The following is a 57,671-nucleotide window of genomic DNA, read 5'->3' as shown; positions in this document are numbered from 1 at the left end:
AAATATGAGGATCGTATTGTTATTATTGCTTTGTATTTAGCTCAAGGCAACACAGCTTTAGCAGAACGTTCTGTCGAAGCGATGATGGAAGCCTATCAACCTGCCACACCAACTGCATTGAATAGTGGCAAGAAAGCACGTGGTGAATTAGTAAGCTGCTTTAAATTATCAATGGATGACTCCATGAATAGTATTGCCGAAAACATTGGCTATTGTTTAGAGCTATCACGCCTTGGTGGTGGGGTTGGGGTCAACTTAACAGATTTACGCCCTTTAGGGGATCCAATTAAAGAGATACTGAATCGTGCAAGTGGTGTCATCCCAGTTGCGAAACTGTTAGAAAATTCTTTCAGTTATTCGAATCAGCTAGGGCAACGAAATGGCTCTGGTGTTGTTTATTTAAATATTTTTCATGCAGATATAGAAAATTTTATTTCATCCAAAAAACCGAATGCCGATGATAAAATTCGCCTCGCAACCCTTTCAACAGGAATTATTATACCTAGTATTTTCTTCGAACTGATGAAACGCGATAAAGATATTGTTTTGTTTAGCCCATATGATATATATAAAGAATATGGCAAACGTATGTCTGAGATCTCCATCTCAGAAATGTATTACGAGCTACTTGATAACCCTAAAATTCGTAAAATCAAACGTTTGAATGCACGTAAGCTTTACACAGAGGTGAAAAAAGCACAATTTGAATCGGGCTATCCGTTTGAAATCTTTGATGATAATGTCAATAAGGTACATCCTTTAAAAAACATTGGTCGCGTAAAAATGTCCAATCTATGTACCGAAATTCTGCAAGTGCAAGAGACAAGTATCATTACGGACCAAGATCAACCAAATGACTATGGACTCGATGTATCGTGTAACTTAGGGTCTATTGATATCCATGCAGCAAGTAAAGTCAATGATTTCGGCGCATTAGTCGATACAGCCATGCACTTATTAACGAATGTATCGCAAATGACACATATCAAGAATGTACCGTCAGTTGCAAAAGCCAATCAATTAATGCATTCTGTAGGGCTTGGCTGTATGAACCTTCATGGGCATCTCGTGACGGAGGGCATCTTGTACGGCTCAAAAGATTCGATTGATTTCATGGATCACTTTATGGAAGCGATGAACTATTACTCACTGAAATCTTCGATGGAAATGGCGAAAGAAAAAGCTGCAACCTTCTACCGATTTGAGGACAGTGATTATGCATCAGGTAGCTATTTTGACCAATATATAACTAAGACTGAAGAAGAGCTATCACCTGTTGTGTTGAAAGCACTTGGCAATATTCCAATCATTACGAACAAGATGTGGGAAACGTTAAAGCAGGATGTAATGCAATACGGTCTATTCCATTCCTATCGTTTGGCTATTGCTCCAACTGGCAGTATCTCATATATTCGTAGCTGTACGGCTTCAATCGCACCATGTACAGAGCGCGTAGAGGTTCGTGATTATGCTGATAGTAGAACGATTTATCCAATGCCTCATTTAACAAATGACAACAGCCATTTATATGTGGAGGCATATGATGTAAATCCGTATGATTTAATTGATTTATACGCAGCTTCTCAAAAACACGTTGACCAAGGTATTTCCATGACGCTTTATGTGACGGACAATTGGACAACCGAACAATTGGCTAAAGTATACATTTATGCATGGGTAAAGGGCATTAAATCCGTTTACTATGTTCGTCAACGATTACAAAGCTTAGAGGAGTGTGTAGCATGTCAAATATAATCTATGAGGCCGTCAATTGGAATAAAGCAACAAGTGAGCTTGCCCAAATATTTTGGGATCAGCAATGGAAGCAAATTTGGTTTCCTGAAGAAATTGCGGTCAGTAAAGATATTAAGCAATGGAAAAGCTTTGAGCATCAAGACACATATAAAAAAGTATTTGCAGGATTAACCTTACTAGATACTGTACAAACAAATATAGGGATGAATCGTGTTGCCGCTTATACAGACGATTTACAGGAGAAGGCTGTCCTAACTGTTTTTGATGCATTTGAGGCCATCCATGCCAAATCTTACTCTTATATTTTCACAACGCTTTGTACAAATGAAGAAATAGACGAGCTATTTGAGTGGGTCAAGAAAAATGAATTCCTACAGTATAAGGCAAATAAAATTGCAGATATTTATAATAGTATTGAAGAAGGCAATCCAGAGAGTTTATGGAAAGCAATGTTCTCATCCGTCATGCTCGAATCCTTCCTTTTCTATTCTGGCTTTTTCTATCCATTGTACTTAGGAGGACAAGGCTTCCTACGAAACAGTGCTGAAATTATTTCACTTATTTTGCGCGACGAATCTATCCATGGTGTAGCAGTTGGATTTTTTGCTCAAAATCTATTCAAGCAATTTTCAAAGGAAAAGCAAGAAGAGCTACATTTATGGGGCTATGAGCTATTATTAGATTTATATCAAAATGAAATGAAATATACCGATGATATTTATGCGGAAACAGGATTATCGCCTGAAGTGAGAGCGTATGTACGTTATAATGCTAATAAAGCACTAATGAATGTCGGCTTCGAAGCCATGTTCCCAGAAGAGGAAGTCAATCCGATTGTGATGAATGGTATTCGTAATGAAGGCTCCACATATGATTTCTTTTCACAAAAGGGTGCTACCTATGCCAAGGCAAAAGTTGCGCCAATCACAGATGACACATTTAATTTTAATCGTTAAGGATGAAGCACAATGAATCTAGAAGTAAAAATCAAAAAAATTCACGATGATGCCATGCTACCAATGCAAGCCAACCCTGGTGATGCGGGCATGGATCTCTATTCCATAGAAGCCATAGAGATCCCAGCAGGCGTAGCCAAACTCGTTAAAACAGGTATTCAGATTGAATTACCTAAGGGAACGGAAGCACAAATTCGACCTAGAAGTGGACTAGCATTAAAGCATAGTGTAACTGTACTCAATAGCCCAGGCACAATAGATGAAGGCTATCGAGGCGAAATCGGCGTTATTTTAATCAACCATGGTCAAGAACCATTTATCGTAGAAAAATCCATGCGTATTGCCCAAATGGTTATTCAATTTGTTCCATCCATTCAATTAGTGGAAGTAGACGAATTATCTCAAACGGTCCGTGGGGCATCTGGATTTGGAGCAAGTGGCACGAAATAGCGTGGCTATATACAAATAGAAACTTCATAAAGATTGCTTAAAAATCCTGCGAAGATGCAGGATTTTTTTGTTGTCATTTATAATAGCAGAAGGAAATGTTAGGGTTCTTATGGAAGAAATGCACCATACTTTTATAAAAAACAAAGGCAGTAAGGTCGAACAGCCGGCAAACTTCACATGGTCTGTCCACAGCACCGTGATTGGAGGTTATTATAAAATGGGCCAATATGATTTCCTCAATCAAGAAGGCAGCAGCATAGCTCATTTTGATCTCTATTCATTGGTACAATCCTCAGACAAACCTTTGACTGGAAAGCCAGACGTTTTGATTTATGATGCAACGGTTGACCAATGGCATGTGTTTAACAAAACAGATAGTGATGCCATTTTTCCGTTAATGGGAACTGCTGCGAGAAATGGCTTTGTGACAGTTATTAGTAATACCGTTCCATGATTTTGTAAATCCATTAAAAACGCTTTAATGAATGAATAGAAGAGCACATATATTAGTACGAATGATATGTGCTCTTCTTTATTTTGTTATTTAAGGAGAAGAGTTTATTCTATTAAGATAGTGAGGATAAAAAATGAATAGGAAGAATGAAAAATACTCTTTAACAGAAGATGAGCTGGAGGTATTTGAAACCTCTTTTCAGTATGGGAATTTAAAGAATGCTAATTATGTTTTTGTTGGGATGGAGGAAGGATTAGGGCGTTTTGGTTATCAAGAAAACCTAGAGGGCAGACTAAATTTTTTAACGAAGCACAATCATTATGTGCATTACATCGATGCTGAACAGGATTATAGAAACGGATGGTATGTAACAGATATTGAAGATTCACCTGCGCTCCTGACAGCCATCAATAGTAGTTTAGAAAATAGAGGAATCCCTATAAGCTGGGAAGTTGATAGAAAAATTTACCCAACCATGAGAATGCAAATTCGTTTAGCTAAGCTACTGGAAACAAATATGGATTTCTCTACTCTGGATTTATTTCAAAGTAATACAGACTATTCTTCGTATCCCTTACATACTAAAGACGGAGCAACCGCAATGTTTGATTGGTACCCTCTACCAAAAAGAAGTAAAAATGATTTTCCCTATATAGTTTCTGGAAAGTTTGACGATTTGAAATCCTATTATAAATATTATGATACTCAAGACACAACTCGAATAAATATTATTAAAAATATGTATGATACGTTGCCATTAAATATTAGTTTCGTTTATGTAGGCATACAAAGGGGAAAATTTAAATTACAAAAGCATTTTGAAGATGTGTTAGGGTTCCAGTTTGCTCCTTATAATACAGGCTTAGTGCCTGCTAGCTTTTCTACACGAATGGACCCTAGCCAGAAGCCTAAGCCTTTTAGTATAGGTCAAAGAATACGAGATGATGGTCACAGACAATTAGCCGTCATGACACCTTTTTGGGGAATGGGTCAATTTGGATTCGACGATATAAATGCAATGGCAGCTTGGGTTTATGAGAAACAAAGCCAATTCAATCTTGCTTAAACAGTTGAATTTGTAAGTTATGGAGAAGAAGAGATTACATTAAAATTGGATTCGGTCTGTCTATAGAGACCTAAATGCAGGAAGAAAGATAGTAGTAAGCTTAAAAACAAGTTAACCTTTGTTAAAGGCTAACTTGTTTTATTTTGAGAAGGGCTAATCATTTTTATTTAGAAAAGTACTAGGCATTACGACAAGAACTACTGTACCGCGAGCACAAAGCGTATCCTGAGCGTAAACTTCGGTTTCAACCTTCCATTTTTTCGGATGAATTTCTTCAACAGTCCCAATTGCTTTTAATGGAACATGTTGTGGTGTTGGCTTGAGGAAATCTACATTAAGGTTAGCCGTTACAAATCGAGGTGGCTCCGCTCCATCACCAATTTCATGTCCATTTTTACGATGCAATGCAAGCGCAGCTGACCCTGTTCCATGGCAATCAATTAATGAAGCAATTAAACCACCGTAAATAAATCCTGGAATACCCATATATTTTGATTCAGGTGTATAGATGGTGATCGTCTTTTCTCCTTGCCAACCCGTGCGCAGATGATGACCATCATCATTCAGTCGGCCACACCCATAACACCAAGCGATGTCATCTGGATAAATATCTTGTATTGCTCTTTCTACGCTTAATTCTTCCATTTTGCTCTCCCCAATACTCTAGTATTATCTGTTTCTAAACGAGCGTTAATCATTTAAGTATAATTAATTATTTCCATTCCATCAACAAAATTCTAAATATTCTATCTATTTTAAATTATTTAAACTAGAAGCATAACTATGAAGAAAACTCGGTTTGGCACTCCCATAAAGTTGGACAAATTTTATTAGTGACAGGTGGGGAGGGCTGGTATCAAGAAGAAGGGAAGTCGGCACAGCTTTTAAAAACGGGAGATGTCGTGAATATTCCACCGAATGTAAAACGCTGGCATGGTGCGACAAAAGAAAGCTGGTTTGTTCATTTAGCCATGACACTTGGTGAAACAGAATGGCTAGAACCAGCATTGGATGAATGGTATACTAAACTATAAAAAGAAAAACGTAACGGATTACTACTTAATTCGTTACGTTTTTCTTTTACCGCGCTGAAGTAGTAATAGAAGGAGACAAAAGGTATGTCATTAGGAAATATAATCGATTGTATTTGTAAGGAAGCAACAAATAGAGACAGTAAAAAATTAGAGCAATTACTAGAACAACTGTATGATTATGAGAGTCCCAAAATACTTGATATTTTCCCTTATCAGATAAAAAGTAATGAAAAATATAGTCAAGTAGAAATATTCTTCGATAAATTAGAGATGATCGATTTCCAACAAAAAACGCAGAATTATCATGCATATCAAAAAAGCCTAGAAAAATTTGAGAGATTTTTTGAATTAATCTGGTTAAGATCATCTGAATTTTATGCATTTTATTATTTACCAGAACCTTTATATAAGGATCAATTGTATTATAAAATCTACGAGAATGAGTGGAATCAAATTATACCTAAAGATCTTACAGAAGGAATTTTATTAAACATTGATGAGTACTCTATGTTAATTTCGCTCATTAAATTAGCTGTTTCGGACCATCTCTATATACATTTCATTATACTTGAGGAGAATATTGTCTTTAGTGGGAACGGATTAGCCTTTTTGATCTATAGCCAACATAATCTTGATTTATTGGAAAAGATAGCTAATACTGAAGGGCTCTATATCCGTTGATCCCATCCGATACGCCAAGAAACAATTAATTTGTAGCTAGTTGACGGTATTTTGCCGTTGACTAGCTTGAAATTTTTGTATTTGTATCGTCTGCATGACTTTACTAATTTTTTTGAAATGGATAAAAGTGTTGTAATTCAGAACATAAAATCATAATATAAGAATATAGTTATATAGTGATTAATTTACCTTTCATCTAGGTGATTTTATTATAAACAAAATATAAGAAAATAATTATATAAGGAGTGGAGATAAATGGAAAACACACTAATTGAAAAACAATTAAAAGCAGCAGCTGATTTAAATCGCATTAAATTGCTTGCATGTATGAAAAATGGGGAGGTATGTGTATGTGATTTTGTGGATGTGCTAGGCATATCACAACCAGCAGTTAGTCAACATCTACGAAAATTAAAGGAGGCTGGCATTATTACGGAACGAAAAGTAGGGACTTGGAAACATTATCGTTTAGTAGAGGAGCAAACGCCATTGATGAAGGGCATTTTAGCACAAATTCAACCTTTAAACGGGTGTAGCTGTGGCACAGATTGTTGCGATGTAAGGGGAACTGATCATGAGTAATGATTCTTTAACCAAGCAGCTTTCTTTTCTAGATCGTTACCTCACCCTTTGGATATTCGTTGCGATGGGAATAGGTGTTGTATTAAGTATCACCATGCCTAATGTTGGTGAAGCTTTAGAGTCCATGTCTATTGGCACAACGTCCATACCAATTGCAATCGGGTTAATTGTCATGATGTATCCACCATTAGCGAAAGTAAAATATGAGGAAATGTGGCGGGTCTTTAAGGATTGGAAAGTGCTTTTGCTATCCCTTTATCAAAACTGGTTACTCGGACCGTTCTTAATGTTCTTTTTAGCCATCATCTTCCTACACGATTATCCAGAATATATGGCTGGACTTATTATGATTGGTTTAGCTCGCTGTATTGCAATGGTCATTGTATGGAATGATTTAGCACGTGGAGACCGTGAATATGTAGCTGGGTTAGTTGCCTTTAACTCCATCTTTCAAATCGTAACGTATTCAATTTTTTCTTACTTTTTCTTAAATATATTACCTGAATGGTTTGGTTTAGAGAATTTCGAAGTATCTATTTCCATGTGGGAAATTACTAAAAGCGTACTTATTTTCTTAGGTATACCTTTTGCTGCAGGGTTCCTCACACGTTGGATAGGGATTAAAGCAAAAGGGAAACAGTGGTATGAGGAAAAGTTCTTGCCGAAGATTTCACCACTGACTTTAATTGCACTGTTATTTACGATTGTGATGATGTTTGCCTTAAAAGGTGAGCAAATAGTTGAACTACCACTCGATGTAGTACGAATAGCTATTCCTTTATTTATTTACTTTGTAGTGATGTTTGCTGTTTCATTCTTCTCTTCACGTAAAGCAGGTGCATCTTATCCTGTCACAGCCGCTCTTTCTTTTACAGCTGCAAGTAACAACTTTGAGCTAGCCATTGCGGTGGCAGTTGGTGTGTTTGGCCTGCATAGTGGCGTGGCATTTGCCGCTGTTATTGGTCCACTTGTAGAAGTACCTGTACTTATAGGACTTGTATGGGTTGCATTACGTTGGCAGAAAAAGTACTTTAAAACCATTAACTGATAAGGAGCTAGTATGATGAAAAATACACTATATTTCTTGTGTGTGGGGAACTCATGCTGTAGTCAGATGGCTGAAGGCTGGGCAAAAAAATTACTGTCTATTGATTGGATAGTTAAAAGTGCAGGAATAGAAGCGCATGACGTCAATCTGAATGCCATTCAAGCAATGGCAGAGTTAGGGATTGATAACATCAGATTTAATTAATGTTGAGCTATTAAACAACGCAACATTCGTTGTCACGCTATGCGGTGATGCAGCTGATAAATGCCCAACGACACCACCTCACGTTCGTCATGAACATTGGGGCTTTGAAGATCCAGCGAAAGCGAAAGGTACTGAAGATGAGAGGTGGGCTATCATCCAAAACGTACGTGATCAGATTGGTAGACGTATAGAAAAATTCATTACTGAGGAACTGTAGTATCCAAAAAAATAATTACGTCTAGCTTATTGCTAGGCAAAAAAAGCATCCTTAATATAAGGAAATAATTATATACTAATTTAAAGAGGAGAAGGGATAATCTATGAAAACATTTAAAATAGTAAATCAAAATGGCTGTTGCGGTTCAGCAAAGAATGTTGAGGCAACCGAGAGTGTTAGTAATGTAGGAAAGGCTTTACCCATTGCCATTATTGGTGCAGGTCCAATTGGATTAGCTGCGGCAGCGCATTTAGTGGAACAAAAGCAAGCATTTTTTTTACTAGAGGCAGGGCATGAAATAGCACACAATATTCGTACTTGGGGACATGTCCAATTATTTTCACCATGGCGATATAACATCAACAAAGCTGCTAAAGCTTTATTAGATAGCTCTGGTTGGATAGAACCTAATCTAGATACATTACCGACAGGACATGAATTGATTGATCTATATTTAAAACCTTTGTCTGAGCTAATACAAATTAAGCCCAACATTCACTTGAAAGCGAGAGTAGTGGGAATTTCACGCGAAGTAAATGACAAGATGAAATCAAAAAACAGAGCTGATCAACCCTTTAAGATTTATGTTGAACAAAACCATGACATTCATATTATGGAGGCGAGAGCAGTTATTGATGCAACGGGAACGTGGGGGAATCCAAATCCAGCAACTTCTACAGGCGTTTGGCTGCAATCTGAGCAAGCATTAGTCGAGCACATTGAATATGGAATTCCAGATATAGCTAGAAATACTGCGAGATATGCCAATAAAAAGATTGCAGTTATTGGTGGTGGCCATTCAGCGATCAACACCTTATTAACTTTAGCTGATTTACAAAAGGAAAATCCTTCAACAAAGCTAGTATGGATTATGCGTAAAAAATCTGTAGAAGAAGCCTATGGTGGCGAAGAAAAAGACGAGTTGGCAGCACGTGGAGCACTCGGTATACGTATTCACGAATTAGTAGATACAGGAAAAGTAGAGGTAATCACACCTTTCTATATTTCACAGGTGAAGAAAGATGACAACATCAGTATCATTGGTACGATACATGGAGAGCAGAATGTATTAACAGGATTTGAAGAGCTTATTGTCAATGCAGGAAGCCGCCCAGACCTTACTATTAATAGCGAACTACGCCTTTCTATTGATTCAGCAACAGAAAGTGTGTATGCATTAGCACCACTAATCGATCCGAATGTGCATAGTTGTGGCACAGTTAGAGCGCATGGCGAAGAAATACTAAGGCAACCTGAAAAGGACTTTTATATAGTCGGTGCAAAAAGCTATGGACGTGCACCAACCTTTTTAATGGCAACTGGCTATGAGCAAGTTCGTTCAGTAATAGCCTTTTTATCAGGGAATGAAGAGGCTTCAAAGCGTGTGGAATTAGAGTTACCCGAAACAGGCGTATGTGGACTTAGTCTTACTAATTCATGTTGTTAAAAATTAGCGTTTATTACGTAGCCTAAGGCTCTTAAAAAACAACAATCTGTACGAAAAACAGATTGTTGTTTTTTAGGAAGAAGATTTAATAGAAATCATTTATTTTGTTCTTGATAATTAATGGCCTCTTTAAATTCATCGGTAGCTAGGATATTGTAAAACATATTCTACTGTTTACATTTGCTATTGTCACAGTGACTGTATTGTCTATCCATAAATAGTATTCATCATCATAGAGTTTAATCTTATCCTGCGGAGCAATTTCGTTATCGACTTCACCAAATTCTCTAGCTTTTTTAAATGGTTTCTCTATAACTTTCATATCCTTCACATCAGAGATTTGTTGTAAGGTATCGGGTTGTACGTCATCGAAATTCATTAATTCTTGAATTTCAATAACCATTGATGCTTCTTTCTGATCGTTACAAGCAACTACCCCTAAAAAATCATTAACAACAAAATTATTTTTATTTTCACCCCTTTTTATTCAATCTAGCATATTCCCTTATGAACACTTCTTCAAACAGCAAAACCAACCTGTTAAAAGCCATTAATTTATTGGAATATAAAAAGAAGTAATAATTCAATTAAAATAATAGCTAGAGTACCTATACCAACAAAAAGCATCTTTTTTTGAATTTCATTTTCGTGTGACCTTATTTTACAAACCGAACAGCTTAAGGCTACTCTTGATGGATTGACCATAGTCATCAAAGAAGAACTTACATTTTGAGCACACGCTACTAGGATAGGTGACATACCTATATGAAGGGCTGTTTCTGTTTGTAATCTAATAAACATTGTATTGGAAGCCGTGTTACTTCCAGTTAAAAAGCCACCAATTGCACCGACTAATGGAGAAATAAATACATAAAATTGCCCAAAGGATTGTGCAGCTAGTAAAGATAGTAACTGAATCATTTTTGCCTCAGACATGATTTCTGAAACAACTACATACAAAAAGGTTGTCAGTATAACCGGATAACATTTTCTAAAAGTTGAAATACTACTTTCTCTTATTTCGAATGCTTGTAGTCGATAAAAGAAGATCGTGAAAATACAAACGATAAATAGAAAAAAACCAGGCGAATATAAAATTGATAATTCGAAATTATATTTTTCAATAGTTAATATCCATGTATTGGATAAATACTCTTTAAGAGGTATGACAATTCTTGATATAAATAAAAGTACTATTAAAAGCAGATACGGCATTATATTTTTAATGCTATTCGATTCTTTTTCTAATTTAGACGTGCTAGACGTTTTTTTATTTTGCTGTTTAATCATTAAAAATAGAACGGAAATGACTGCTAAAGATCCAAACAATCCAGCAAGCTCCACACTAACAAATCGATTACATAACCAAACTGAAGCCCCTAACAGAAAACCCACAAATAGGATTGTGAATAGTCTTTTTTTCAAAGCACTTAGCCCTGCACCTATGTAAACCACTACTAATGCATAATAAATATAAATGGGAACACACATCAAGGCACTTCCCATTCCCATCTTGTCAAGCTCTACATTACCTAAGGTTGCGCCAATTATTGTTCCCATGGCAAGCGTTCCCCAGGGAATAATACATAAACTAACTAACGCAATAAGGGAAGACTGAATCGGACTAAACCCTAAAGCAATTAGTAAAGGAGCTATGACAATGACTGCTAAACCAAAGCCACTAACAGATTCAATTAAAGGCGATAATCCCAATGCTAAAATGAGAATTTGATAAATTTTATCATTAGTCGCTTTCGTAATAGAAGAAGCTATGCCATTAATTGCACCTGCTTTATCCATTAAATGAAATAAAAAAATACCGAAAAATAAAATATAAGCAATAATTGACGTAGTAAGAAAGCTTTTTATAATAGGTTCGGTTAAATTCATTATGTTACTATTAAAAATAGGGGAAAGAGCAATTGCTGCCGTTAACATACAGGCAACTATTCCAGTGAAGATGGAAGATTTTTTTAAAACGAAAATCATAAACATAATACTGATTAAAGGTAGCAAAGCAAGTAGCACTTTCAACAATTAAATCACTCCTACTGAATAACAAATTTTATACTATAGCGTAAACGATTATTCTATAGTGTATTATTTTACGTTAAAATCCTTAAAAGGGAAGTGTTTTTTGAATTTTTTTATAATTCCTAATAGAAGAATGGAGAAATACAAATGGAATTTGGAAAACAAGTAAATTTAATAAGAAAAGAAAAAGGCCTGAGTTTGCAGGAGCTTTCTGCGTTGAGTAACGTAAGTACGTCCATGCTATCTCAAATAGAACGTGGTGAAAAAAACCCAACTATTTCAGTAGCTTGTCAGATTGCCGAAGCTTTAAATACTACTTTATCAGCCCTATTAGATCAGCAAGAGAAGAGAGAAACCATTGTTATAAGAAAAGAAAATAGACCTGTGTACCATGATGAAAACTCTGGTTTTCAAAGACATTTATTGTCACCTTCTTTTCCGTCAAGAGGAATTGAATTTGTGAAAAACGTGATGCCACCTCTTTCAGAATCAGGCATTTTTCCGGCACATCAATCAGGCGTGAAAGAGTACATATATGTAGAAAAAGGGACTTTAAAGGTTGAACTAGGCAAAGGTCTTTATAACGAAGAATTATATGAGGGGGATTCTTTCTTTTTTGAAGCCGATACAGAACATCGATTTATTAATGTTTTGAATGAGGAATGCCATTATTTTTTAGTTATTGATTCAAGCCAAAGTAAGAAGTAAGAGAACTATTCGTTGCTGTTTTTCAACATCCAATCATTGTTTCTAAATGACTGGATTTTTGTATTTAGATAAAAATAGCCCAAAATCATGTCTATTCATCTGAGAGCTTTCCCCTTGACTGGAATTTATAGTATGCTGATTAAAAGAGAGGAGAGGGATTTTATGGTTAAACAATTAATGATTGGGGACACAACACAAGAATGGGCTTCTACGCGTCGCATGCTGGAACGCTTGCCTGACGAGCATATGACATGGAGACCACATGAGAAATCGATGACACTCGGAGGTCTGGCCACACACCTAATCAATCTGCTCAACTGGCAAATTGCGATTTTACAATACCAGGAGTTTGATCTTTCGACTGTGCCGTTGCGACGGGAGCCATTAGAAAAATGCGCTGATATTCTGGGAGAGTTTGAAGCAAATGTCGGCAAGTTGGAAAAGATACTTGCCGAATGTGATGAAAAAATGCTAGGCGAAGAATGGACGCTACGTCATGGTGACCATATCATTCGCCGTGAGCCCCGAGCAATTGCGTTCCGCACCTTCGGATTAAGCCACATGATCCATCATCGAGCGCAGCTTGGGGTATACTTGCGACTTCTCGATATCCCAGTTCCAGGCATCTACGGGCCCTCTGCAGACGAGGAAGCCTAGTAACCTACATCCACGAATCGATAGAAACAAGGGTGAAAACAATTGTTTATCATTTGGAAATAAAGTATTGATATGTGAGGTGTTCGATTGAATAAGATAATGACGAAGACAGAACGATTAATTATTCGATTAATGGAGGTGGAAGATTATTCTTCTTGGCTTACGCAATATGAAAACCGTTTACCTTCTCAGCATAAATACGATGAGGGTAAATTAGATATGAGCATCTGTACGAAAGAATGGTTTTGTGATTTAGTTACGAAACATCATCAGATGGCTGAGGATGACAAGGTATATGTATTTGGCGTATTCAGAAAAACAGATAATACACGCATTGGTTTCGTGGACTTTTCAACAATTATGAGGGAAGAATTTCAATGGGCTAGGTTCGGGTATACAATTCATAACCATTTTTGGAGAAAAGGTTATGGTAAAGAGGCTGTAAAAGCAGCGATTGATCTAGCATTTGAAAAATTAAATTATCATCGAATAGAAGCTCATATAAACCTCGACAATACGGCATCTATAAAATTGGCAGAAAGTGTTGGAATGCTTTATGAATGTACGAGGAAAGCATTCATATACGAGGACGACAAGTGGACTGACCAATTAGTTTATTTTATAAACGCAGAAGACAAGCCATTCTAATGAATTAAAAAAGCGTCAAAAATTTTTCCCATTTAAAAGGGAGGAGCTGTATGTACGAAATGGAGAACTCTTTAGAAGTGCAAAAGAAAGAGGATATAAAAATTTCAATTGTCATACCAGCCCATAATGAAGAAAAATACATTGGAAAATGCTTAGAATCTATTTTAAAAGCTTCCACATCATTTGAAAATCAAGTGGAAATTATTGTTGTCTTAAATCGATGTACAGACAAAACAGAGGAAATTGCAAAATCGTATAATTGTATCCTATTAAAGAATAGCGATAAAAACCTTTCTAAGATTAGGAACGCTGGTGTTGACATAGCAAGAGGGGAAATCATCGTTACAATCGATGCAGATACGCAGATGAACGAGCATGTGCTGTCAAAGGCAAAGGAGAACTTAATCACAGGAAAATATATTGGCGGTGGCGTTACAGGGAAGTTTGAAAGAATGTCCTTAGGAATTTTTGTTTCAGCTTTATTATTGATTGGGCCACTCTTCTTTAAATATGGCGCAATTTCTGTGGGAATCTTTTGGTGCTACAAAAAGGATTTTCAAGCGATTAAGGGATTTAATGAAAATATGCTGATGGCAGAAGATGCCGATTTCGCTAGACGATTAAAAGATTTGGGAAAAAAGAACGGGAAAAAATACGGAACGATTCAAAATGGAATGATCACTTCAAGCAGAAAATTTGATAAGCATGGCGACTGGGTTTTGCTTAAACGTCCTAAAATGATCCTAGCTTATCTTAAAGGAACAGATCAGAAATATGCGGATGAAGCCTATTATGAAAATGAAGATAGATAAAAAGAAACCGTGACGTTAATCGAACAAGGATTAACGTTTTTTTATTACGATGCAATCACACTAGCTAGATTAAAGAAAAGAATTGAATAATTTTTTATAATAAATTATTCTTTATTCATCAATATTGATCAATCATTTTAGCGAAAGGAATGGATTGATATAGTTGACGTCAATGTGTCAATCCCAAACAGTCAGAATGATGAATAGCTTTGAAGATTTAATAAAAAAAGAGTATTCCAATATAGCAGGCATTGCTATTAGAAAAGATAATCATCTAATTTACGAAAAATATTTTGATGGGTACACCCAAGATGATGCTTTGCATATAGCATCTGTCACTAAAAGTATCATATCCATTCTTATTGGTATGGCAATCGATAAAGGATATATGAAAAATATAGAACAGCATGTATTAGATTTTTTTCCGAATTACACAGTGAAGCGTGGCGAAAAAACCATTCAAAATATCACTATAGCCAATTTATTGTCAATGACTGCACCTTATAAATACAAATCAGAGCCATATACGAAAGTATATACAAGTGATGACTGGGTAAAAGCTGCATTGGATTTGTTAGGGGGCAAAGGTAGTATTGGGGAATTTAACTATTCTACCGTTGGCACACATATTTTATCAGGTGTTCTTACAAATGCCACTGGTCAATCTGTTCTTGATTTCGCTACAGAGAGTCTGTTTAAACCTCTTGCAATCAAAGCTCCCACTAATACAACTATACAAAATAAAGAAGACTATTTCGCTTTTCTGAAGGATAAATATGTCACTGGCTGGATAGTAGATCCTAAGGAAGTAAATACCGCTGGTTGGGGACTTACGTTAACGACCCGGGATATGGCCAAAATAGGTCAGCTCTATTTAAATGGGGGTGTATGGAACGGTCGCCAAATTCTTTCTTCTCAATGGATAGAGAACAGCACAAAAGTACAAAGTCGATCAGGAGAGCTGTCCTATGGTTATTTGTGGTGGATACTTGATGATTGCTATGCAGCTTTGGGGGATGGTGGAAATGTAATTTTCATAAATCCTCAAAAGAAGATGGTCATTTCGATTGCTTCGCGCTTTATGCCACGTGCCAAGAATCGTGTTGAATTGATTAGAAAACATATGATGCCATTGTTTGAATAATAGCTAGGGATAATAAAAACTCCATTTTGATCAGCATCAATCAAAATGGAGTTTTTATATTGAATGAAGGGTATTAATGAATCAATTTTGCAAATCATCTTTAATGGGCATAAAAGCATCTCCTTTATTGACTACAAAAATAACACAAGTGAAAAATTACAAGCCATCCAAAACAGTTTTGGGGTTCTGTTCAACTTTGTTCAAAATGAGATTAATTTTTAGCAGTATAACCAATTAAGGTATAGCTTTTTTGATCAATTTTTTATTAAACTAACAATAATACTTGCAACACCCATTTTAGTACTGTATAGTACTAATTATGACAAAAGTAAAATTAATGAATCAAAAACGTGTGATTGAAGTAGCTGCAACATTATTTTTAGAAAAAGGGTTTGCTTATACAAGTATGGATGAATTAGTTCGTGTAAGCAAAGTTTCAAAGTCTAATGTGTATTATCACTTCTCTAATAAGGAAGAATTGTTGGAAGGGGTCGTTGATTATTGGATTGAAATGTATCAATCTGCAATAGAGGACTTACTATCTCAAAACCAATTATTAGTTGAAGATCGTATCCAATTGTTTTTAAAGCAAATATCACAAGGAGTTCAGACCAGAGAATATAAGGGGAGCTGTCCATTTATTACGCTTTATATTCAAAGTCCTACAAATGCCACAAAAGTAAAAGAAAAAATAGGTCTTTTTTTTAAAGGCTTACAAACGAAAGTTTCTCTATTCCTTAAACAAGGGGTAGAGAATGGTGAATTTAGAAAGACAATAAATATTGACGAGGTTGCATCTCTTTTTATTACAAATCTTGAAGGAGCGCTATTTATTTCAGAAACACTGGAGGATGCAACTGTAATCATGAAAACAGCAGATCATTTGTTTAACTTGCTTCGATAAAAGAAGCATTTTTTTTACATCAAATTAGTACTACATAGTACTACTAGGAGGATTTTTATGAGAACAGTATTTTTAACGGGTGGAACAGGTTTTATTGGAAAGCAATTAGTGAATGAATTAGTCAAAGAGGATGTGAACATTCTTCTTTTAGTGAGGTCGAAAAGTAAAGCAACACACATTTTTCAGGAAAGAGGCATCTTAAAAGAGGAAAATATGCACTTTATTGAAGGTGATTTAACGAAAATAGACTTAGGTCTAAGTGCTGAAGATAAGGAGTTGGTATTGAAAACGGATGTGATGATTCACGCAGGAGGCTCCATGGATATTCAAGCGACAAACAAAGAGGCAACTTCTGTATTTTTGAATGGCGCCAAACATATTAGTGAATTCGCTAAAAGTATTCATCAATTGAAGGGCTTACAGCAATTTATTCATGTTGTAGGTTATATGAGTCCATTTGATGATAATAATAGCAAGGTTGCGATAGACGTATTTAAAGAAGGAAACAAATTTTTAAAAATAAAAAATCCATATGAGAAAACAAAATTTTTAGCTGATCTTTATATCCGTCAACAGGCATCAGTAGTAGGTTATCCGCTGTCTGTCATTAATCCGCCAACTGTGGTTGGGAGTAGTAAAACAGGGAGTACAGAGCAGATAGCAGGATTAGGTTTGCTTGTGACAAGTATGCGAAGAGGGCTCATGCCAGTGATTCCTGGAGGTAAGGGATATAGGTTGCCACTGATTTCAAACGATGAGTTTGCGAAGTTTATTGTGCAGGTTTTCAAATTGGAGCAGCCGGCTATTCAAACATATACACTTGTTGATGACAAAGAGAACGATCCGAACATTGCTGAATTACTAAGTGTTATGTCGGAAAGTATGAATATGAGGGCACCAAAAATCTCTGTTCCAATGCCGCTTATGAAAACAATAATGAAAAGTGGAGTAAGTAAAATAATAAACATTCCTTCTGATGGACTGAATTTTATCACAAAACGAACATTTTCAAATGGTTCGGTGAAAAACATGAGGGGGGGAGATTGGTTTAAGAAGAGGAGTGTCATGAACTTTTTCCCTGCCGTAGTAGCTGATCTGGATTATCGATTGATGTATCAAAATGGAAAGCATCATCATTTATTTGAGCGAACATTATGCGATAACAATACCCTTTACCAATTACAAGGAGAGGGGAAACCGTTTATGTTATTACATGGTTTATTGAGTGATGGAGAGGATTTATTTCCTTTAGGAAAAGAGCTTCATGAAAAAACAGGCCGTCCTGTATGGATCATGGATCTTCCTGGTTTGGGACGTTCTCCTTTTAAACGAGAGAAAAATCTTTTAAATATCTATTTGAATGTAGTAAAAAAGTTATTGGAGAAAGCTACTAACGGTGCCCATCTAATTGGTCATTCATTTGGTGCGTATATTCTTTTGGAAGCATTAGTACAAAAGTACATAGATAAGAAGTATACAATTACTTTACTTCAGCCACCTGTTGCCAAAAAAAATGCCAAATCAATAAATGTTCCTCAATTTATAAACAAATGGACATTGAAATTCGCAACTACTAATTTGATAGAGCGTTATTTATTAAGTAATGGTTTATTTGAAAATATGGAGAGCATCCCTGAACATTATATTCAAAAAATAAGTAAAAGTTTTACTTCTCCCAGAATTTTAAACACTACCGTTCAGCTTAACAGTTTACTATCGAAAAACGTTCAAGGTGATTTCAATGAAGTAACAAAGTATAATCTTCATATTATTTGGGGGGATTCTGACAGAGGCTATTCTGCTCCTTCGCATCTGGGTAAGGTTGATTTTGTTCCATATGGTCATCATTTTCCTCTTAACCATCCGAGTGAAACGGCTAATTTGGTCATAAAAAATAGTAGTACTAGAAGATGAGCGTGTGGGATAAATAAAAAGCATGTAGTAAGATCGTTGTGTCTTTGAAATAAAGTGGCTTTGTGAAGAAATATTCTTAAACTCCCATGAAAGAACGTTTTTTAGAAAATGAACTTGCAAATGAAGATGAGATCTTTCTTCGGTAAAAACTAATGTTTAGTATCCTTTGATATTACAGTCGAAAAAGTATACACCTAACCAGTTGTCGAAATTTATTTGACGACTGGTTATTTAGTATTGTTCTTCAGAAGAAATTATAATGAACTTCCATGTTGTTTATCATAAGTAGTTGAAGTTATTGGTAAACTCAAATGTAATCAAAATTATGCTGTTAATTAAATTTTTCAAGTAAGTTGAAAGAGTTGATGCTTAAAATCTTACTTAGATCCAAAGTTTTTCATCTAGTTCAAGGGCTGTTACTAGAAGATGAATTGCTTACATTGAGAGAACGGTTGAAAAGCGCTTTGGTAGACCTCAAGTGAAAGTAAAACATGCACAAACGATGAAAAGAATATGAAATTGAAGTAATTTTAGAAATTGCATAAATTTTATACAGTTTCTTCTTTACTTTTAAATAATTATTTTGTAAGATAAAGCCAAATTCAAAAGTGGCCAGACCACTTTTGAATTCATTCAGTATGAGACCCCATCATCTGAAGGTGGTGGATTTTGTTTCTTTATAGTAGGTATCCAAACACCTATTGAATGAAGATAAAGTCTTTGGATGCAATGTTTATCTGCGCGAAAGGAAAGCGACAGCGATCATTATTCCAAGGCGAATAGATTGACCGAGGAGTTGATCGTATGGATAAAAAAACCGAACAAAAGAAAGTGTTTTTAAATATCGTCCAACAATTACGACAACTTATAAAAATGAAAAAAATACGGGCTGGTGAAAAGTACCTTCCGAACGAGCCCTTTCAGAACATCTGGGTGTCGGGCGAACCTCTGTGAGAGAGGCATTGCGAAGTTTAGAGTTGTTAGGTCTTATTGACACAAGAAATAGGGGAATTAGTTTCTAGCTGCTACACAAAAGCATCGGCTCGTAGAAATATTGTCGATGTTTATATTAGAAGATGAAACCAAAAAAGGATGTCGAATTAACGCGACAAATTCATGACATGGAAGCCATTCACGTTATAAGTTGTACAGTGACTCTGCGAACACTACCTATGTGGGACAGTTTTTTTTGTAAAGCTAGAGATAGAGGTACGATTAATTGTCTGGATGTTTTACGAGAAATAATCATTACGTCAGGAAATCGTCTTTCACTAAAGGTCGGGTTTCAGTTAGCAGTTTATGACGGTGACCGTTTAAATCGAAACACAACAAAAGTAGCAAAATTAATTATTCAAACTATGTTGAAATCGATGCAGCTTGGTTATGAAAAAGAAGCATTAAAAGCTTACGAACAGTGGATGAATGCTGAACAAGGCATTTAGACAACAAAGGGGGAGTAAATCATGGTAATACGTAGCTTATTTAGTAAAAAGAAAGAGGACGGACAGGAAAAGGGATTTCCAGAAGGACTTATGACCAAATGTCCAGAATGCCGTCACATTCAGTTAACAAAGGAATTAGAAAGAAATCATAAAGTGTGTACAAAATGCGACCATCATTTCAAAATGACTGCACAGGAGCGCGTAGCATATTTCTTAGATGAAGGTTCATTTGTTTCAATGGATGATCATTTACAAACAAGTAATCCACTCAATTTCCCTGATTATGTAGAAAAAATTTCAGTGGCTAAACAACAAACAGGATTAAGTGAAGCTGTACTGACTGGGGTAGGTACTCTTGATGGAGAAGAAATTGTTGTAGCCATTATGGATTCTCATTTCCGTATGGGCTCAATGGGCTCCGTTGTAGGAGAAAAAATCACACGTGCCGTTGAAAAAGCTATTGAATTACGTGTACCGGTTATTATCTTTACTGCTAGTGGTGGAGCGCGCATGCAAGAAGGTATACTATCATTAATGCAAATGGTAAAAACGAGTGTGGCATTAAAACGTCATAGTGAAGAAGGACTATTATTTATTTCAATCATGACGCATCCTACATACGGTGGCGTTTCAGCAAGCTTTGCTTCTGTTGGAGATATTAATATTGCTGAACCACAAGCATTGATTGGCTTTGCTGGTCGCCGTGTAATCGAAGAAACATTAAGAGAAAAACTACCAAATGATTTCCAAAAGTCAGAGTTTTTACTAGCACATGGTCAGCTTGATGCAGTTTTCCATCGGAAGGATTTACGAAACCAAGTAGCAATGCTTGTAAAAATGCATACAAAAGGCGGTGTGCAACATGTCTAAAAATTTAGCTTTTGAAGAACCGGTAGTACAATTACGAGAAAAAATTGATGAATTAAAAACGATTGCTACAAAGGCAGATGTTGACATGACAGGCGAAATCGAAAAGCTTGAAACACGTCTAACACAGCTAGAACAATCTATTTATGCCAATATGAAGCCCTGGGATCGTGTACAGGTTGCTAGACATCCAGAACGACCAACAACTTTACAATATATAGAAGCTATGTGTGAAAACTTTATTGAGTTACATGGAGATCGCGCATTTGGTGATGATGCAGCTATTCTTGGAGGAATTGCTCTCTTTGAAGGACAGCCTGTAACAATTGTTGGACATCAGCGCGGAAAATCAACTAAAGAAAATATTCGACGAAATTTTGGTATGCCACACCCTGAAGGATATCGTAAAGCATTACGCTTAATGAAGCAGGCGGAGAAATTTAAGCGCCCAATTATTTGTTTTATTGATACGAAAGGTGCCTATCCAGGTAAGGCAGCCGAGGAACGCGGCCCGAGTGAAGCCATTGCCAGAACTCTTGCTGAAATGGCGATTCTAACAGTACCAGTTATTAGTATTGTTATTGGGGAAGGCGGAAGTGGCGGTGCAATTGCATTAGGCGTAGCTAATCGAGTCTTTATGTTAGAGAACTCAACGTATTCGGTTATCTCGCCTGAAGGGGCTGCATCGATCTTATGGCGAGATGGTAGCCTAGGGAAGCAAGCTGCAGAAGCAATGCGGATAACAGCACCTGACTTAAAAGAGCTTGACGTTATTGATGGAATAATCCCTGAAATAACGGGTGGAGCACACCGCAATGTTGCGAAGCAAGCATTTAATATAAAAAAGTGTATAAGCGTCACACTAAAAGCATTGAATTCTTTAAATGGCGAACAATTAATTGACGATCGCTATGAGAAATTTAGAAAGATGGGACAATATACAGAAGCTTAAATTTATTTTTAGGTTTTTGGACATGTAAATTTGTTCGTAAAGAGATAAAAAATCAACGTTTGCAACAAACTTTTAATCAAACTTTATTCCAAACCAACATGAGCTAATATCGATTCTATTTAGAAAATCGTGAATTAAAGACTAAAATATACAAAAGTTAATTATAATAATTCGATATTAAAATAATCGTTTTTTATCAATCATGTTTTCATGGGTTATTTTTATTTTTATAGTTAAAACATTTGAGTGTCTATGTAAATCCATTTCGTCTCACTATTATTAGTATACTTTTCAATGAAACAAAACTTCCTATAATTTATATTATGTAAACTAAAATTATTTGGCGAGGAGGAGGGCTTAGATACGTCAACTACCCATAATATCTGTACTTTTCGACTTGTCATTCTGAAGTTCCTTATAATTATCATGTGAACGATAACTCTCCTTTTTTACGATAATGGGATGATTTTGTACCAGATAATAATTATTGTTTAATACGATTTCTGGAGGTTTTATACTTGCAACTACATGCTGCCATTGATGAATTTGTTTTGTATATCGAGATTGAAAAAAATTACTCAGTTAATACGGTTACGAGTTATGAATACGATTTACAGCTCTTCTTAAGCTTTTTAAAGGATCATGGCTGTTCAACCAGTTTAAATGAGATTACCAAGACCCAAGTACGTCGCTTTATCCAGTATTTATGATAATCACTAGAACAAAAATCTCGTTCGGTCAAACGTAAAATTTCATCCTTAAAATCGTTTACCCAATATTGCTTAAACAATACCTTTCTAAGATTTTACGCGAGGGATTGAATCGCCAAAGACCGCTGAAAAACTTCCTGTCTATTTGACCTTAACAGATTTAAGCAGCTATTTGACTATTTAGAGCGCGCCCAATCACACTTTTCGATGCAGAAATGAGCTAATTGTTTAAGTTATTAAAAACTGGTCTAAGTCGTTCTGAACTTGTTTCATTGACATGGCAACAAGTTTATTTGATCGTTTATTTGATCGATGAAACGGTTCGAATTGATAAAAAAAGAAAAAAAGAGGGGATATTAACCCTCCATCCACACTTAATCTCCCTTCTGGCACCCTATAAAGCGTCTAAAGTCAGCGCTCCCACCTACCCGCTTCACGCTGCATCATTGCGGCACATTTGCGACACTGATGTGGACAAAATTAAGAAAACGTTGACTTACGAACACTTCAAGAACTTCTTGGTCATGAAAGTATTACATCAACTCAAGTCTATACCCATGTTGAGTTTGAACAGAAAAAGAAAGCCATCGATTCTTTTCGTATTTTTTTATTGCTCTACATTTAGATAGAAAGAAATTAACCGTAATTATTTTAAATACATATGAAGTTGTTAATAGGTAACCAAAAATTTTATTAATTCATCATACATTCTTTCCGAATCATGCCCGAGCCAAATTAAATGACCCCAATTTTGAAGAATACAAAGTTTCGAATTTGTGATGTTATGTTGTGCATGATATGCATGTTCAACAGGTGCAGCACTATCATTTATACTATGTAAAATTAATGTAGGACACTTAATTGAGCGTAAATCAGCTACAGAAATTGTTCCAGTTTGTGATAAGTCAATCATAAAACCATATCCAGAGCGTTGTCTATTGTTCATTTTACGAAACATCTCAATATCAACATCAGTAATTTGAGCGACTACTTCAATATAAGGCAGTTTACTAAAAGAAGGGACCATTTGTTTAAACATAAATTCGGAAAATCGGTTACTTAAGTGACTAATTATTCTCCAAGTATATTTTTCTATAGTAGGACGAAATAAAATTTTGGCTGCTTTATATTCCATATCTTTAGATGCAAGCCATTGTTTCGTTACGGCCGATTGTAGAGTAAGACTTCTTACACGTTCTGGATAATTAGAAGCAAAAAAGATTCCACTTGGTCCTCCAGCAGAAATGGCAATTACATGTACCTTTTCGATATTCAAATGATTGAGTATAGTTAAATAAGCATGGCAGGCTGTTTGAAGATCTTTCCCGAGAAGTGGATCTGTATTACCATATCCAGCTCTAGAAGGAGTTATTATTGAATAACCTTGTTGCAATAATTCAGCGTAGCCAAACTCTTCTTTACAATTAGAATGGCCACCATGAAACACAAGTATTGGTGTACCTTTTCCGATAATTGAATATTCCATTTTTCTTCCAATATCGTCAATGAAATGATCGATAACTCTTTCCTGATAAAGCTCCGTTTCCCCCATTGAAGTCTGCACAACTTACACCCCTTTTTTTTAAAAAAACTTAGAATATTGATACATATATAGGATCTAATATCGTTTTATTCTTTTATTAACTTCTTGTACATTTAGTTCTACAAAAAAATGTGTAACCCTGCCTTTTTAGATGAGAAAAGAATTGCACGATCATTACATTGGATCTTTAATGAAAACGAGCGCTATTTCTTCTTACAGTATCACACTCAATTGTTGAATATCACATGGGAGTTTTTTCAACATTATAAACGGTTCAGTCCTTAAAACTTCTTTTTCATTTTCTGAGACAATCATAATACGGACTTCTTTTGCATTTGAAATGATTCTTAATATACGAATAAGAAATGTCCAGACTTGTATATGAACAAGAATCTACAGACCCTTCGTTCATGATATTGGTTCAAACTCTACAACAGTTGTTGGGCTCTCCATAGATTTTTATCAGCTATGATTTTGTCAATTAGTTCGATACCATCTTGTTTCTTCATTTCCATGTTTACATCCCTCCAAACTCTTATATGCTGCTTTGCTTCCAGCTTATCCCTCTATAAGTAGCCATCTATTCGGTCTATATCCCGATGTTTTCTGTGCTTCGGCGGGATGTCTCCACCTCCTCCTTGTTTCTTTCAAGATTTGAGTTTGTTCTGTCCTTCACCATAGTTGACTTGGCTCATCTGACTATCACTAGTCAAATTGTTAATTAAAATAACCCTCAAGAGACCTCCCCGGGTAAGCACAGCCACTTTCCTCTCATATAACCGCCAAATTTACTGTATGGGATTCGAACAGTATTAGACTTCGCTTTGTTATGCAAGCTTATCCATCCTAAGCCAGCCTTCTATCTGATTTCTGTTCAACAGTTTGAGAGTTTGCGTCCGATTACCTCCAGATTCCACGTCGCCATGGACACCCCTGTCTTTTGCTAACAGGTCCTACTGCCAAGCCTGTATGGACTTTTACCATCGAGTTGTTGTACATGCCGGGCACACATAAAAAGCGTTAATCCATTTGGATCAACGCTTCATTTATTCATCTTGTTTAAAAATTAATCTCTTTGCTTAACTAATACGAAACAATAAGCTATAAAAACAGTGGTCAATAGTAACGCAAGTAATGTCCATCCATTAAAGAAGATATTATTTGAATATGTGTTAAGTAATGGAATTTGAGTTATTTTAGTAACTGAATCATTATTTTCAAAGACTAATAATCTAAATTCTCTTGCTTCTTTAAAAGTAAAGAAATATATAATACTCGAAAGAAGGAATGAAAATATAATTATTATTTTATATTGCATTGTCTTGAAAGTTCTTTTAGCAAAAGAATATGCCATTTTAAATGTACCAATAATCGAAACTATCAAGAACGGGATTAAAAATACTAAAGGAAAGAGTCCTGGATTACCATTACTAATATTATTCTCTGAACTACCTATCAAAACTGGTTCAGTTAAAAAATTAATCAAGTAAAAGGCGATAGAAGTTACAATAATGTTTAAAGAATAAAAAAACAGTGATAATTTATTCACTTTTCCCCCTCACAATCTTTAAATTATCTACTCATGTAAACTGTATTGATTTTATCAGATATACTTGTCCAACTTACATAATTAGTAGATGTATTATATTGTCCACCGTTTGGATCTTTATAACCTACCTAATTTCCGCCTTCAGTATCATAACCATGTATTAGTCTCCAATGGTAGTTTTCTCCACTAAGTAATAACCATACTGCTCCAACAGGATTATTATCGTTTATCGCTGTTTGGATACCTCCAAATGTTGGTGCACCACTAGAATTATAGTTCCATCCTGTCATGTCATGATTTAAGTGAAGTTTTAGACCATTTGCAAAAGAAATATCTAAAGTATTTTCTGAAAATGTGGAAACCTCATTCGTTTGAATTTGATCTTGCTTTGCTTGTATTGAAGTCCAAATTTATATCTTTGAAGTTCTCTAGCACCCTCGAAATCCTTAGCTTTTTGAGTTTTCTTATAATATAACATTAGATAGATATTTCAAATAATTTCAACTATTACCATCTTACCATTACCATCTTTATTATGCTCCCATAGTCGTTGAAAAGGTTTTTCTGAAATTAGATTCCACAATTCTTGGAATGTAATTTCCCCCTTGTTATTAATTATAAAAACAAGATAAATAAATCATTAAATTCATCCATCCTTTTTAAAATTGATGATTTTTGGAAGATAAACTTTAAAAATGAAAAAAGATGATATTGATAAAAAATTCTAGATGAACTCCATAATAACAGCCGTTTATAAATGAGCGAGCTTGAAAGAAGGGTACATCTGTCCTACCCATCAGTAACGGAACGTGTAAGACAAGTTGATTAGAAGAAATTAGGTTTACCAATCCAATGCATAATTGAAGCCACTGTAAAAATGGTGACTATAAATCTTTTTAAAATTATATCGAGAAACTTCCTAGTATAGAATTTCGTGAGCATAGCAGGGAGCGCGTACTATATGTTTAATCTTCTTTCCATTAAAACTGTATCATGCCATATCCCATCTAACTGAGCAATTTTTTCTCTTGTACCAACAATTCGAAAGCCCATCTTTTTATGTAATTGGATACTTGATGTATTGATCGCAAAGTTGGATGATCGGAGTGTCCAAAACCCCTCCTTTTCACTCGTTTCTATTAGTAATTTAAAAAGCCTTGAAGCAATACCCTTGCCTTTATGATCACTTGATAGATAAACACTAACTTCTCCCACTCCAGAATAAACAGCGCGTGTAGAGACAGGGGAAATACTAATCCAACCAACTACTCTATTGTGTTCTTCTGCAACAAAGCGCAAGGCCGCATGATGTCTTTCATCCCATACCTGTTTACTTGGCACAATTGTTTCAAAGGTTGCCATCCCTGTTTTGATTCCCTCTTTATAAATCTTTAATACCTCTTTTAAATCCTTCTTTTCCATTTTACGAATAATTAGTGTGTCCATCCCATTTCCCCCTTAGTATTTTAAAAGGACTGCTAGCTTGCGCTAACAGTCAAATTTTTAACAACATGTATTTGATTGATTGACAAGATTAATACTACATACGCCTGTTTCTGGTAATTCTAATTCCACACGTTTCGACGCTTCTTCATCTCCTGATAAATAAGCTGTTATGGAACGAACCTGTTCATAGCCTGTTGCCATTAAAAATGTGGGTGCACGTCCATAACTTTTAGCTCCGACAATATAGAAGTCCTTTTCAGTTTGACGTAGTATTTCTTCACCATGCGCCCTTACTGTGCCACAACTATGAACATTTGGATCAATTAGTGGCGCTAATGCTTGCACACTTTCTGTTGCTGAGTCAATCGAAAGGCGTAATTCGCTGTTAATTGATAGGTCTGGTCTATTTCCCGCATTGACAATAAGCTCTTCAAATCCTGTTAATACTTTTTGTTCTCCGTTTATAGCACCAACAATATGGATGTTCTCTTCTTTCTTCACCTGTGAGATATAGAAAGGAGTTATTACTTCAACCTTACCTGTATCTACTAATTCGTGAATGCGAATACCGAGTGCGCCACGTGCTGCCAACGCATCTTTTTCTTCTCCACCATAGGCTTCTTCTACAGATCTTTTACGCATAATCCACACAAGCTTTGTTGCAGGATTATCTTTTTGTAATTCAGCTAAAGTTAATAAAGTATTGATCGCTGAATGACCACCACCAATGACAGCAACCTTCTTATTTGCATATCTCTTAGGATTCGTATTTATATCTGGAATACCATACTCAATGTAATCTGCTAATGCTTTCTCATTTTTCAGCCATACACCTGTAGAATTTGCTGGGTTTGGATTTCCCCATGTTCCTGTTGCATCAATAACTGCTTTTGCCTCAATAATATCGATGTCATCCTCTTTTTCAACATAAATATTAAAGGACTGATTGAATCGATTTTTTGATTTCATTTTATCATTTAATTGTCGTGAAATACCTACTACTTTTGAGTTCAATCGGATACTTGGTTTTATTTGTTTTAATTCTGCCAAGGGTTTTAAATAAAGATCAATTAACTCATGCCCGGTAGGTATTGTTTCTAAGCTAGGTTCTACCCAATCAGACCCCTCTAATAATGATTTAGCAGCTTTATTGATGTTATATTGCCATGGTGAAAATAATGTAACATGCCCCCAGGTACGAATATTGTGTGCTATTTCATGCCCAGCCTCAAGTAAAATAAATGCTTGCTTTTGTTCCACTAAATGAGCAGCTGTAGCTAATCCAATGGGACCTGCACCAATTATGACAATCGGTAAATTCTTATTGGGGTTATTAACACTCTCCTGTACTTCAATATCCTTAGTAGTACAACAAGATCCATTTTGGTTGATTACTTTTAGTGTTTTCATCATTAAATTCTCCTCTTTTTTATATAAGCATTCACTTATATAAAATGTATTTTTTACGCCTAGCAGTTAGCTAGACGTTGAACTTTGTAATTTACACATTTCAATTTCAATTTCTTTTATAGCCCTTTTCAAATTGCAACCAAGTAGAAGTGCCGTAATGATCTCTATCTCCTTTAAAAAAGAAATCAAATGCAAACTTATTAGCCTGATTCAATGTGTATTCTCTACTTTTCATAATTAACATTAAATAAGCGATAAAATAATTTTTAGTTAATACGCTAGCATGGTTTACTGTCATGATTGTATCCTCCATTCAACGGATTGAAGTATTTCTAATAGAAGTATTACAGCTCCTCAGCTACAAATTGTTCAATGCGTTTACCAATTGCATCACGAACATTTTGAAATACAGCCCACTTTTCTTCATCCGTACCTGTCGCCTTCGCAGGATCTTCAAATCCCCAATGCTCCCGACGAACGTGAGAAGGTGTCATTGGGCATTTATCAGCTGCATCCCCACATAACGTGACAACTAACGTTGCACTGTTTAATGTCTCAGTATCAATTACATCTGATGTATGATTCGAAATATCGATGCCTACCTCTGCCATCGCTTTAATTGCATTCTGATTTACCCCGTGTGCTTCAATACCAGCACTTTTAACTGTCCAATTGGTTGGTAGTAGCTTTTTTCCCCATCCTTCAGCCATCTGACTTCGACATGAGTTACCTGTACATAAGAAATAAAGTGTATTTGTCATAGTAATTGCTCCTTATAATTTAATGGTTTTAAAGTATTTTTTCTGCCAACGTAGGGCAACCCATACAAGTCCGATGAGAACAGGTACTTCTACAAGTGGACCAATAACAGCAGCGAATGCCACGCCACTGTGAAGGCCAAACACGCCAACTGCTACCGCAATCGCCAGCTCAAAATTGTTACTTGCAGCTGTAAAAGAAAGGGCTGCTGTGACAGGATAAGATGCACCTACTTTACGGGAAGAGAAGAATGACACAGCAAACATAATGACAAAGTAAATAAATAATGGGATTGCAATTCGTACCACATCAAGTGGCAGTTCTACTAATTGCTCACCCTTTAAGGCAAACATCATCACTATCGTAAATAACAGGGCAATTAAAGTAAGTGGTGAAATTTTTGGCAAGAATTTTTCCTCATACCACTGTTTCCCTTTTGCTTTAATGCCTATCCATCGTGTGAGGAACCCTGCAGCAAATGGTATCCCTAAGTAAATTAGAACGCTCTTTGTAATCTCCCACATAGAAATAGATACATTGAAATTCTCTAAACCAAACCAACCAGGTAATACATTTAAGAAAAAGTAAGCAAAAATTGAATACGTCACGATTTGAAAGATGGAGTTAAACGCAACTAAACCAGCTACATATTCACGGTCTCCACGCGCTAAATCATTCCATACAATGACCATTGCAATACATCGAGCTAAACCAATCATAATGAGTCCTGCCATATATTCAGGGTAATCATGCAGGAAGATGATGGCTAAAAAGAACATTAAGAACGGTCCGAGTAACCAGTTTTGAAAAAGCGATAGTAAAAGCACTTTCCAATCCTTAAAGACCCGCCACATTTCCTCATATTTTACTTTCGCTAATGGTGGATACATCATGACAATTAACCCGATTGCAATTGGTATGGACGTTGTGCCAATAGACATGGACTCTAAAGCTTCACCAACATTAGGCATGGTGATACTTAATACAACACCTATTCCCATCGCAACGAATATCCAAAGGGTAAGGTAAAGATCTAGAAAAGAAAGCTGCTGGGTTAAAGAATTATTATTCATTATCAGTTCCCCCTACATGGCAACAATCTGTATCACAGTTGCACCCGTTTAAAGGCTGAATTTGTTCTAAAATGCCCTTCATCAGTGGCGTTTGATCCTCTACTAAACGGTAATGTTTCCAAGTCCCTACTTTTCGTTCCGTAATAATGCCTGCCTCCTTTAATTTTCGCAGATGTTGACTAACGGCTGGTTGTGAAATTCCTAACACATCCACAAAATCACATACACATACCTCCCCATTTTTCATACATGCAAGTAATTTAATGCGATTTAAATCAGCTGCTGCTTTTAGTTGTTTTTCAATTAGTGTGTTTTCCATTTAGCTGCACTCCTTATATAATCATTTGCTTATATATTAATTTAAATAAAGTCACCTCGTTAAGCAAAGGTGAATTAATCCGTATATAACTATATTCTTATATTATGATTTAATGTTTTGAATTGCAACAGAAATTTGCCCAATTTGAAAATTTCTTTTTTCAACTCCCTTAAAAACATACTTAAGAATTTTAACAACTTCAAAAACTCCATTTTGAAAAAAGTATTCAAAATGGAGTTACTCCTTTTAAATAAATATTAGATTTTTAAAAAGGTTTGATCAATTTCCAGCTATGTTGTTTAACAAACGCGCCTAATTGTTGAATAAGGATACTTAAATGCTGGAATTGTCAAATTCGATAAGTTTACGAAGAACCTCCCTATTTATTTTATCCCATGAAAAATAAAAGATTTTGTTTCTGCAGTTGCTTGTTTAAACTCCCAATCTCCATAAGCTTGAATTTGTGAAAAGCCTGCCTTTTGTAAAGATTCATAGATTTCTTCCTGTGTTCGGAATTTTAATTGCATTTTTTCACGAATAACTACTTCTTCTGTACGTGTATTTTTCACCGTTTCATAAAACGTAAAAACATCTTCTACAAACCCCTCGTATTCAGTCCAAATTTCAAGTGGCTCCCCGCTCACCTGATTCACTGCAACATCAGGTGTTAAATCCTTTTTCCAATGTTCCCATGCTTTTGCTAATGGATTGCGTGTATCAAAAATAAAGTGTCCTCCAGATTTTAAAGCTCGATATGCATCTGAAATGACGTTCTTCCAACTTTCCTCTGTAAGAAATACTTGCGCAACATTTGCTGTCATTATGACAGCATCAAACATATTGGTTTTTAAGTTTGAGCTATCACCAACAATCCAAGCCACTTCCCCTTGATACTCTTTATTTTTTGCATATTCGATTGCCTCTTCATTCGGGTCAATAGCTATAATATGATAACCAGCTTTAGCAAAGTGGTTGGTCAATCTTCCTGTTCCGCAACCCAAATCAGCTATTTTTTTTACATTTAATTTCTTTAACATTTTTACAAAGAATTCATCGTCTTTGCCCCATTTATTAACTTGGTCATATACTAATGGAATCATTTACTTACCTACTTTCTTCATCTACTCATTATTTCTCTTAAACTACTTATTAAAGAAATGCGCCCTATTATTGAATAAGCTATTGCATGATGTATTCATAATATTCATTAGTTTGTTATAGCACGTAATTACGCTACATCTTTATAAGGCAAGACAATAAAGGATATCTAAAATCGCTTTTACCCGTTATTTAGGGCAATTACTTCTTTACCACCCATATATGGTCTTAAAACTTCAGGAAGTACTACGCTTCCATCGGCTTGTTGATAGTTTTCTAGTATAGCGGCAACTGTACGACCAATCGCAAGACCTGAACCGTTTAATGTGTGAACATATTCTGGTTTTGCATTTGGTTCACGACGAAAGCGAATATTTGCGCGTCGTGCTTGGAAGTCCACAAAGTTTGAGCAAGAAGAAATTTCACGGTACATGTTTTGTGCAGGAATCCAAACTTCTAAATCATATTTCTTCGCTGCAGTAAAACCTAAATCAGCAGTGCACATTTTTAGTTTACGATATGGTAAGCCTAGTAATTGCAGTACTTTTTCAGCATGACCTGTCAACAACTCTAGCTGTTCATATGACTCCTCTGGTTTTACAAAGCGTACTAATTCCACTTTGTTGAATTGGTGCTGACGGATTAAACCACGTGTATCACGACCCGCAGAACCTGCCTCTGAGCGGAAGCACGGACTATAAGAAGCAAAGCCTTGGGGTAAAGCCTCAGCCAATAAAATTTCATCACGATAGAAGTTTGTTACAGGTACCTCTGCCGTTGGAATCATGAAATAATCTGTTTCCTCTAATTTAAATAAATCTTCCTCAAATTTAGGGAGATTTCCAGTACCCGTTAAGCTATCACGATTAACAATGATAGGTGGCAGCATTTCCTCATAACCATGCTCTTCTGCATGTAAATCCATCATAAATGTCATCAGTGCTCGTTCTAAGCGAGCTCCAAGACCACGGTAGAATAAGAACGGCTACCTGTTACTTTTGCTCCTCGTTCAAAGTCAACAATCTTCAAATCTGTAGCAAGATCCCAGTGTGCTTTAATGTCAAAATCAAATGTTGGAATTTCGCCCCAGGTATATTCTTCTATATTGTCGTCCTCTGTTGTGCCTACTGGTACAGATTCGTGTGGAATATTTGGCAAGCGCATCATCATATCTTTAAAGTGCTCTTCCACATTATTTAGTTGAACATCTATCTCTTTAATTTCATCACCAACCTGACGCATACGAGCAATAATTTCATCTACATTCTCCTTGTTGCGCTTCATAATTGAAATCTGTTCAGATACTTTATTGCGCTCTGCCTTTAATTCTTCTGTTTTAGCAATTAACTCACGACGCTTTGCATCTAAATCTTCAAAATCATCTAAGTTTCCTAAATCTTCATTACGTGTTAATAGAATTTCTTTAATTTCCGTGAAATTATCACGTATGCGTTTAATATCTAACATAGTCATACCTCCAGTAAATTTAATGATGGGAATCGTTGCATCCTTTAAGTCTTGGTGTAATTGCGTTGTAAGCTAAACTCAAATAGCTCCATTTTGAATAAAAATATACACAAAAAAGCCCCCACCCCTAAAAAGGGACGAGAGCTACCCGCGTTACCACCCTAATTGATTAAGGCATATGCCTAATCCACTTATTTTATAACGGCATTTCAGCCGGCAACAGCCTACTTACATTACTTCGACTGTGCAACTCCAGGACGGATTCACAAGTGCTTTTATCAGCTTCCACCGACCGCTGACTCTCTAAAAAAAACGTGCTTGCTACTACTTCCCATCATCGTGTTCAGTTATTTAAATTTTAACCATACTGTACTATATAAAAACAAATTTTTCAAGTCATTCCATAGGATACAAATTATTCTAGAAATTTTATTACCTTAACAAGATACTCCGCAATCTGGCCCTAAAATGAGAGCGAGCGCTGATCCTTATTACAGAATCGCGCCCGATTGCTGAAGATTGTTCTAACTAAGGCACACTATAGTTTAAGTGAAATTGTTCACAAAATGTAATCAGTGTTTTAATATCTCGGATAACGCCTGTTCCTCACCATCTAACATCGAAGTAACGATTGTCATAAAATCTTCAGCTCCAATTTCAAAATGACCTCTACGAAATGGATATCCCCAATTGCGATTTCCACGCGTAAAAGTGAGCTGGTTTAACAACAATGCAATCTTAACTTCTCGACAAGGAATATAACGCATATCTCTGCGAAATGGCACAAACGACTCCGACACATGATGTTTGTAAGCACCGTTATCCGTAACCTGACCAATAGCAGTAAATGCTTGAACTGGCTTCCCTTTGGACATGTCTGTCCGAGGGGAATAGTATATCAGCCAATCACCTGGAGACATTTTACGCAAAGGTGCTGCCTTACCGTGACACAATTGTGCAAAACCACCTTCTATGGCTAAATTCACATGAGAAGCGGATACAACGCCAATCCAATATCTGCTTTTCTGACTTGTTTTATTCGACATGATGCATCCCCCCTACTCTTCAAATGCTAAACACGTTTTCAACCGATCCAATTGTAAAAAATGATGTCTGTAATGCATTTCAATCAACATAAACCATTCCTGCGCGTTTAAAGCACCGAACGCCGGATGAAGTATCTTGTTACTTACAGGCGCTTGAAGTAGAACTGATTCCGTATTCCTCATCTGTTCCACTACACTGTTAAGTCCTTCTACCAAATGCTCCATGCTCTCTGGTGGTTGCGGAGTATACATCGGAGAAGCAGGGACCTTATTACGAACAGCTGGAAATTGTTCTAGTTTAAAAACAATCTTACCCTGCTCAGTTTTTTCCTTCGTTGGGTTCAATGTCGATTCGCTACCAGCTAAACATTGCTCGACATTATGTTGATGCATGAAAGCTGATTGAATTAAATGTACATACATCTGTCCAATGGACCAATCTTCTTCGTTCAGCTTTCTATGTAATTTATCCATATTGAGTTTTGTCAGTTCTTCCAAATATCTTTCTACTGTAAGTTCAAATGACTTCAATACTTCCTTTGTACTTTTCATCCTTTAAGCAGCTCCTCTTCATTTTGGTATAGTCACAGTATAAAAGAACACTACTGACAGGTGTATGTCAGTAGTGTTCTAAAATTTTTTTCGCTACTTCCCGAATCTTGAAGCGTAAAGACTTCGGCTCAATCACCTCGATATCTCCGCCCCAGCCGAGTAAATGATGTAATAGTTCCTCTGGATACCGAACACGAAATTGAAAGATTACATCCTCATTCCGCTCCTCAATGGATGCAATATAAAAATTAACTGCCTCAATGATTTTGTCGGCAATTTCGGGGTTTGCCCTCATTATTATTCTTTCATCTCGATTGTCAGGTGGTCGATAGCTACTAAGGTCAAAATCATTTGGTAGAAGAAATTGATCTTCCAACACAGAAAGTTCGGACATCCGGGACAAGCGGAAATGTCGCATTTCTTGTCTCATATCACAATATGCTAGTAAAACCCAATTTTCATGGACAAGTGTTAATCCATATGGAGAGACCACACGTTTATGCTTCCGATTCCCATCTGTTCCTGGCATTTTTTTAATATACATAAAACTGATTTTGCACTGTTTCAAAATTGCATCGCGAACTTGATTAAGATACGTTTTTACCCGCTCTTCAGTTGACTGCTCGCCTATATGAAGCAGTCGCATTGTTTCCCGAACAAGCCTTGACTCGTTACGAACTGACTCCGACAAAGTAGCCTCGATTTTGCGTTTAGCGGACTTTGCATTAATACCATAATCTGTATCCAACCTTTGCTCGATAAAATCAGCTCCCATGAGCAGGGAGACGGCCTCTTCGGCTGTGAACCTAACCGGGGGTAGAAAATATCCTTCCATTAAGGAATATCCCTGACCAGGGGCGCCTAAAATGGGAACCCCAGCCTCACTTAGAGTTTGAATATCCCTATATATGGTACGCACACTTGTCTCAAATTGAGAAGCTAAATCTTCTGCTCTCAATGTTTTACTTCGCTGTAATTCAAGCGTGATTGCAAGCTGCCTCTCAGTTTTGTTCATTTTTTTCCTCCACCATTTCTACATTCTATTACGGTACTTGCCCAATAGTTGAGTAACAGCAAACAATGTAATTGGGCTATATCCCTGGATTCGTTTGTATGATATCAAGTTTGCTTAGAGTCATGGTACAACAATTGATAATAGTTGCTTCAATTAAGAATTTTTAAACACCATTCAACTAGATTTTCCTGTTAAAACAGGTATTCACCCATGTTTTCACGAAGTCTTAATCTAATAATTCTTCAGCAAATTTAATCATCCTTAGTCTCAAATTGCACATATTTCTTATAATATCATAAAAATTTTTGTACTAGACTGCCCCATTTGTTGAACAAAAAAATCCTGCATATCGACACAGGATGTTTAAACAAACTTGATTATAAATGATCAATTTTTTTATAAAACTACAAAGGCTACCTGTGAATTTTTCATACTCAAGTTAAACCTTTCCAAAGTATTTCCATTTTACATGCTTCATTAAACCTTGCTATTTCACTATTAACGCTGGGCAATGAACATGTTTCATCACTTTGTGGCTGACACTTCCTAACACCATCTCTTGTAAAGTATTTAAGCCTCTGCTACCAATGATAACAAGATCAACTTGCTTTTCATTTGCGTACGTCACAATTATATGACCAGGTGTACCATGTAAAATCATTAATTTGAAGTTACTACCAGCAACTCTTAAAACTTCTTCTACTGGTGCTACCTTTCGTTTACGTTCTAATAATAAACTTTCACTAGATACAGCATGTAACACTTCTGTTTTCGCCTTTTCAAAATCTGCCACATACACCATTTCAATCAGTGAATTCTCAGAAGCAATTTTGACTGCCTCTTTTGCGGCACGCATTGAATTCTCAGAACCATCAACAGCCAATAAAATATGTTTATACATATATATCCCCCTTAATGTGATACACTTACATTTAATAATTGGTTATATAATTTTTCACTCGCTGGGTTCATGCCAATGACTTTCACTGTTTTCCCCTGCTCTTCTAACTTCGTGACGACTTTTACGACTGCACCAACTGCTGATTCATCCCATAAATGGCTACTTGTTAAGTCGATTGTAACGATATCAGCCTTAACTGCTTCAAGTGTTTGGACAAATTTTTGTGTAGACGCAAAGAATAAAGGACCTTCTACAATAAATGTACCGTTATCTTGATGTATTCGTACCTTTGAAATCGTTGCAACAAAGAATAAAGAACTTAAAATTACTCCTAATACAACTCCAATCGCCAAGTTATCTGTATAGACAACTACAGCTACGGTTGCAAGCATAACGAATGCCTCACTTTTAGGTGCTTTGACAATATATTTAAACGATCCCCAATCAAATGTACCAATACTTACCATGATCATAATTCCTACAAGTACTGGCATTGGAATATCAACCACGATGTTGCCAAGTACCAGGATTAAGAACATTAGGAACATCCCAGCCACAAGTGTTGATAGGCGTCCTCGACCACCTGATTTTACGTTAATCATCGATTGTCCGATCATTGCACATCCCGCCATACCACCAAAGAAACCGTTAACGATGTTTGCAATTCCTTGTCCACGTGCCTCAATATTTTTATTGGATTTTGTATCCGTCATATCATCAACAATTTGTGCGGTCATTAGTGATTCCATTAACCCAACAAGCGCTAATGCTAGTGCGTAAGGGAAAATAATTACTAACGTTTCAAAATTAAATGGTACGTCTGGAATGAAAAAATGCGGTAAGCTCTGTGAAATTGCACCTAGATCTCCTATCGTTTTTAGTTCAAAATTAAAAATGAATGTTACAGCCGTTAACATAATAATCGCAATTAACGGTGCAGGTATTGCTTTAATGAATCGAGGTAAAATGTATACGATACATAATGTGACCACGATGAATATATACGTTACATACCCTTCTCGAAAAAAGTGTGGTACTTGAGCCATGAAAATTAAGATTGCTAGTGCATTAACAAAGCCAATCATGACCGAATTTGGTATAAAACGCATGAGCTTAGCAATTCCAAATACACCAAATAAAACTTGAATAATTCCTGTTAAAATGGTTGCTGCTAATAAATATTGTAACCCATGGTCTGCCACCAAATCTGCAATCACGAGTGCCATTGCTCCTGTTGCGGCAGAAATCATTCCCGGTCTTCCCCCAACAAATGCTATAATAACAGCAATAGAAAAGGACGCATAAAGTCCGACCATTGGATCGACACCAGCAATGATAGAAAAGGCAATTGCTTCAGGTATAAGCGCTAAGGCGACGACCATCCCTGATAAGATGTCACCACGCACATTACCAAACCATTGTTGCTTTAAACTTTGCATGATATTCTCCTTCTTTACTAAAATATAATCTTTGAATATCATAGCATTCTTTTCCCAAAAAGGAACCTTTACGGAACTGAAATGGAGTGAAATTATATGATTTACGGTTATCAACGACCCTTATATAATGATGAGGATATGCAAATTCAAACTGTTGCTTTAAAGAATTGTGACCATCTATTTACTGAAAATCATGGTCGTGCGAAAAAGCGATTAGCGCTTGAAGAATTACTCATGACAATAGAAAAAGACGATACCATTCAGGTACTTCGTTTCTTTAGCATCGCGGATACAACTAGGCATTTAGAAGACCTACTAAAAATTTGTAAAAGAGATCAGGTAACTATTCACTTTATGGAGGAAAATATTACGTCCACACAAATTCTTGAAATGCCACTTGAGCAAGTTTTACAATTCTTTTTAACATTTCAAAGTGATATCGTAAAGCAATCAACTACTTTAGGAATGGCTGAAGCAAAAGCAAAAGGAAAATCAATTGGGCGACCTAAGAAATCAGATGAAAATATAAAAAAGGCAATTGAGATGTATCAGTCTGGAAACACATTATTGGATATTAAGAATGAAACAGGTATTAGTAAATCAACGCTTTATCGTTATCTAGAGTCAATAGAATAAAACAACAGTAAATTGAAATCTTTATAACCTATCAATTAAATTAAAAACAAGCCTGCTTATGCGTTAGTTTGAGCAGGCTTGTTTTCTGAGTGAATTCGTTTTTATTTCCCGAAAAGTCATAAAAAGATGGTATTCAATACTATGCTTCGTTAATTCAATAAAATGAGCTGCCTTTGCAACTCCTTGTTCTTAGCACCTTAGCTTAAATAATTTCTTTCATCAACTTTGTTCAGTGTTAATCTGATTTAATAACCTTTTGTTCAATTCCCATAACGCCGTTTTATTGCTACCCCATTTCAAAAGTATTACTGCCTCTTCAAAACATAACCATTTATAGTTAAGGTGCTCTTTGGATAAAGATATATCTTTTGTAGGAATTTTTTTTGTGATGTAGTTAAAAATCATATATCTATCCATAGCAACTGGATTTACATATTCATAGAGACCTTTAAAAATAAGGTTACTTACTTCTAAACCCGTTTCTTCTTTTACTTCTCTAATTGCATTTTCCAAAATACTTTCAGGAAATTCAACTTTTCCACCAGGTGGAATAAACCCTTTGAAATGATCATGTTGTCTATCAAGTAGTAAAACCTTATCTTCTTTAGGTTTCGGTCTCTCTCAAAACTTTCATTTGGGAACGTTATTGAGGTTTGTATTAGATACGTTATAAATCCTTGTGGCACTACACTAAAGCACCCGTTTAACAAAAATAGAATATATAATCTTTTTTTGGTATATTTGGTTCTTGCTAGCACAACTAGACAGTTTAAATTTCTTCGTCATTGAGATTAATGCTGCGAAATATCTACAGAAATGTAAGTATTGCTAGAAATAGGCATATGGATTTTCTTTACATTCCACAATTTCTGAAATTCCTTAATTGGAACTTTTCGATTATATTTTTTATTGTCATCATCACAATTCACCAAATGCCCTAACGATTCTGAAAGATAAATATACTCTTTGTCGTAGCCTACAACGGGGACAAAATGCAAATTATTAAGCCCCTTCTGTACTTTAATAAAAACAATTACAGGAGTTCCTTTACTAACTTCGTACTTTAATGAATGTATATCACCTTTATAATAGCTTGTTTTAAAGCCTTTTTCTCTTAATATTTTACGAATTCCCTTTGGATATACATTACCTGCTCTTGTTTTACAAGGAAAATGTGTATATAACGATTCTCCCTCAGCTTCTATACCGAAATGACGTAGTAGATACGCTGTTGAAAACGCTGCACATTCTGTATTTTTTTGTAAATCAATTCGATTATTTTGTTGAATAAGATAATTAGGTGGATAATCTCTTTTGCGTAAAACAGGTATAGGTAATGTCATTAAATATGCATTAATACTAATTGTTATAACCAGCCAAAAAATAACTGTTCTAATTATAAACATATTGCCTCCCACATTGTTTTCATTTGTATTAAAATTACATTTTATAACTGAATTTACCATATTATTGATTAAAGTATATCATTCCCAAAGCGTCGTTTGGTAGACATTTTATAAAAGTTTGTTATTCCACATTCTGGCCCGTTTATTGAACAAAAAAAACCTGCATATCAACACAGGATTTTTAATCAAACTTTATTATCAATGATCAAATTTTTTATAAAACTACAATTACATCTTTTATTGGACTATTTTTTACAGGTAGATGAAATTATTAATTGCTTATAACCTTTAACGCATTATGAAGAAGGCATACAACAAAAGCTTGATTTAGCCATAGCTTTGTTTAAAAGTTCAATTGAACGTAAAACAGTTTCTTTTTCGAACTCATTCAAATGCGAAAAAACTTCATTTAAATAATTGTTTATCATTTCATCAATTGTAGTAGCGAGAAATGTCCCTTCCACCGTTAATGACAAAATGTACACTCTTTTATCTGATGGTAGAGGATTTTTTTTGACAAGATTCATCTTAATAAGAGATTGAATCTGTCTACTAAATGTAGTAATATCCATTCCTATTGCCTCTGCTATTTGTTGCATAGATGGGTTATTTTGTTTGTCTATCTCATATAGAATATGGCTCTGTATTGGTGTGATGTCAATTGATCCTACAGAACAACATGTTTTATTTAGTAAAGCAAACTTTTGAGTTAATACTTGAAAAAGTTCACGTTTATTTTCCATTTAATCATCTCCTATAAAGACATATATATATTATTTACTTGCAAAATGCAACTAAAATATATTTAACTTTTTTTGAAGATGTTTTCCTTACTTCAAAAGTTACTTTTCAAGTGATGAAGTAACTTTTTCACCACATACTCGGCATCTTCTCCCACTCCTCTTAAAGTTGCAGATGCAAATGATCGTTGTCCTTCTAGTCCCACAAAATACAATCCAGGGATACTGCTAATACCTGCCTTTTGTAAAGGCATTCCTTCCCCATCCAATACACCGAGTAATTTCATATAGGGTAAATATGGTCTGAATCCTGTGGCATAGATAATGGTATCTACAGGTTCCCTTTCTCCATCCGGCCAAATAACTCCATCTTCATAGAAAGAAGTAAACATTAAACGTTGTTCTGGATTCCCCTTACTAATTCTATCTTTATATCCACCTGTATCATTCACAGCATTTGATCTGGGTGCCGTTTTTCCAAAGCGCCAGAAAGGAAAGGTATCAAAACCAATTATTTTCAACCAATAATGTATATCCAGTCCAAGTAAACGTTGTTTTACAAATTTTATTGGTTGTCGTACTGAAAGAGTGGTTTTGCTCACCTCAGACAATTCAACAGCAATCTGCACAGCCGAATTTCCTCCGCCAATTACAATTACCCTTGTGTTATGAAATGGCAGTGTATTTTGATACTCTGAAGAGTGAAGAGTTTTCCCTTGAAAAACTTCTCTTCCTTTAATTTTAGGAATAAAAGGGTTATTAAATGAGCCTGTAGCGTTTATGATTGTTCTAGCTTGAAATATATCCCCTGTGACTGTTCGAATAATAAAACCTAGTTTGTTTTTCTCTATCAAATCTACTCTCTGATTAATTAAAACAGGTAATTGAAACTTATTTTTATACTCCTGCAAATATTGAATAACTTCATCTCTTTTCGGATAGCGATTCTGAGTTCCAGGAAACTTCATACCAGGCAAAGAGGAAACACTTGCTGGAGAAAACAATTTAAGACTGTCATAATATCTTGGCCAAGATCCCCCAATCTGATTACTTGCCTCCAATATTAAAAAACGTAGACCTTTTTTCTGTAAATGAAAACCTGATGCTAGCCCTGCCTGCCCTCCCCCTATTACGATAGTTTCTAGTATATCTTTCATTTTTATTCCTCCCTTTTTTATTTGTATTATGCAAGTATTAATGTAAAATAAATATGTTCAAGATACTCATTTTGTCTTAACATTTCCCTTCAATTAAAACGCTATGTAAAATATTTATAACGTAATTACTTGCAAAATGCAAATAAAATAATAAAAAAATACCTCTCTACCTGAGTGGATTATGGAAGTCTCAAATATAATTAATTTCCTGAGTATTTCTCTTTTTTTCATACGTATTAAATACTTCATTCGCAATATTTATTATTAACCGAACTTCAGCTTCATTTCTATCCTCTACTAGATTTTGTAATATCATAATCAAATCTTTTTTTCAAAATACTTATTATTAAAATTCAGAGTATCAAAATTAACAATACATTGACAATAAGCTCATCAAATCCTGTTAATACTTTTTGTTCTCCGTTTATAGTACCAACAGTATGGATGTTCTCTTCTTTCTTTACCTGTGAGATATAGAAAGGTGTTATTACTTCAACTTTACCTGAATATATTAATCCGTGAAACACCGAGTGCGCCATGTGCTGCCAAAGCATCTTTTTCTTCGCCGCCATAGGCTTTTTCTACAGATTTTTACGCATAATCCACACTAGCTTTGTTGCAGAATTCTAGCCGAATGGTCACCATCAATAATTGCAATTTTCTTTAGTATTCATATTTATGTCTGGGATACCCTACTCAATGTGATCTGCTAATACTTTTTCATTTTGTAGCCATACCCTGGGTTTGGATTTCCCTATGTACCGCAGCATTCATAACGCTTCACACTTCAATATTTAGGAAAGCTTAGTAAAAGATGTTTACAAACAACGTAAAGTTAGTTATACTTACTAAGTAATCAAAAAAATTCTTAAGGAGGTCGAATAAAATGATCGTTATCGTTAAATTGGTGTCATTGGTAGCTACAACTTCAGTAAAAATGAAAATCACACATTCGACCACATCGGAATGGACCGCTTAAGATTTTTTTGTAAATAAGCATACCCATACCGCAGGGAGAAGTGTCCCCCTGCGGTATTTTTGTGCCTTTTTCACCGTAGGGGAGTCTCTCTACGGTTTTTTTATGGCCATTTAAGGAGGTGATAATAAATGATATTAAACTTTTTTGCGCTCACGATAACTATTACCAAACGTAAGATCTCTCTTGAGAAAGCACTTCGTGATGAATATGTGGAAAAAATCTTTGAAGAGAACCGAAGAAAAATAGACGATTATATTCGTATTCGTCAATATTAATCTTGTTAATTAAAAAATATGAAAGGTGGGAATTAAAATGTTTTATATGATCAAAAGACGTTATGCAGTTTTATGGCTGGAGAAAGACACAACCACCAGATGAAGTAATATAAAGTGATAATATAGCTAATGTTATAATCTCAGTTGAGCTAACCCGTTCTAATCTAGGACGGGTAGCTTCAGGAGGTATTTTGCACTTTTTTAAGTGATATGTGACACAAACAACTTGATGTAGTTTAAGAAAATGCGGAATTACAATGTTAAAAAAAATAATTCTAATGCTAAAAATCGTAATTCCTCGATACTAAAATTGAATTTGGCAATTTTTATTTTAATTCCATTGTTCCGCCTAGTTAGCTATCCATGTAGTGCAAAAACAGTACCCGAATATTGAAGATCGTTATTCATTTAAAACAAACTAAAAAGTCACTTTCCTTACAGAGAGGAAAGTAACTTTTAGTCTTTTTCAATGGCCTGATTGTGGGACTACTCTATTGTTACTCAATAATTATCAATTAGATATGTATATGGGACATGTCTAGATTAAATACTATTATTTATACGAATAACCTTTTGAGCGATCAATTATGAGGAGCATCCGATAACCAGTAAGTTGTGACCAATTTACTTATATTATGTAAACTAAAAATTATTTGGCGAGGAGTCGGGCTTGATTGCGTCTACTACCCATGCCATTGCAATAAACCCGCCTTCTTTGCATGAGGATTTTAAAGCTTCATAATATTTTAGACAAGTACTTTTATTTAATTAATTTGTAACGAAGATTTATAGAACTTTTATAGTATAGCCGTAAATTATCTCTTATATAGTGATCATTCCTATTTCAATTTAATTTCATTTTAACCCCTGTGGAAACCTAAATACATTAAACGGATCATACTTTTGGTTTACTCGTTTCAACCTCTGTGCATGGCCTCCAAAGTATTCCTTATCATAATTTTCAAGCTCACTTATAGGAAAATTCACATAAGAACCTTTTGTCATATTTTTAATCATTTCAAAATGCTCACGAACCCATTCCTGATTATCTCTTGCATACTTATCCTCTATCCATACAGACTGGACACCCATTATATATTTAGCATCTCTATAGTAAAAAGCCGTTTCTTCTTTATTAATGTTTTCTATTTCTCCTCCTAGTGCATAAAAAGAAATAGCAGCATATACAGAACCATCCGGAGGACTTTGGACACTACTTCCAATATTTTTAAGCTCTTCTACTGTATAGTTTCTTTGTACAAACCTACCAGTGGATTTAAATTTTTCGAAAGGTGGATAGGTTGCCTCTACCTTTTTCACTGCTTCTAGAAAGGAAGATTCTTCTAAGTTCAATCGAAACCCTTTAATTTCTGCAAAAGGTTGTAAAATCTTTTTTGCTAATTTGGCTGGACCATAAAAGAAACCAGTTCCGAAAATTCCTAACCCTTCATTTTCAGCGTTATAAAAGCTTGTAACTAAAGTCATTCGTTTATCCAATTTAGGCAACCAATTTTGCCAAATATTCATGACATCTATTTGCTTAGCCATTGTTGAATTTACATAATAGAATCTAATGAATGTGACAGAACGTTGTGTTGGTTTTGGTAACTGAAAAGTCATGCTAATAACCACACCAAAGTTACCTCCACCTGCACCTCGACAAGCCCAGAAAAGATCAGCGTTACAATTTTTATTTGCCTTAATAATCCTTCCCTCGTAATCTACTAATTCTAGTTCTAGTAAACTATCACACCCCAACCCATAAAGTCGACTGGAGAATCCCCATCCACCCCCAAGTGTAAAGCCAGATACTCCAACAGTGGGGCAAGTTCCACCAGGAAAAACATATCCATTGGAGCCAACAAAATCATACACTTCCGTGTTTTTTGCTCCAGCTTCCACCTCTAATATGTGTGTTTTCTTATCTAGTTTCAGCGTATTCAATCTACTAATATCAATTACAAGCAAGAAATCACCATTAGAATAGCCTTCATAATGATGTCCTCCAGACCTAATGCGGATATCCACACAATGTTTACGTGCCCAATGTATGGCATTCACAACATCTTGTCTTCTTTCACAATACACAATGATCAATGGAAACTTTTGATTGGCACGATTCCATTCTTGTCTTGCTTCATTGTAGTTAGGATCTTTTACGGTTACTACTTCACCAGTTAGCCCTTTTAAGAACAATGAATCTTGCTCCATTTCAGTCACCTCTATCAACACAATAATAATTTTTCTACTAGTTTATTCTTTTGGTTGAAAATGGTTTAGGTTTTAGGCTGATATAATTGACTACTGTAGCTAAATATAATGAGTTAGTTTAGAGTTAAAAAGCATGCAAATACATCGGAAGTTTATTGAAAAAGCACGCTAAGCTAAATACCTGAATGATTGTCAAACAATTAATCCTAACCCTTAAGTGATTTATACAAAATTAAAGAGCATCATTCTTATTTGTAAATGATGCTCCTCTAAAAAACGTTCCTACTTATCTTGTAGTTAAACGGCAAAAATATCTGTTACAGCAAAAAACATTTCGGTTACCAGCTCACACCATCCATCACTATTTTTGGAGCTAATACTTAGTATCTTTAATCATTGCTTTGAATTTTCTCAATTTATTTTGGGCACGCCGATACATCATATAATCACTTAGGTTTGCTAAACATATAATGCCAAGCACAATCAATAAGACCGAGATGAATTCTCCCTTTTTCACCATTTCGCTATTTGTGATAATAATTAAAGACATCATAATCACTGTAGTCACAATTAATGCAATCAAATTGTTTATTAAGAAGTAGGTTCGGGCATTTGCCATGCTAATTGGTAATATTGCTGTTAGCCATTCTGTCACTAAGCCAATAAAGAACCCTACACATCCACTGGCTAATATCGCTAAAACTCTATACGAAAATTTTATGTTCGTATTATCAGAAAACTGTAGTATAATTCCAATGAAGAGACCAAGAATAATTGACTTTATGATATTTTCTAAATGAATTTTCTCCATAATTGATCTCCTATATTTTTAACGTACTTCTAAGCTTTTTTGAGAACATTTTCGATACTTCCAGTTCAGTGTGATTTTCCATTCTCAATACATATCTGGAGTTAAACCAGGGGATAATTTCTTTCACATGCAGCAAATTAACGAGTTGTGATTTATTAATTCGTATAAATCCTTTTATACCCCACACGTTTTCATAATATTGTAAGGTTTCTTTTATACTGTACCGATTAAACTCAGTAAATGCCGTAATACCATTGGGACCTGCTTCTAGATAAAAAACATCTATAGGTTCTATTACTTCAAATTTATTATCTCTAAAACCTACAATAGTATTTATAAAATGCAGGTCTTCTCGAATGCCCGTAGTTAATAGTTTTATCACATTCATGTAATCAATGCCATCAAATACGACACTCAACTTTCCGTCTGGTATGTCATATCCTTTTTCTACGAGTACTAAACTACTATCTGGCTTGATTTCAATTTGGTACTTGGATAGTTCTTTTTTTAATTTTTCATAAACTTTATTTGAACACAATAATTGAACCATCGTATGTCTCCTAATAACAACTTAAGACGTATTTAATCTATATTCATTCTATCGTAAATCATTCTTATTTTAACTAATTCTTCTAAGCCTTTTTCTCCATAATCAAGTGATCCAAAATTAGCTATAAAATAAGTATCCTTTTCTTTATCATATAACATATAAGTTCCTGTAGCTCCTACACCGCCATAAACATCTGTCATTGAGCTTAATTTTAACAGTAAAGATAACTCGCTAAAATCAAAATACATCATACCCATTCCATAATAAATACCCTTTGTATAGATGTTTGAAAAGTCAGTCATTTGACTATAAACATCATCAGAAAGAATGGTTCCATTTTCTAATGCCATCATGAATGTTAAGAGGTCATTCATAGTGGTAACCACACCGCCTCCTGCCCAGTCTATGGATAAAGCGTTTTTGTTGCTAAAGTCAATTTCATTCATATAAATTCCAATGATATCAGTAGGCTTATCATTATAGAACATGAAGTAACTCTCAGTCATGCCCAATGGCTGAAATATCCTATCTTCTAAGATTGCTGAGTAAGGTTTTTCCTCGATAGCTTCTAGAATAAATCCAAGTAAGATATATCCTGTATCTGAATAATAAAATTGTTGTCCTGGCTTCCCCACTGGAATCTGGTTTTCTCTAGTAAATGCAATCAATTCTTCTGGTGTAAATAAAAGATCTGGATTGGATGAAATGATTTCCAGCATAGGCTTCCCGCTTTTTACTGGACCTTCAAAATAATCGCCAATTCCTGATGTATGACTAAGTAAATGTTTCAATGTTACCTGATCACTATAATCCGTGCCATCTACGACAAATAATCCCTTAAGAATATCATCATCTAGCCAAGAACTGATTTTATCGTTTAAGTTGATTTTACCCTCGTCAGCTAATATGCCAAACACTGTAGCACATATGGTTTTTCCAATACTGGCTGAATGATAAGGACTATCGATTTGCACAGGTAGTTCCGAATATTGATTTTTAGTTCCTACTGCAAACTGTTCGAAATAACCTGTCTTGTTGGAGTAAATTGTTAATAATGCACTAGACAATGTTTCATCTTTTTCAACTATTTTTGTTAAACGTGTTTTAATTTCTTCAGAAACTGCCGCTTTTGATATTGGCCTATTTATAATGACAAATACGCAAAATACAATTCCGACAACAATGATTATGCCAAACAATGATCTTTTTACATTTATCATATTGCCCATCCTCGCTTCATTTACTTTTCATACTTCAATTTAATCGATGGTTTATGATTTAGAAATGTATTTTGTCTAAGTTGGCAAAAATAAAGGGTAAGAAGGTTTTTTTCGTCTATCAATGTGTAGAAAACTCCGCTTATAACCTTTACATAAGCATCTACCCTCTCTTAGAACAAAATTACAAAATTGAGTTAGAACACACCTATTTACTTTAGATGAAACGTTTTTTCAATTTATGTCTATTTTTACTGGTATACAATATTCAGGACAATCTCACTTTTACAAAATCTAAAAAGGGATTAGCGACTATATAATAGTTAATATTTAGTTTATCTAAAAGTACTATTTCCCTTAAAATAATATATTTCTTTTATTTAAACATAAATTCTCCTCAAAAATATCATCTATATTTCACATTTCAAATGTATAGTATTCATGTAAGTGAAATTATCTATTTTTAGGAGGCTTTATGAAGAACTTATACAATCGATTTTGGCGATGGCATTTTTTTGCTGGATTATTTATTACTCCCCTCTTGCTTACTTTAACAATCAGTGGAATAGGCTACTTATTCTACACAGATGTAGAGAACAAGCTCTATTCTGATGCTTTCTTTGGTGATAGTAAAGAAACAACAAATATTACAATTGATGAAGGAATTGAACAGGCAAAAGCAAAATTTAGTGACTATAAAGTTAGTAAAGTAATTGTTTTAGACGAACCTTATAATACCCGCTTAACACTGACCAACAATGAAGGCGAACAAAAGTATGTCTTTTTAGATGATAATTATCAGGTAGTCGATAGTCAGGATGCAAATTACACATTTTCGAATATTATGCGAAATCTCCATAGCTCTCTATTTATAGGAGGGACATTCGTAAACTACTTAGTGGAGCTAGCTGCATGCTGGGCTATCTTCTTATTACTCTCAGGTTTATACATGACCTTTAGAAAGAAAGTATGGAAGAAAGTGCAAACAGAAACATCTCGTATTCGGTCACGTAGATGGCACAGTATCCTCGGTGTGATTATTACCATACCTATGATTGCAATTATTTTCACAGGATTGCCATGGTCAGCATTTATGGGGAATTTTATTTATACAGCAGCACAACAAAATCCGTCCATTGGGATTCCAGAACTGCAACAAAATCCACCAACATCTGATATTAATGAAATTCCATGGGCTACTCGCAAAAATGAAACGCCAACTTCTACTACCCAAGATCATTCAGGTCATGCAGGTCATGGAGGAGCTCATGGTGTTGTTGATTATTCAAATGAATATGCGATGTCAGTCGGCGATTTGATGAAGCATGTGGAAAGTGAAAATATTTCTAAACCATACTCTATTATTTTACCTAGTTCGGAAGAAGGCGTTTTTACTGTTGCTAAGGGGTCAAACACAGGTATAACAGGACTGGATGTAAATCCAAATGAAGAAATAACTAATTATTTTGACCAATACACTGGCTCACTTATCTCATCAGTCGGATACGATGAATATGGTATTTTAGGAAAATGGTTTACATGGGGTATCCCACTTCATGAAGGGCATCTATTTGGTTGGCCAAATAAAATAATCAATCTATTGATTTGTCTTGCGTTTTTATATTTAATTTATCTTGGCTTTAAAACATGGTTATTACGTAGACAAAAAGGGATGATTTCTGCACCACCTATGCCAAAAGAAATATCTATTCCATTTTGTATTTTCATGATTTTGCTAGGCATTATTATGCCACTCTTCGGTATTTCTCTTATTTTAGTTGTCATAATCGAAATTTTTGTTTTGATTATTAAGAAGAATAAAACAGCTATTTGAAGAAGTAATTACTATTAAGAAACAGGTGCTAAAACACAATTAGCACCTGTTTCTATGGTATTATAGTTCACTAATAATATTGTCTATATATTGCTCATCTATAGGTCCATAAACTTCATGAACAATCTCTCCATTTGCGCTTAGAAATATTGTAGTTGGTATTGTAAAACCACCGAATCGCTTTCGGATATCCCCAGTTTCATCCAATAAAATAGGTAAATCCCATCCCTTTTTAGTAGCATATTTAGTTACCGTTTCTATACTTGCTTCGGTATCAGTTGCATTGACTGTGACAATCTGTACATCTTTTTTTGTGTCATAATAGTTTTGCAATCGTGGCATTTCCTCATTACAAGGTCCACACCAGGTTGCCCAAAATACAAGGACAACTGGTTTGCCTAAATAATTGTATAATGTTTTTTGGTTGCCTGAGACATTTGGCAATTCAAAGTTCCGCACTGCCCTATCTGAAAGTTTTATATCTGTTGATTTAACTGTGCTATCTATTATCTCTTTAGAAGTTTCTGCTTTATCTGAAGGTAAATAGTTAATAAAGACAATACCAATTAAAATTAAAATAACACATGCTGAAAGCCAATTCTTCATGACAAATCCTCCCCTAAATACAATTTCAACCATAGGGATTCTAAAGATTCTTCAGCATATTGTCTTTTTAAACTCGAAATATTACCAGAAGCAAGAATTTTACCTTTATGAATGAAAATTACTTCATCTGCAATTTCCTCCACTGTTGATAGTAAGTGAGTAGAGTACAAGATCAATTGACCTTTATCTCTTTCCTCCTTTAAAATTGATTTCACTCTGTTGATCCAATATGGATCTAGACCATTGGTAGGTTCATCTAAAATATACACATCACATTCGCCTAACAGGCTTTGGGCAAAGTTTAAACGTTGTCTCATTCCTTTTGAAAGCTCACTAACAAAACTATTTTTATGCTCGAATAGATCAACTAACTGTAAAATATTATCCTGACTCCTACTAGTAATCCCCTTTAGCTTACCTAAAAGCTCAATAATTTCTTTCACTTTGAGTGTAGTTGGAAAGTTTAAATCATCAGGCATATATCGTACTCTTCCTTTGGGAATGCCAGTTATAGTCCCTTTATCTAAGGGTAATTGTCCCATAATCAGTTTCATTAATGTACTTTTTCCAGCACCATTCTCCCCCACTAAAGCTACAATTTTCCCACTTGTAAGTTGATAGGTAACTGGACCAATTTGTTGTCCTTTACGATATGTAATCACAACCTCTTGTAGCTCTATCATCTATAGCTCTCCTTACGTTTCAACTTAAAATAAGCAAGACAAAGAGGAATCAACCACCATAATATGGTTATACCTATTATCAAGCCAATCCCTAGACTAGTTTCGTAAAACTGTGATAAATAATAAAACGACTTCCCTAAAATACCTGTTTGTTCTATTTGAATTAAATAGATATATCGGAGCCACTCAATAATATTAATATGGACATGTGTATAGATTATTTTTTCATAGACGTGTTTTGGAATAATGGTTCCAATTGCCATTACTACATAATTACTCAATAATGTAAAAACTGCCCATAGCCCTAGACTAAAACCTAATGCCTGTAATCGATGTATGGAAAAAGCGCCAATCATTACACTTATAGCACTAAAAACAACGATAATAACTGTTGTTAATACAATAAACTGACTATCTATATGAACGCCACCAAAGAAAGCTCCTACAATTAAAATAACTGCTTCTGTAGTTGCTAAAGCGAATAAAAAAATGGATACTAATGCGACATATTTTGCCCCTAAATAATGTGCGATACTAACGGGATATGATCGAATTAATTGATACCATCCTGATTCTATATCAGCAGCTATACTCATTGCCCCTATTGTCAAAATAAATAAAGGAAACAAAAAAAGTAATAAATTTAAGAGAGAGGCTTGAAAGCGATCGAAGCCACCTGCATCCGTGTTTAATTGTTGCAACATCAAAATAGCAACAAATAATACAATAAAAATACCAAGCAACATGTAAATCCACTTACTCCGGAAAAGCTGCTTTATTTCCGATTTAATCAATGTTCATGCACACCCCAATTAAATGACGTTACTAATTCTTCGTATCCAAGTGGCTTACCAGCACCATTTTCTTGCTCATAAATTGCTGCGTCCCCAATTGACGCAAAGGCAAGTACACCATAATTCATGGGTGTCCAATAATCCTCGTTATATAAATAAGCAGCCGTCTTCACATCTATCCATTCTTGCTTATCATTTGATTTGATATAAGCTGCGGCTACTTCTTGCTCTGGACTTTTTAAATATTCAATTAAACAACCTAAATCATCAAATACTAGATAATCATTATTTTTGAAAATTACTTGCCCTGCATAATCAGGATGCGTGATACCCATGTTACACACAATACAAATATCCGTCTCAGGATCAATATCCCGAGGTTCTATTGTCTTCTCCGAACAACCCATCAAAAAAAGTCCTATTACTACTAATAAAATGATCTTTTTCATTTCAATTTCCTCCAACTAAAAACTAGTACAATCAGTAAAGCAACGCCAATGCTAAAATGTTTTCCTGAAAAGGATAATTGCCAAGGCTGACCCTCACGAACAATGGGTTGCGCATCCATTAGAGCATTTGGTTCTGATATTTTGTTATCCATCTTTTCTAATAATCCTGTGGCTGTACTTCCAATAAAATATTGATAATATTCATTTTTTAATACCCATTTACCGAAAGTAGACGTTGCAATGTAAACACTATCGCCATAGCCATCCTCATCGAAGTCTTCCCCTTCGTAATCATCATAAACATTCGCTCTAAGTGTTATGCCTTGGGAACCACTTGAAGCAACGAGCACATTTCCATAAAGTTGATTGTTTGTAACAAGGACATCTTTTGGCTGAATATTTTTAAATACTAATAAATTACTAGCAAATATATTACTGGACATATCTACCGTATCTGCCTGCTGTAATTGAACTGCTATAGAATTTTCACGAATGATATTATGGACCACATTTACTTTTGAAGTTTGATAAAGTGTAATGCCAGAACTATTTAAAGCATTTTGATGTTTAATTGTGTTCTCTTCTATATCTACATTATTTGCCATCATGGACATTACCCCTGTTATATGATCGGAGTAGTTATTATGAAGCAATTTCATATCGCTACCATACATGATATGAGTCCCGTAACGTCCATACGTAATCGTGTTTTTTTCGATTGTAACTTGTCTGCTATTCTCTAAGTAAATCCCATCTTGTGTTTGTGTAATAGTACTCTTTTTAATATGAATACCTTTAGAGTTATAAAGAGAAATACCATGGCTTTTTTCTGAATAATGACCAGATTTACCAATAACGTCTACTTCAGCAATTTCACTATTTTCTACACCATCGAAGTAAATAGGAAACCTTTTTGTTTGAAAAGAATTTTGGGTGATTTTTATGTTTTTAACTTTTTTTGCAACAATGCCTTGCTCTCCAAGAAATTGAATGGCACTAATCTCTACATCATCAGCTTTAATTTCTATTTTTCCAGTGAATTTAACACCTTTGTTTCCGTTTATTTTAATAGGTTCTTTTATTAATAAATTTTCTGAATATAGTCCTGGTTCTAGCTCTAAAATCTCACCCGATGAGAGACTATCAATCTGCTGTTGTACGCTCTGAGCATATGCAGGTGTTGAAAATCCAACTATGCAGAAAAAAAGGGCAAGTAAACTGCCCTTTTTCATATTAGTGACTATGTGTTTCTTCAGTTCCATGCTGGTCCTCACTATGTTGTTCATGGTCCCCTTTTTCTTGCATCATTTTTTCACGACGTTCTTTTGCTGCTTGTTTAATTACGTCTAATTCTTCAACTTTTGCGGTTGGATTTTCTGAAATATAAGCTTTTGCATCTTCTTCAAAGGCAAAGAATATATACCCCCAGTTCATAGGGGATTTCATATCCGTTTTAACAGCTGTAGCTTCCTCAACATCTATCCAATTTAATGTTATATAATCTCTCACAAATTTTTCATTCGTTTGATTTTGAACCAACTCCGCATTTAATAAACAGCCAATGTCGTCAAAAAATGCAATCGATCCATCAGGTTTAACAGATTGCGCAGAAAAAACGCCTAGGTCATGGTCCTTTGTATATACTTTCATATTACACATTTCACAAACAGTATCCTCTGCTGGCTCTTGTAGACGATCATCTATTTCCCACTCAGCAGTGGATGCTAAATATGTAACTTCATTTTTGGGTTGTTCTGAATCAACCTCTTCTTGTTTTGGTTCCTGGACTGTTTCTTTGTTTGTGCCTGCTGTACTATCATCATTACATGCATATAGAGCTAGCATAAATGGAACAACGAGAAAAATTTTCTTCATTCCTTTACCTCCTGAGTAATTATTTTACTAGATATATATACCTTACTAAAAAATTGTGAAAAAACTTAGAAATATAAGTGACAATAATATTCTTTTTATAAAAGTAAAAATGGATAAAATGTACTAAGTGAAGATTATAGCTTATTACACAACTTTATTTGTTCTGAACTCTCTTGGATGAAAATGGACTTTGAATATTAAAATTAAACTCTTATTTTTCTACAATGACTTGTATGACACGGCGAGTATTTTTTTGAAGTGAAGCTTCATGTTGCGCTACCTCCCCAGTGAAGTAATGTTTTAGCTTATAGCGCCTAGCCCACCTTAATATATCCTCAGCATTATATAAATAAGCCATATCGTTTGGTCCTCCTGTATTGTATAAAAGCTGTGCATACTCATACACCTCAAACATAAAAACACCATTGAATTTTATAGAATTCATTATTTTATCTAATACCACTAATTGGAATTTATGTTTGAAATGACCGAAAACCATTATTGCACCATCATAATTTTCTTGAGGTAACTCATACTCTATTAATTCCACTCTCTTTGTTACGATTGATACGCCATTCATTCTTGCTAATAACTGTACTTTAGCTAGACCATATAAAGTCGAATCATAAACCGTTACTTGGTGTCCAAGTTTGGCTAGAAAAACCGCATTCGCTCCCTCATTTTCTGCATAAGCCGCAATCTTAGCTTGTTTAGGTAAATACTGGACCGATGAGGTGATAAATCGATTTGCTTCAGTTCCATATACATATAATGGTGGACTAGTTTGGTCACTCCGAACACTCATTTCCTTAACCCCCTATTTGTAAAAAGCTTCATCTCTTGACTATATTGTTCCTTTTAATACGACTATTATAAAAAAAATTTGAGAAATTCAAATGAACTTTAAGCAACAAAAAATAGAATTTCATTAGTATAACTTATAGGCTGCTATAAAAAACAGGGCTAATAAAGAAAGCAATGTGTAAAGAAATTCTTGTTACTTAAACTATTTTGACAAAATAATGAAATATAGTTCTTTTCAATTTCACATATTACTCATTCGATTTTCAAAACTATTTAGTATGATTGCATTGCATTTGATTAAAAAATGAAAGGAAGAGGGTATTATGAATTTTCCATCCGTGGATTATACATGGTTTGGTAATGGCACTGTGATTGCTCTTATTGCAATAATTCATGTGATAATTAGCCATGGCGTCGCGATAGGTACATCTGTTTTAGTTGTATCGACTGAATATCGAGCGATGAAAAAGAAGAATGATAAATTAGATCAAGTAGCAAAAACAATGTTGAAGTGGGTTTTAATCATTACTACAACTATTGGAGCAATGACCGGAGTAGGCATTTGGTTTTCAACCACAGTCATACAACCAGATTCAATTTCTTCTTTATTGCGTATTTTTTTCTGGGCATGGGTGGTTGAATGGGGAGCGTTTATCTCAGAAGTAATTATACTTATTTTTTACTATTATACTTGGGATAAATGGAAAGAAGGCGAACGTAAACGTAAACATATCATGCTGGGCGTAGCACTAAGTGTTGCTTCATGGGTAACAATGGTGATCATTACGGGTGTCTTAGCTGCAAAATTAACACCAGGGCGTTGGATTGAAACATTCTCATTTTGGAATGCATTCCTCAATCCAACCTACTTCCCTTCACTTGGATTCCGCATGTTTTTAGCAATTATGCTAGCAATATCCTTAGTATCATTTTTTATCCGTTGGCGTATTAAAGATAAAGCTTTACGTACAGAAGTTATTCGTGTATTTGCTTTCTGGGGTGCTATCTCTTTACCTATGACTTTTATCACAGGGTTATGGTATTTATGGGCCATCCCAAATGAAGCTTATAATATGATTGTCTGGTCTACAGGGATGTCCGAGGTCATCTTCAAAAGTTTAAATATCTTAGGATTTAGTATACTTATTATTTTCTTAGTATGGCTTGTAAAAAGTCCAAAAACAGTCCCGTGGATTCTATCAATAGCAGTGATGTTCTCATCCATCGGTTTTATTGGGGAATTTGAAGTAGTAAGGGAAACTGTAAGAAAACCCTATATTATCTATAACTATATGTATGCGAATGGGATGTTAGCAAAAAATGAAGAAAAACTTCAAAAAGAAGGTTATTTGGCCAATGCGACGTGGGCAAAAGAAAAAGTAGTAAACGAAAATAATATGGTTGAAGCGGGTAGAGATGTATTCGTTGGTCAATGTATTACCTGTCATACAATAGATGGATGGAGAGATACAAGAGCCTTGTCTAGTAGAATGGAAGGTTGGGATAAGGAAGCCATTATGTCCTTTGTTCCGAATATGCATTTTGCACAAGTAGCAATGCCTCCATTTATGGGGACTGAAAAAGAAATTGAAGCTTTAGCTACTTATATTTTAACAGTACTTGAAGAGGAAGAAGAGGTGTCTATAAAATGAACTATTTAAGTTTTGCTTTAATTTCTTCAGATAATCCTTTACCAATACCTGCACCTATTGGATTACTTGAAATTCTTATCGTTGTAACATTCATTTTCCATATTATTTTTGTGAATTTTACAATCTCATTGACTGCAGGAGCTGTTGGATTAGAAATTACGAGTATGATCAAAAAAAATAGTTTATTTGATAAAATGGCGCAAATTTGTTCATTTCATGCTTCAATACATAAGAGTATTGCAGTCGTTCTAGGAGTTGGCCCATTACTGATTGTGAGTGTCTTGTATACACAATATTTTTATTCTTCAACTATACTAATAGGAAAGGCTTGGATGAGTTTATTAATCCAACTAATTACTGCATTTCTTCTGTTATACATTTACAAGTTTACTTGGGATAAATATCAAACCAAAAAATTACTTCATATTAGTATTGGTTTCTTGGCAATGTTGATTTTATTCTTTGTGCCTCTTATTTTTATTGTCAATGTAACTTCTATGTTATATCCTGATCGTTGGGGAGAAGCAAATGGTTTTTTTGAAAGCTTAGTTTACTATCCTCAAATCTGGCAACGTTACCTACATTTCATGCTAGCAAGTTTAGCAACAGGTGGATTTTATATGTTTGTCTATTTTACTTATCAGAAGCGAAAGCAGAATAGGTTAGAAGAACATGAACAATCATTAAAA

General features: G+C 35.0%; 60 protein-coding genes, 5 pseudogenes and 1 other annotated feature (2 of these 66 running past the window's edge). Of the genes and pseudogenes, 30 read left to right on the top strand and 35 right to left on the bottom strand.

The window, feature by feature from the left end:
- The 5 genes from nrdE to ACEVFT_RS15560 form a co-directional block, all read left to right on the top strand.
- On the top strand, window positions 1–1,755 hold the 3' portion of the coding sequence (nrdE, locus tag ACEVFT_RS15580; RefSeq protein WP_205443574.1) for a class 1b ribonucleoside-diphosphate reductase subunit alpha. 339 nt of this gene lie to the left of the window's left edge; the window shows 1,755 of its 2,094 coding nt (coding positions 340–2,094); its start codon lies beyond the left edge, outside the window; it ends in the stop codon at window positions 1,753–1,755.
- Window positions 1,743–2,711, top strand: coding sequence for a class 1b ribonucleoside-diphosphate reductase subunit beta (gene nrdF, locus ACEVFT_RS15575; protein ID WP_004229921.1), 969 nt, complete (start codon window positions 1,743–1,745; stop codon window positions 2,709–2,711). The genes nrdE and nrdF overlap by 13 nt, the downstream gene beginning before the upstream one ends.
- Before the next feature lie 12 nt (window positions 2,712–2,723).
- Window positions 2,724–3,161 carry a dUTP diphosphatase gene (dut, locus tag ACEVFT_RS15570; RefSeq protein ID WP_393950628.1) on the top strand — a complete coding sequence of 146 codons (438 nt, stop codon included), beginning with the start codon at window positions 2,724–2,726 and terminating at the stop codon, window positions 3,159–3,161.
- Window positions 3,162–3,378: 217 nt separating this feature from the next.
- Window positions 3,379–3,615 (top strand): hypothetical protein, encoded by a 237-nt coding sequence (locus tag ACEVFT_RS15565; protein WP_393950627.1) that lies wholly within the window; start codon window positions 3,379–3,381, stop codon window positions 3,613–3,615.
- A gap of 133 nt (window positions 3,616–3,748) precedes the next feature.
- Window positions 3,749–4,681, top strand: coding sequence for a hypothetical protein (locus tag ACEVFT_RS15560; RefSeq protein WP_393950626.1), 933 nt, complete (start codon window positions 3,749–3,751; stop codon window positions 4,679–4,681).
- Window positions 4,682–4,834: 153 nt separating this feature from the next.
- On the opposite strand, the gene ACEVFT_RS15555 is transcribed toward ACEVFT_RS15560, so the two are convergent.
- On the bottom strand, window positions 4,835–5,326 hold the full coding sequence (locus tag ACEVFT_RS15555) for a PaaI family thioesterase (RefSeq protein WP_205443577.1): 492 nt from the start codon (window positions 5,324–5,326) through the stop codon (window positions 4,835–4,837).
- A 155-nt stretch (window positions 5,327–5,481) separates the two neighbouring features.
- Here ACEVFT_RS15555 and ACEVFT_RS15550 point away from each other — a divergent pair.
- From ACEVFT_RS15550 to ACEVFT_RS15525, 6 genes and pseudogenes are all read left to right on the top strand, one after another.
- A pseudogene (locus tag ACEVFT_RS15550) lies at window positions 5,482–5,715 on the top strand (cupin domain-containing protein); the annotation flags it as partial.
- Window positions 5,716–5,799: 84 nt separating this feature from the next.
- On the top strand, window positions 5,800–6,396 hold the full coding sequence (locus ACEVFT_RS15545) for a hypothetical protein (RefSeq protein WP_393950625.1): 597 nt from the start codon (window positions 5,800–5,802) through the stop codon (window positions 6,394–6,396).
- Between the two features lie 255 nt (window positions 6,397–6,651).
- A complete protein-coding gene (locus ACEVFT_RS15540) occupies window positions 6,652–6,978 on the top strand; it encodes an ArsR/SmtB family transcription factor (RefSeq protein WP_393950624.1) in 327 nt (108 codons plus the stop codon).
- Complete coding sequence (gene arsB, locus ACEVFT_RS15535) at window positions 6,971–8,026, top strand: ACR3 family arsenite efflux transporter (RefSeq protein ID WP_393950623.1); 1,056 nt, start codon at window positions 6,971–6,973, stop codon at window positions 8,024–8,026. Before ACEVFT_RS15540 ends, arsB (ACEVFT_RS15535) begins: the two co-directional genes overlap by 8 nt.
- Window positions 8,027–8,038: 12 nt before the next feature.
- Window positions 8,039–8,447 (top strand): annotated as a pseudogene (gene arsC, locus ACEVFT_RS15530) (arsenate reductase (thioredoxin)).
- Window positions 8,448–8,550: 103 nt separating this feature from the next.
- On the top strand, window positions 8,551–9,894 hold the full coding sequence (locus ACEVFT_RS15525; protein ID WP_393950622.1) for an NAD(P)-binding domain-containing protein: 1,344 nt from the start codon (window positions 8,551–8,553) through the stop codon (window positions 9,892–9,894).
- 145 nt (window positions 9,895–10,039) lie between these two features.
- On the opposite strand, the gene ACEVFT_RS15520 is transcribed toward ACEVFT_RS15525, so the two are convergent.
- Window positions 10,040–10,297, bottom strand: a complete 258-nt coding sequence (locus ACEVFT_RS15520; protein WP_393950621.1) for a hypothetical protein — start codon at window positions 10,295–10,297, stop codon at window positions 10,040–10,042.
- A 152-nt stretch (window positions 10,298–10,449) separates the two neighbouring features.
- Window positions 10,450–11,922 (bottom strand): L-lactate permease, encoded by a 1,473-nt coding sequence (locus ACEVFT_RS15515; RefSeq protein WP_393950742.1) that lies wholly within the window; start codon window positions 11,920–11,922, stop codon window positions 10,450–10,452.
- A 153-nt stretch (window positions 11,923–12,075) separates the two neighbouring features.
- On the opposite strand from ACEVFT_RS15515, the gene ACEVFT_RS15510 reads away from it, so the two are divergent.
- From ACEVFT_RS15510 to ACEVFT_RS15445, 14 genes and pseudogenes are all read left to right on the top strand, one after another.
- Entirely contained in the window at window positions 12,076–12,636 is a 561-nt protein-coding gene (locus ACEVFT_RS15510; RefSeq protein ID WP_205443582.1) for a helix-turn-helix domain-containing protein, read from the top strand.
- Between the two features lie 162 nt (window positions 12,637–12,798).
- The gene (locus ACEVFT_RS15505; protein WP_205443583.1) at window positions 12,799–13,293 is read left to right on the top strand and encodes a DinB family protein; all 495 of its coding nucleotides are present in this window, start codon (window positions 12,799–12,801) and stop codon (window positions 13,291–13,293) included.
- 87 nt (window positions 13,294–13,380) lie between these two features.
- Window positions 13,381–13,941 (top strand): GNAT family N-acetyltransferase, encoded by a 561-nt coding sequence (locus tag ACEVFT_RS15500; protein ID WP_393950620.1) that lies wholly within the window; start codon window positions 13,381–13,383, stop codon window positions 13,939–13,941.
- Between the two features lie 50 nt (window positions 13,942–13,991).
- Window positions 13,992–14,753 carry a glycosyltransferase gene (locus ACEVFT_RS15495; RefSeq protein ID WP_393950619.1) on the top strand — a complete coding sequence of 254 codons (762 nt, stop codon included), beginning with the start codon at window positions 13,992–13,994 and terminating at the stop codon, window positions 14,751–14,753.
- A 172-nt stretch (window positions 14,754–14,925) separates the two neighbouring features.
- On the top strand, window positions 14,926–15,897 hold the full coding sequence (locus ACEVFT_RS15490) for a serine hydrolase domain-containing protein (RefSeq protein WP_393950618.1): 972 nt from the start codon (window positions 14,926–14,928) through the stop codon (window positions 15,895–15,897).
- 337 nt (window positions 15,898–16,234) lie between these two features.
- Window positions 16,235–16,801 carry a TetR/AcrR family transcriptional regulator gene (locus ACEVFT_RS15485; RefSeq protein ID WP_131520400.1) on the top strand — a complete coding sequence of 189 codons (567 nt, stop codon included), beginning with the start codon at window positions 16,235–16,237 and terminating at the stop codon, window positions 16,799–16,801.
- Between the two features lie 57 nt (window positions 16,802–16,858).
- The gene (locus ACEVFT_RS15480) at window positions 16,859–18,715 is read left to right on the top strand and encodes an alpha/beta fold hydrolase (protein ID WP_393950617.1); all 1,857 of its coding nucleotides are present in this window, start codon (window positions 16,859–16,861) and stop codon (window positions 18,713–18,715) included.
- 804 nt (window positions 18,716–19,519) lie between these two features.
- Window positions 19,520–19,669, top strand: coding sequence for a hypothetical protein (locus ACEVFT_RS15475; RefSeq protein WP_369579076.1), 150 nt, complete (start codon window positions 19,520–19,522; stop codon window positions 19,667–19,669).
- Complete coding sequence (locus ACEVFT_RS15470) at window positions 19,645–19,737, top strand: hypothetical protein (protein ID WP_393950741.1); 93 nt, start codon at window positions 19,645–19,647, stop codon at window positions 19,735–19,737. Before ACEVFT_RS15475 ends, ACEVFT_RS15470 begins: the two co-directional genes overlap by 25 nt.
- Before the next feature lie 54 nt (window positions 19,738–19,791).
- Window positions 19,792–20,157, top strand: a complete 366-nt coding sequence (locus ACEVFT_RS15465; protein WP_393950616.1) for a hypothetical protein — start codon at window positions 19,792–19,794, stop codon at window positions 20,155–20,157.
- Window positions 20,158–20,178: 21 nt separating this feature from the next.
- The gene (accD, locus tag ACEVFT_RS15460; protein WP_393950615.1) at window positions 20,179–21,027 is read left to right on the top strand and encodes an acetyl-CoA carboxylase, carboxyltransferase subunit beta; all 849 of its coding nucleotides are present in this window, start codon (window positions 20,179–20,181) and stop codon (window positions 21,025–21,027) included.
- Complete coding sequence (locus ACEVFT_RS15455) at window positions 21,020–21,976, top strand: acetyl-CoA carboxylase carboxyltransferase subunit alpha (RefSeq protein ID WP_393950614.1); 957 nt, start codon at window positions 21,020–21,022, stop codon at window positions 21,974–21,976. Before accD ends, ACEVFT_RS15455 begins: the two co-directional genes overlap by 8 nt.
- Window positions 21,977–22,494: 518 nt before the next feature.
- Complete coding sequence (locus ACEVFT_RS15450; RefSeq protein ID WP_004230351.1) at window positions 22,495–22,686, top strand: site-specific integrase; 192 nt, start codon at window positions 22,495–22,497, stop codon at window positions 22,684–22,686.
- Window positions 22,687–23,212: 526 nt separating this feature from the next.
- Window positions 23,213–23,311, top strand: a pseudogene (locus ACEVFT_RS15445) (hypothetical protein); the annotation flags it as partial.
- Between the two features lie 45 nt (window positions 23,312–23,356).
- Here ACEVFT_RS15445 and ACEVFT_RS15440 read toward each other — a convergent pair.
- From ACEVFT_RS15440 to ACEVFT_RS15365, 16 genes and pseudogenes are all read right to left on the bottom strand, one after another.
- The gene (locus ACEVFT_RS15440) at window positions 23,357–24,238 is read right to left on the bottom strand and encodes an alpha/beta fold hydrolase (RefSeq protein WP_039884867.1); all 882 of its coding nucleotides are present in this window, start codon (window positions 24,236–24,238) and stop codon (window positions 23,357–23,359) included.
- 1,057 nt (window positions 24,239–25,295) lie between these two features.
- On the bottom strand, window positions 25,296–25,778 hold the full coding sequence (locus ACEVFT_RS15435) for a hypothetical protein (protein WP_004230355.1): 483 nt from the start codon (window positions 25,776–25,778) through the stop codon (window positions 25,296–25,298).
- Window positions 25,779–25,906: 128 nt separating this feature from the next.
- A complete protein-coding gene (locus ACEVFT_RS15430; protein WP_004230357.1) occupies window positions 25,907–26,068 on the bottom strand; it encodes a hypothetical protein in 162 nt (53 codons plus the stop codon).
- A 667-nt stretch (window positions 26,069–26,735) separates the two neighbouring features.
- Window positions 26,736–27,224: a GNAT family N-acetyltransferase gene (locus ACEVFT_RS15425; protein WP_393950613.1), complete on the bottom strand. Its 489-nt coding sequence runs from the start codon at window positions 27,222–27,224 to the stop codon at window positions 26,736–26,738.
- A gap of 57 nt (window positions 27,225–27,281) precedes the next feature.
- Window positions 27,282–28,634, bottom strand: coding sequence for an NAD(P)-binding domain-containing protein (locus ACEVFT_RS15420; protein WP_393950612.1), 1,353 nt, complete (start codon window positions 28,632–28,634; stop codon window positions 27,282–27,284).
- A gap of 106 nt (window positions 28,635–28,740) precedes the next feature.
- Window positions 28,741–28,932, bottom strand: coding sequence for a hypothetical protein (locus ACEVFT_RS15415; protein ID WP_205443590.1), 192 nt, complete (start codon window positions 28,930–28,932; stop codon window positions 28,741–28,743).
- Window positions 28,933–28,978: 46 nt separating this feature from the next.
- Window positions 28,979–29,395, bottom strand: a complete 417-nt coding sequence (gene arsC / locus ACEVFT_RS15410; protein ID WP_393950611.1) for an arsenate reductase (thioredoxin) — start codon at window positions 29,393–29,395, stop codon at window positions 28,979–28,981.
- A 12-nt stretch (window positions 29,396–29,407) separates the two neighbouring features.
- Window positions 29,408–30,466, bottom strand: coding sequence for an ACR3 family arsenite efflux transporter (arsB, locus tag ACEVFT_RS15405; protein ID WP_393950610.1), 1,059 nt, complete (start codon window positions 30,464–30,466; stop codon window positions 29,408–29,410).
- A complete protein-coding gene (locus tag ACEVFT_RS15400; protein ID WP_205443593.1) occupies window positions 30,459–30,785 on the bottom strand; it encodes an ArsR/SmtB family transcription factor in 327 nt (108 codons plus the stop codon). Before ACEVFT_RS15400 ends, arsB (ACEVFT_RS15405) begins: the two co-directional genes overlap by 8 nt.
- A gap of 383 nt (window positions 30,786–31,168) precedes the next feature.
- Window positions 31,169–31,885: a class I SAM-dependent methyltransferase gene (locus ACEVFT_RS15395; protein ID WP_004230369.1), complete on the bottom strand. Its 717-nt coding sequence runs from the start codon at window positions 31,883–31,885 to the stop codon at window positions 31,169–31,171.
- A gap of 179 nt (window positions 31,886–32,064) precedes the next feature.
- Window positions 32,065–33,350: pseudogene (gene serS / locus ACEVFT_RS15390) on the bottom strand (serine--tRNA ligase).
- A 130-nt stretch (window positions 33,351–33,480) separates the two neighbouring features.
- Window positions 33,481–33,697, bottom strand: a binding site (T-box leader).
- A 225-nt stretch (window positions 33,698–33,922) separates the two neighbouring features.
- The gene (locus tag ACEVFT_RS15385) at window positions 33,923–34,396 is read right to left on the bottom strand and encodes an EVE domain-containing protein (protein WP_205443594.1); all 474 of its coding nucleotides are present in this window, start codon (window positions 34,394–34,396) and stop codon (window positions 33,923–33,925) included.
- Between the two features lie 12 nt (window positions 34,397–34,408).
- Entirely contained in the window at window positions 34,409–34,948 is a 540-nt protein-coding gene (locus ACEVFT_RS15380) for a DinB family protein (protein WP_205443595.1), read from the bottom strand.
- 67 nt (window positions 34,949–35,015) lie between these two features.
- Window positions 35,016–35,963 carry a helix-turn-helix transcriptional regulator gene (locus tag ACEVFT_RS15375; protein WP_205443597.1) on the bottom strand — a complete coding sequence of 316 codons (948 nt, stop codon included), beginning with the start codon at window positions 35,961–35,963 and terminating at the stop codon, window positions 35,016–35,018.
- A gap of 487 nt (window positions 35,964–36,450) precedes the next feature.
- On the bottom strand, window positions 36,451–36,864 hold the full coding sequence (locus ACEVFT_RS15370) for a universal stress protein (protein ID WP_205443598.1): 414 nt from the start codon (window positions 36,862–36,864) through the stop codon (window positions 36,451–36,453).
- A gap of 11 nt (window positions 36,865–36,875) precedes the next feature.
- Window positions 36,876–38,306: a SulP family inorganic anion transporter gene (locus ACEVFT_RS15365; protein ID WP_205447507.1), complete on the bottom strand. Its 1,431-nt coding sequence runs from the start codon at window positions 38,304–38,306 to the stop codon at window positions 36,876–36,878.
- Between the two features lie 93 nt (window positions 38,307–38,399).
- Between ACEVFT_RS15365 and ACEVFT_RS15360 the strand changes: the two genes are divergently transcribed.
- The gene (locus ACEVFT_RS15360; RefSeq protein WP_205443600.1) at window positions 38,400–38,939 is read left to right on the top strand and encodes a recombinase family protein; all 540 of its coding nucleotides are present in this window, start codon (window positions 38,400–38,402) and stop codon (window positions 38,937–38,939) included.
- Between the two features lie 219 nt (window positions 38,940–39,158).
- On the opposite strand, the pseudogene ACEVFT_RS15355 reads toward ACEVFT_RS15360, so the two are convergent.
- The 5 genes and pseudogenes from ACEVFT_RS15355 to ACEVFT_RS15335 all read right to left on the bottom strand — a co-directional run.
- Window positions 39,159–39,530: pseudogene (locus ACEVFT_RS15355) on the bottom strand (NUDIX domain-containing protein); the annotation flags it as partial.
- Between the two features lie 200 nt (window positions 39,531–39,730).
- Window positions 39,731–40,405: a cysteine peptidase family C39 domain-containing protein gene (locus ACEVFT_RS15350; RefSeq protein WP_393950609.1), complete on the bottom strand. Its 675-nt coding sequence runs from the start codon at window positions 40,403–40,405 to the stop codon at window positions 39,731–39,733.
- A 236-nt stretch (window positions 40,406–40,641) separates the two neighbouring features.
- The gene (locus ACEVFT_RS15345) at window positions 40,642–41,088 is read right to left on the bottom strand and encodes a MarR family winged helix-turn-helix transcriptional regulator (protein ID WP_205443603.1); all 447 of its coding nucleotides are present in this window, start codon (window positions 41,086–41,088) and stop codon (window positions 40,642–40,644) included.
- Window positions 41,089–41,180: 92 nt separating this feature from the next.
- On the bottom strand, window positions 41,181–42,242 hold the full coding sequence (locus ACEVFT_RS15340; protein WP_205443604.1) for a flavin-containing monooxygenase: 1,062 nt from the start codon (window positions 42,240–42,242) through the stop codon (window positions 41,181–41,183).
- A 353-nt stretch (window positions 42,243–42,595) separates the two neighbouring features.
- The gene (locus tag ACEVFT_RS15335) at window positions 42,596–42,814 is read right to left on the bottom strand and encodes a hypothetical protein (RefSeq protein WP_393950608.1); all 219 of its coding nucleotides are present in this window, start codon (window positions 42,812–42,814) and stop codon (window positions 42,596–42,598) included.
- 535 nt (window positions 42,815–43,349) lie between these two features.
- Between ACEVFT_RS15335 and ACEVFT_RS15330 the strand changes: the two genes are divergently transcribed.
- Window positions 43,350–43,496, top strand: coding sequence for a YrzI family small protein (locus ACEVFT_RS15330; protein ID WP_004230375.1), 147 nt, complete (start codon window positions 43,350–43,352; stop codon window positions 43,494–43,496).
- 855 nt (window positions 43,497–44,351) lie between these two features.
- Here the strand turns inward: ACEVFT_RS15330 and ACEVFT_RS15325 are convergent.
- From ACEVFT_RS15325 to ACEVFT_RS15310, 4 genes are all read right to left on the bottom strand, one after another.
- Window positions 44,352–45,707 carry an FAD-binding oxidoreductase gene (locus ACEVFT_RS15325; protein ID WP_393950607.1) on the bottom strand — a complete coding sequence of 452 codons (1,356 nt, stop codon included), beginning with the start codon at window positions 45,705–45,707 and terminating at the stop codon, window positions 44,352–44,354.
- Window positions 45,708–46,080: 373 nt separating this feature from the next.
- On the bottom strand, window positions 46,081–46,518 hold the full coding sequence (locus ACEVFT_RS15320; protein ID WP_312129299.1) for a hypothetical protein: 438 nt from the start codon (window positions 46,516–46,518) through the stop codon (window positions 46,081–46,083).
- Window positions 46,519–46,528: 10 nt separating this feature from the next.
- Window positions 46,529–47,068: a LytTR family DNA-binding domain-containing protein gene (locus ACEVFT_RS15315; RefSeq protein ID WP_205443609.1), complete on the bottom strand. Its 540-nt coding sequence runs from the start codon at window positions 47,066–47,068 to the stop codon at window positions 46,529–46,531.
- 32 nt (window positions 47,069–47,100) lie between these two features.
- A complete protein-coding gene (locus ACEVFT_RS15310; RefSeq protein WP_205443610.1) occupies window positions 47,101–48,288 on the bottom strand; it encodes a serine hydrolase domain-containing protein in 1,188 nt (395 codons plus the stop codon).
- Window positions 48,289–48,760: 472 nt separating this feature from the next.
- On the opposite strand from ACEVFT_RS15310, the gene ACEVFT_RS15305 reads away from it, so the two are divergent.
- A complete protein-coding gene (locus tag ACEVFT_RS15305; protein ID WP_393950606.1) occupies window positions 48,761–50,119 on the top strand; it encodes a PepSY-associated TM helix domain-containing protein in 1,359 nt (452 codons plus the stop codon).
- A 60-nt stretch (window positions 50,120–50,179) separates the two neighbouring features.
- Here the strand turns inward: ACEVFT_RS15305 and ACEVFT_RS15300 are convergent, their stop codons facing one another.
- From ACEVFT_RS15300 to ACEVFT_RS15270, 7 genes are all read right to left on the bottom strand, one after another.
- Complete coding sequence (locus ACEVFT_RS15300) at window positions 50,180–50,725, bottom strand: TlpA family protein disulfide reductase (protein WP_205443613.1); 546 nt, start codon at window positions 50,723–50,725, stop codon at window positions 50,180–50,182.
- A complete protein-coding gene (locus ACEVFT_RS15295) occupies window positions 50,722–51,408 on the bottom strand; it encodes an ABC transporter ATP-binding protein (RefSeq protein WP_205443615.1) in 687 nt (228 codons plus the stop codon). Before ACEVFT_RS15295 ends, ACEVFT_RS15300 begins: the two co-directional genes overlap by 4 nt.
- On the bottom strand, window positions 51,405–52,154 hold the full coding sequence (locus ACEVFT_RS15290; RefSeq protein ID WP_243456190.1) for an ABC transporter permease: 750 nt from the start codon (window positions 52,152–52,154) through the stop codon (window positions 51,405–51,407). Before ACEVFT_RS15290 ends, ACEVFT_RS15295 begins: the two co-directional genes overlap by 4 nt.
- Before the next feature lie 44 nt (window positions 52,155–52,198).
- The gene (locus tag ACEVFT_RS15285; protein WP_004230382.1) at window positions 52,199–52,651 is read right to left on the bottom strand and encodes a nitrous oxide reductase accessory protein NosL; all 453 of its coding nucleotides are present in this window, start codon (window positions 52,649–52,651) and stop codon (window positions 52,199–52,201) included.
- Window positions 52,648–53,883 carry a right-handed parallel beta-helix repeat-containing protein gene (locus ACEVFT_RS15280; protein ID WP_393950605.1) on the bottom strand — a complete coding sequence of 412 codons (1,236 nt, stop codon included), beginning with the start codon at window positions 53,881–53,883 and terminating at the stop codon, window positions 52,648–52,650. Before ACEVFT_RS15280 ends, ACEVFT_RS15285 begins: the two co-directional genes overlap by 4 nt.
- A gap of 1 nt (window position 53,884) precedes the next feature.
- A complete protein-coding gene (locus ACEVFT_RS15275; RefSeq protein WP_393950604.1) occupies window positions 53,885–54,526 on the bottom strand; it encodes a nitrous oxide reductase accessory protein NosL in 642 nt (213 codons plus the stop codon).
- Window positions 54,527–54,737: 211 nt separating this feature from the next.
- Entirely contained in the window at window positions 54,738–55,331 is a 594-nt protein-coding gene (locus ACEVFT_RS15270; RefSeq protein WP_393950603.1) for a class I SAM-dependent methyltransferase, read from the bottom strand.
- A gap of 322 nt (window positions 55,332–55,653) precedes the next feature.
- On the opposite strand from ACEVFT_RS15270, the gene ACEVFT_RS15265 reads away from it, so the two are divergent.
- Both ACEVFT_RS15265 and ACEVFT_RS15260 read left to right on the top strand, forming a co-directional pair.
- Window positions 55,654–56,982 carry a c-type cytochrome gene (locus ACEVFT_RS15265; protein ID WP_393950602.1) on the top strand — a complete coding sequence of 443 codons (1,329 nt, stop codon included), beginning with the start codon at window positions 55,654–55,656 and terminating at the stop codon, window positions 56,980–56,982.
- Window positions 56,979–57,671, top strand: partial view of a cytochrome ubiquinol oxidase subunit I gene (locus ACEVFT_RS15260; RefSeq protein WP_205443622.1) — the 5' portion only. Its footprint extends 348 nt past the window's final position; 693 of the gene's 1,041 nt are visible here — the first part of the coding sequence; it begins with the start codon at window positions 56,979–56,981; its stop codon lies off the right edge, out of view. The genes ACEVFT_RS15265 and ACEVFT_RS15260 overlap by 4 nt, the downstream gene beginning before the upstream one ends.

This window comes from Lysinibacillus sp. PWR01 (assembly GCF_043359455.1).
In the GTDB taxonomy this organism is placed as follows: Bacteria; Bacillota; Bacilli; order Bacillales_A; family Planococcaceae; genus Lysinibacillus; species Lysinibacillus fusiformis_F.
Note: the sequence above shows the minus strand (reverse complement) of the source record. Positions and strands in the feature narration are given on the sequence as shown.

Excerpts from the sequence above, each read along its gene's own strand:
- ACEVFT_RS15545 (WP_393950625.1), top strand. The coding sequence starts at position 5,800 with ATGTCATTAGGAAATATAATCGATTGTATTTGTAAGGAAGCAACAAAT.
- ACEVFT_RS15275 (WP_393950604.1), bottom strand. The coding sequence starts at position 54,526 with ATGAAGAAAATTTTTCTCGTTGTTCCATTTATGCTAGCTCTATATGCA.
- ACEVFT_RS15345 (WP_205443603.1), bottom strand. The coding sequence starts at position 41,088 with ATGGAAAATAAACGTGAACTTTTTCAAGTATTAACTCAAAAGTTTGCT.
- accD (WP_393950615.1), top strand. The coding sequence starts at position 20,179 with ATGGTAATACGTAGCTTATTTAGTAAAAAGAAAGAGGACGGACAGGAA.
- ACEVFT_RS15495 (WP_393950619.1), top strand. The coding sequence starts at position 13,992 with ATGTACGAAATGGAGAACTCTTTAGAAGTGCAAAAGAAAGAGGATATA.
- ACEVFT_RS15305 (WP_393950606.1), top strand. The coding sequence starts at position 48,761 with ATGAAGAACTTATACAATCGATTTTGGCGATGGCATTTTTTTGCTGGA.
- ACEVFT_RS15485 (WP_131520400.1), top strand. The coding sequence starts at position 16,235 with ATGAATCAAAAACGTGTGATTGAAGTAGCTGCAACATTATTTTTAGAA.
- ACEVFT_RS15340 (WP_205443604.1), bottom strand. The coding sequence starts at position 42,242 with ATGAAAGATATACTAGAAACTATCGTAATAGGGGGAGGGCAGGCAGGG.
- ACEVFT_RS15320 (WP_312129299.1), bottom strand. The coding sequence starts at position 46,518 with ATGGAGAAAATTCATTTAGAAAATATCATAAAGTCAATTATTCTTGGT.
- ACEVFT_RS15280 (WP_393950605.1), bottom strand. The coding sequence starts at position 53,883 with ATGAAAAAGGGCAGTTTACTTGCCCTTTTTTTCTGCATAGTTGGATTT.
- ACEVFT_RS15295 (WP_205443615.1), bottom strand. The coding sequence starts at position 51,408 with ATGATAGAGCTACAAGAGGTTGTGATTACATATCGTAAAGGACAACAA.
- ACEVFT_RS15440 (WP_039884867.1), bottom strand. The coding sequence starts at position 24,238 with ATGGGGGAAACGGAGCTTTATCAGGAAAGAGTTATCGATCATTTCATT.
- ACEVFT_RS15540 (WP_393950624.1), top strand. The coding sequence starts at position 6,652 with ATGGAAAACACACTAATTGAAAAACAATTAAAAGCAGCAGCTGATTTA.
- ACEVFT_RS15420 (WP_393950612.1), bottom strand. The coding sequence starts at position 28,634 with ATGAAAACACTAAAAGTAATCAACCAAAATGGATCTTGTTGTACTACT.
- ACEVFT_RS15400 (WP_205443593.1), bottom strand. The coding sequence starts at position 30,785 with ATGGAAAACACACTAATTGAAAAACAACTAAAAGCAGCAGCTGATTTA.
- ACEVFT_RS15490 (WP_393950618.1), top strand. The coding sequence starts at position 14,926 with ATGTGTCAATCCCAAACAGTCAGAATGATGAATAGCTTTGAAGATTTA.
- ACEVFT_RS15360 (WP_205443600.1), top strand. The coding sequence starts at position 38,400 with ATGATTTACGGTTATCAACGACCCTTATATAATGATGAGGATATGCAA.
- ACEVFT_RS15285 (WP_004230382.1), bottom strand. The coding sequence starts at position 52,651 with ATGAAAAAGATCATTTTATTAGTAGTAATAGGACTTTTTTTGATGGGT.
- ACEVFT_RS15315 (WP_205443609.1), bottom strand. The coding sequence starts at position 47,068 with ATGGTTCAATTATTGTGTTCAAATAAAGTTTATGAAAAATTAAAAAAA.
- ACEVFT_RS15425 (WP_393950613.1), bottom strand. The coding sequence starts at position 27,224 with ATGGACACACTAATTATTCGTAAAATGGAAAAGAAGGATTTAAAAGAG.
- ACEVFT_RS15265 (WP_393950602.1), top strand. The coding sequence starts at position 55,654 with ATGAATTTTCCATCCGTGGATTATACATGGTTTGGTAATGGCACTGTG.
- ACEVFT_RS15290 (WP_243456190.1), bottom strand. The coding sequence starts at position 52,154 with ATGTTGCTTGGTATTTTTATTGTATTATTTGTTGCTATTTTGATGTTG.
- ACEVFT_RS15555 (WP_205443577.1), bottom strand. The coding sequence starts at position 5,326 with ATGGAAGAATTAAGCGTAGAAAGAGCAATACAAGATATTTATCCAGAT.
- ACEVFT_RS15430 (WP_004230357.1), bottom strand. The coding sequence starts at position 26,068 with ATGACAGGATGGAACTATAATTCTAGTGGTGCACCAACATTTGGAGGT.
- ACEVFT_RS15455 (WP_393950614.1), top strand. The coding sequence starts at position 21,020 with ATGTCTAAAAATTTAGCTTTTGAAGAACCGGTAGTACAATTACGAGAA.
- ACEVFT_RS15385 (WP_205443594.1), bottom strand. The coding sequence starts at position 34,396 with ATGTCGAATAAAACAAGTCAGAAAAGCAGATATTGGATTGGCGTTGTA.
- ACEVFT_RS15565 (WP_393950627.1), top strand. The coding sequence starts at position 3,379 with ATGGGCCAATATGATTTCCTCAATCAAGAAGGCAGCAGCATAGCTCAT.
- ACEVFT_RS15525 (WP_393950622.1), top strand. The coding sequence starts at position 8,551 with ATGAAAACATTTAAAATAGTAAATCAAAATGGCTGTTGCGGTTCAGCA.
- ACEVFT_RS15350 (WP_393950609.1), bottom strand. The coding sequence starts at position 40,405 with ATGGTAAATTCAGTTATAAAATGTAATTTTAATACAAATGAAAACAAT.
- ACEVFT_RS15335 (WP_393950608.1), bottom strand. The coding sequence starts at position 42,814 with ATGGCGGCGAAGAAAAAGATGCTTTGGCAGCACATGGCGCACTCGGTG.
- ACEVFT_RS15475 (WP_369579076.1), top strand. The coding sequence starts at position 19,520 with ATGGATAAAAAAACCGAACAAAAGAAAGTGTTTTTAAATATCGTCCAA.
- ACEVFT_RS15480 (WP_393950617.1), top strand. The coding sequence starts at position 16,859 with ATGAGAACAGTATTTTTAACGGGTGGAACAGGTTTTATTGGAAAGCAA.
- ACEVFT_RS15310 (WP_205443610.1), bottom strand. The coding sequence starts at position 48,288 with ATGATAAATGTAAAAAGATCATTGTTTGGCATAATCATTGTTGTCGGA.
- ACEVFT_RS15380 (WP_205443595.1), bottom strand. The coding sequence starts at position 34,948 with ATGAAAAGTACAAAGGAAGTATTGAAGTCATTTGAACTTACAGTAGAA.
- arsC (WP_393950611.1), bottom strand. The coding sequence starts at position 29,395 with ATGACAAATACACTTTATTTCTTATGTACAGGTAACTCATGTCGAAGT.
- ACEVFT_RS15370 (WP_205443598.1), bottom strand. The coding sequence starts at position 36,864 with ATGTATAAACATATTTTATTGGCTGTTGATGGTTCTGAGAATTCAATG.
- ACEVFT_RS15505 (WP_205443583.1), top strand. The coding sequence starts at position 12,799 with ATGGTTAAACAATTAATGATTGGGGACACAACACAAGAATGGGCTTCT.
- dut (WP_393950628.1), top strand. The coding sequence starts at position 2,724 with ATGAATCTAGAAGTAAAAATCAAAAAAATTCACGATGATGCCATGCTA.
- ACEVFT_RS15415 (WP_205443590.1), bottom strand. The coding sequence starts at position 28,932 with ATGACAGTAAACCATGCTAGCGTATTAACTAAAAATTATTTTATCGCT.
- ACEVFT_RS15325 (WP_393950607.1), bottom strand. The coding sequence starts at position 45,707 with ATGGAGCAAGATTCATTGTTCTTAAAAGGGCTAACTGGTGAAGTAGTA.
- ACEVFT_RS15375 (WP_205443597.1), bottom strand. The coding sequence starts at position 35,963 with ATGAACAAAACTGAGAGGCAGCTTGCAATCACGCTTGAATTACAGCGA.
- ACEVFT_RS15270 (WP_393950603.1), bottom strand. The coding sequence starts at position 55,331 with ATGAGTGTTCGGAGTGACCAAACTAGTCCACCATTATATGTATATGGA.
- nrdF (WP_004229921.1), top strand. The coding sequence starts at position 1,743 with ATGTCAAATATAATCTATGAGGCCGTCAATTGGAATAAAGCAACAAGT.
- ACEVFT_RS15330 (WP_004230375.1), top strand. The coding sequence starts at position 43,350 with ATGATATTAAACTTTTTTGCGCTCACGATAACTATTACCAAACGTAAG.
- ACEVFT_RS15465 (WP_393950616.1), top strand. The coding sequence starts at position 19,792 with ATGAAACCAAAAAAGGATGTCGAATTAACGCGACAAATTCATGACATG.
- arsB (WP_393950623.1), top strand. The coding sequence starts at position 6,971 with ATGAGTAATGATTCTTTAACCAAGCAGCTTTCTTTTCTAGATCGTTAC.
- ACEVFT_RS15300 (WP_205443613.1), bottom strand. The coding sequence starts at position 50,725 with ATGAAGAATTGGCTTTCAGCATGTGTTATTTTAATTTTAATTGGTATT.
- ACEVFT_RS15560 (WP_393950626.1), top strand. The coding sequence starts at position 3,749 with ATGAATAGGAAGAATGAAAAATACTCTTTAACAGAAGATGAGCTGGAG.
- arsB (WP_393950610.1), bottom strand. The coding sequence starts at position 30,466 with ATGAATAATAATTCTTTAACCCAGCAGCTTTCTTTTCTAGATCTTTAC.
- ACEVFT_RS15395 (WP_004230369.1), bottom strand. The coding sequence starts at position 31,885 with ATGATTCCATTAGTATATGACCAAGTTAATAAATGGGGCAAAGACGAT.
- ACEVFT_RS15510 (WP_205443582.1), top strand. The coding sequence starts at position 12,076 with ATGGAATTTGGAAAACAAGTAAATTTAATAAGAAAAGAAAAAGGCCTG.
- ACEVFT_RS15520 (WP_393950621.1), bottom strand. The coding sequence starts at position 10,297 with ATGGTTATTGAAATTCAAGAATTAATGAATTTCGATGACGTACAACCC.